54 protein-coding genes and 4 tRNA genes (1 of these 58 cut by a window edge) are annotated in these 56,764 nt (G+C 63.7%); 41 read left to right on the top strand and 17 right to left on the bottom strand.

Going from position 1 to position 56,764, the window contains the following annotated elements; genetic code table 11:
- From moeA to AC1DN0_RS25565, 4 genes are all read right to left on the bottom strand, one after another.
- A protein-coding gene (gene moeA / locus AC1DN0_RS25580; RefSeq protein WP_477102355.1) for a molybdopterin molybdotransferase MoeA crosses the window boundary here: on the bottom strand, positions 1-111 show its 5' portion. It extends 1,167 nt beyond the left edge of the window; only the first 111 of its 1,278 coding nucleotides appear in the window; the start codon lies at positions 109-111; its stop codon lies beyond the left edge, outside the window.
- Between the two features lie 35 nt (positions 112-146).
- Complete coding sequence (gene mobA, locus AC1DN0_RS25575; RefSeq protein ID WP_441634724.1) at positions 147-746, bottom strand: molybdenum cofactor guanylyltransferase MobA; 600 nt, start codon at positions 744-746, stop codon at positions 147-149.
- 54 nt (positions 747-800) lie between these two features.
- Positions 801-1,925: a GTP 3',8-cyclase MoaA gene (gene moaA / locus AC1DN0_RS25570; protein WP_441634726.1), complete on the bottom strand. Its 1,125-nt coding sequence runs from the start codon at positions 1,923-1,925 to the stop codon at positions 801-803.
- A gap of 247 nt (positions 1,926-2,172) precedes the next feature.
- A complete protein-coding gene (locus tag AC1DN0_RS25565) occupies positions 2,173-5,262 on the bottom strand; it encodes an Rne/Rng family ribonuclease (RefSeq protein WP_477146101.1) in 3,090 nt (1,029 codons plus the stop codon).
- A gap of 766 nt (positions 5,263-6,028) precedes the next feature.
- On the opposite strand from AC1DN0_RS25565, the gene AC1DN0_RS25560 reads away from it, so the two are divergent.
- Genes AC1DN0_RS25560 through AC1DN0_RS25545 form a run of 4 tightly spaced genes read left to right on the top strand, consistent with a single transcriptional unit; the run spans position 6,029 to position 9,296 of the window.
- A complete protein-coding gene (locus AC1DN0_RS25560) occupies positions 6,029-7,030 on the top strand; it encodes an RluA family pseudouridine synthase (protein WP_441629792.1) in 1,002 nt (333 codons plus the stop codon).
- Positions 7,031-7,049: 19 nt separating this feature from the next.
- Complete coding sequence (locus tag AC1DN0_RS25555; protein WP_441629794.1) at positions 7,050-7,709, top strand: HAD-IA family hydrolase; 660 nt, start codon at positions 7,050-7,052, stop codon at positions 7,707-7,709.
- Positions 7,702-8,094 (top strand): Rieske (2Fe-2S) protein, encoded by a 393-nt coding sequence (locus AC1DN0_RS25550; protein ID WP_477146100.1) that lies wholly within the window; start codon positions 7,702-7,704, stop codon positions 8,092-8,094. The genes AC1DN0_RS25555 and AC1DN0_RS25550 overlap by 8 nt, the downstream gene beginning before the upstream one ends.
- Before the next feature lie 44 nt (positions 8,095-8,138).
- Positions 8,139-9,296 carry a S49 family peptidase gene (locus tag AC1DN0_RS25545; protein WP_428178781.1) on the top strand — a complete coding sequence of 386 codons (1,158 nt, stop codon included), beginning with the start codon at positions 8,139-8,141 and terminating at the stop codon, positions 9,294-9,296.
- Positions 9,297-9,358: 62 nt separating this feature from the next.
- Here AC1DN0_RS25545 and AC1DN0_RS25540 read toward each other — a convergent pair whose 3' ends face one another.
- Both AC1DN0_RS25540 and AC1DN0_RS25535 read right to left on the bottom strand, forming a co-directional pair.
- Positions 9,359-10,090 carry an SAM-dependent methyltransferase gene (locus tag AC1DN0_RS25540; RefSeq protein ID WP_477102357.1) on the bottom strand — a complete coding sequence of 244 codons (732 nt, stop codon included), beginning with the start codon at positions 10,088-10,090 and terminating at the stop codon, positions 9,359-9,361.
- Between the two features lie 51 nt (positions 10,091-10,141).
- Positions 10,142-10,741, bottom strand: coding sequence for a Maf-like protein (locus tag AC1DN0_RS25535; protein WP_441629799.1), 600 nt, complete (start codon positions 10,739-10,741; stop codon positions 10,142-10,144).
- Between the two features lie 226 nt (positions 10,742-10,967).
- Here AC1DN0_RS25535 and AC1DN0_RS25530 point away from each other — a divergent pair, with 226 nt between their 5' ends.
- The 23 genes from AC1DN0_RS25530 (at position 10,968) to nagZ (ending at position 31,271) form a co-directional block, all read left to right on the top strand.
- On the top strand, positions 10,968-11,564 hold the full coding sequence (locus tag AC1DN0_RS25530; protein WP_441629801.1) for a YceD family protein: 597 nt from the start codon (positions 10,968-10,970) through the stop codon (positions 11,562-11,564).
- 120 nt (positions 11,565-11,684) lie between these two features.
- The gene (gene rpmF / locus AC1DN0_RS25525; RefSeq protein WP_045235589.1) at positions 11,685-11,864 is read left to right on the top strand and encodes a 50S ribosomal protein L32; all 180 of its coding nucleotides are present in this window, start codon (positions 11,685-11,687) and stop codon (positions 11,862-11,864) included.
- A gap of 323 nt (positions 11,865-12,187) precedes the next feature.
- Positions 12,188-13,264, top strand: coding sequence for a phosphate acyltransferase PlsX (plsX, locus tag AC1DN0_RS25520; protein ID WP_477146099.1), 1,077 nt, complete (start codon positions 12,188-12,190; stop codon positions 13,262-13,264).
- Between the two features lie 59 nt (positions 13,265-13,323).
- Complete coding sequence (locus AC1DN0_RS25515; RefSeq protein ID WP_441629806.1) at positions 13,324-14,304, top strand: beta-ketoacyl-ACP synthase III; 981 nt, start codon at positions 13,324-13,326, stop codon at positions 14,302-14,304.
- A gap of 72 nt (positions 14,305-14,376) precedes the next feature.
- Positions 14,377-15,312 carry an ACP S-malonyltransferase gene (gene fabD, locus AC1DN0_RS25510; RefSeq protein WP_441629808.1) on the top strand — a complete coding sequence of 312 codons (936 nt, stop codon included), beginning with the start codon at positions 14,377-14,379 and terminating at the stop codon, positions 15,310-15,312.
- Positions 15,313-15,327: 15 nt separating this feature from the next.
- Positions 15,328-16,077 carry a 3-oxoacyl-ACP reductase FabG gene (fabG, locus tag AC1DN0_RS25505; RefSeq protein ID WP_441629810.1) on the top strand — a complete coding sequence of 250 codons (750 nt, stop codon included), beginning with the start codon at positions 15,328-15,330 and terminating at the stop codon, positions 16,075-16,077.
- Positions 16,078-16,246: 169 nt separating this feature from the next.
- Positions 16,247-16,486: an acyl carrier protein gene (gene acpP, locus AC1DN0_RS25500; RefSeq protein WP_008644813.1), complete on the top strand. Its 240-nt coding sequence runs from the start codon at positions 16,247-16,249 to the stop codon at positions 16,484-16,486.
- 198 nt (positions 16,487-16,684) lie between these two features.
- Positions 16,685-17,917: a beta-ketoacyl-ACP synthase II gene (gene fabF / locus AC1DN0_RS25495; protein WP_045235584.1), complete on the top strand. Its 1,233-nt coding sequence runs from the start codon at positions 16,685-16,687 to the stop codon at positions 17,915-17,917.
- A 64-nt stretch (positions 17,918-17,981) separates the two neighbouring features.
- Positions 17,982-18,437 carry a hypothetical protein gene (locus AC1DN0_RS25490; protein WP_441629813.1) on the top strand — a complete coding sequence of 152 codons (456 nt, stop codon included), beginning with the start codon at positions 17,982-17,984 and terminating at the stop codon, positions 18,435-18,437.
- A 129-nt stretch (positions 18,438-18,566) separates the two neighbouring features.
- Entirely contained in the window at positions 18,567-19,166 is a 600-nt protein-coding gene (gene rpoE, locus AC1DN0_RS25485; protein WP_045235582.1) for an RNA polymerase sigma factor RpoE, read from the top strand.
- Between the two features lie 126 nt (positions 19,167-19,292).
- The gene (locus AC1DN0_RS25480) at positions 19,293-19,922 is read left to right on the top strand and encodes a sigma-E factor negative regulatory protein (protein WP_477146098.1); all 630 of its coding nucleotides are present in this window, start codon (positions 19,293-19,295) and stop codon (positions 19,920-19,922) included.
- An 8-nt stretch (positions 19,923-19,930) separates the two neighbouring features.
- A complete protein-coding gene (locus AC1DN0_RS25475) occupies positions 19,931-21,004 on the top strand; it encodes a MucB/RseB C-terminal domain-containing protein (RefSeq protein ID WP_477102361.1) in 1,074 nt (357 codons plus the stop codon).
- A gap of 153 nt (positions 21,005-21,157) precedes the next feature.
- On the top strand, positions 21,158-22,627 hold the full coding sequence (locus AC1DN0_RS25470; protein ID WP_441629819.1) for a DegQ family serine endoprotease: 1,470 nt from the start codon (positions 21,158-21,160) through the stop codon (positions 22,625-22,627).
- A 10-nt stretch (positions 22,628-22,637) separates the two neighbouring features.
- Positions 22,638-22,961, top strand: a complete 324-nt coding sequence (locus AC1DN0_RS25465; RefSeq protein ID WP_441629821.1) for a glutaredoxin family protein — start codon at positions 22,638-22,640, stop codon at positions 22,959-22,961.
- Positions 22,962-23,170: 209 nt separating this feature from the next.
- Complete coding sequence (lepA, locus tag AC1DN0_RS25460) at positions 23,171-24,964, top strand: translation elongation factor 4 (RefSeq protein WP_045235578.1); 1,794 nt, start codon at positions 23,171-23,173, stop codon at positions 24,962-24,964.
- A 70-nt stretch (positions 24,965-25,034) separates the two neighbouring features.
- A complete protein-coding gene (gene lepB, locus AC1DN0_RS25455) occupies positions 25,035-25,934 on the top strand; it encodes a signal peptidase I (protein ID WP_441629823.1) in 900 nt (299 codons plus the stop codon).
- A gap of 51 nt (positions 25,935-25,985) precedes the next feature.
- A complete protein-coding gene (locus tag AC1DN0_RS25450; protein WP_441629825.1) occupies positions 25,986-26,390 on the top strand; it encodes a DUF4845 domain-containing protein in 405 nt (134 codons plus the stop codon).
- A gap of 1 nt (position 26,391) precedes the next feature.
- Positions 26,392-27,162, top strand: coding sequence for a ribonuclease III (rnc, locus tag AC1DN0_RS25445; protein WP_020205117.1), 771 nt, complete (start codon positions 26,392-26,394; stop codon positions 27,160-27,162).
- Positions 27,159-28,094, top strand: coding sequence for a GTPase Era (gene era, locus AC1DN0_RS25440; protein WP_045235575.1), 936 nt, complete (start codon positions 27,159-27,161; stop codon positions 28,092-28,094). Before rnc ends, era begins: the two co-directional genes overlap by 4 nt.
- Positions 28,087-28,965: a DNA repair protein RecO gene (gene recO / locus AC1DN0_RS25435; RefSeq protein ID WP_441629828.1), complete on the top strand. Its 879-nt coding sequence runs from the start codon at positions 28,087-28,089 to the stop codon at positions 28,963-28,965. Before era ends, recO begins: the two co-directional genes overlap by 8 nt.
- A gap of 31 nt (positions 28,966-28,996) precedes the next feature.
- Positions 28,997-29,779: a pyridoxine 5'-phosphate synthase gene (pdxJ, locus tag AC1DN0_RS25430; RefSeq protein WP_441629830.1), complete on the top strand. Its 783-nt coding sequence runs from the start codon at positions 28,997-28,999 to the stop codon at positions 29,777-29,779.
- The gene (gene acpS / locus AC1DN0_RS25425) at positions 29,776-30,225 is read left to right on the top strand and encodes a holo-ACP synthase (RefSeq protein ID WP_441629832.1); all 450 of its coding nucleotides are present in this window, start codon (positions 29,776-29,778) and stop codon (positions 30,223-30,225) included. The genes pdxJ and acpS overlap by 4 nt, the downstream gene beginning before the upstream one ends.
- Positions 30,222-31,271, top strand: coding sequence for a beta-N-acetylhexosaminidase (gene nagZ, locus AC1DN0_RS25420; RefSeq protein ID WP_441629834.1), 1,050 nt, complete (start codon positions 30,222-30,224; stop codon positions 31,269-31,271). The genes acpS and nagZ overlap by 4 nt, the downstream gene beginning before the upstream one ends.
- Before the next feature lie 91 nt (positions 31,272-31,362).
- On the opposite strand, the gene efp is transcribed toward nagZ, so the two are convergent.
- Positions 31,363-31,923 carry an elongation factor P gene (gene efp / locus AC1DN0_RS25415; protein WP_045235571.1) on the bottom strand — a complete coding sequence of 187 codons (561 nt, stop codon included), beginning with the start codon at positions 31,921-31,923 and terminating at the stop codon, positions 31,363-31,365.
- A gap of 205 nt (positions 31,924-32,128) precedes the next feature.
- The gene (earP, locus tag AC1DN0_RS25410) at positions 32,129-33,331 is read right to left on the bottom strand and encodes an elongation factor P maturation arginine rhamnosyltransferase EarP (protein WP_441629837.1); all 1,203 of its coding nucleotides are present in this window, start codon (positions 33,329-33,331) and stop codon (positions 32,129-32,131) included.
- Between the two features lie 110 nt (positions 33,332-33,441).
- Here earP and uvrC point away from each other — a divergent pair, with 110 nt between their 5' ends.
- From uvrC to AC1DN0_RS25370, 8 genes are all read left to right on the top strand, one after another.
- Positions 33,442-35,559 carry an excinuclease ABC subunit UvrC gene (uvrC, locus tag AC1DN0_RS25405; RefSeq protein ID WP_441629839.1) on the top strand — a complete coding sequence of 706 codons (2,118 nt, stop codon included), beginning with the start codon at positions 33,442-33,444 and terminating at the stop codon, positions 35,557-35,559.
- 103 nt (positions 35,560-35,662) lie between these two features.
- Entirely contained in the window at positions 35,663-36,265 is a 603-nt protein-coding gene (pgsA, locus tag AC1DN0_RS25400; protein ID WP_441629841.1) for a CDP-diacylglycerol--glycerol-3-phosphate 3-phosphatidyltransferase, read from the top strand.
- Between the two features lie 167 nt (positions 36,266-36,432).
- Positions 36,433-36,508, top strand: a tRNA-Gly gene (locus AC1DN0_RS25395).
- A 69-nt stretch (positions 36,509-36,577) separates the two neighbouring features.
- Positions 36,578-36,653, top strand: a tRNA-Gly gene (locus AC1DN0_RS25390).
- A gap of 105 nt (positions 36,654-36,758) precedes the next feature.
- A tRNA-Cys gene (locus tag AC1DN0_RS25385) sits at positions 36,759-36,832 on the top strand.
- A gap of 352 nt (positions 36,833-37,184) precedes the next feature.
- On the top strand, positions 37,185-37,655 hold the full coding sequence (locus tag AC1DN0_RS25380) for a pilin (RefSeq protein ID WP_477111509.1): 471 nt from the start codon (positions 37,185-37,187) through the stop codon (positions 37,653-37,655).
- A gap of 1,088 nt (positions 37,656-38,743) precedes the next feature.
- Positions 38,744-40,288 (top strand): methyl-accepting chemotaxis protein, encoded by a 1,545-nt coding sequence (locus AC1DN0_RS25375; protein WP_441632563.1) that lies wholly within the window; start codon positions 38,744-38,746, stop codon positions 40,286-40,288.
- A 492-nt stretch (positions 40,289-40,780) separates the two neighbouring features.
- Positions 40,781-42,019 carry a cation:proton antiporter domain-containing protein gene (locus tag AC1DN0_RS25370; RefSeq protein ID WP_441632565.1) on the top strand — a complete coding sequence of 413 codons (1,239 nt, stop codon included), beginning with the start codon at positions 40,781-40,783 and terminating at the stop codon, positions 42,017-42,019.
- An 18-nt stretch (positions 42,020-42,037) separates the two neighbouring features.
- Here the strand turns inward: AC1DN0_RS25370 and AC1DN0_RS25365 are convergent, their stop codons facing one another.
- Positions 42,038-42,940 (bottom strand): LysR family transcriptional regulator, encoded by a 903-nt coding sequence (locus AC1DN0_RS25365; protein WP_441632567.1) that lies wholly within the window; start codon positions 42,938-42,940, stop codon positions 42,038-42,040.
- Positions 42,941-43,065: 125 nt separating this feature from the next.
- On the opposite strand from AC1DN0_RS25365, the gene AC1DN0_RS25360 reads away from it, so the two are divergent.
- A complete protein-coding gene (locus AC1DN0_RS25360; RefSeq protein WP_477146097.1) occupies positions 43,066-44,157 on the top strand; it encodes a YeiH family protein in 1,092 nt (363 codons plus the stop codon).
- 56 nt (positions 44,158-44,213) lie between these two features.
- Here the strand turns inward: AC1DN0_RS25360 and AC1DN0_RS25355 are convergent.
- Positions 44,214-44,300, bottom strand: a tRNA-Leu gene (locus AC1DN0_RS25355).
- 218 nt (positions 44,301-44,518) lie between these two features.
- Here AC1DN0_RS25355 and AC1DN0_RS25350 point away from each other — a divergent pair.
- From AC1DN0_RS25350 to AC1DN0_RS25340, 3 genes are all read left to right on the top strand, one after another.
- Positions 44,519-44,863, top strand: coding sequence for a hypothetical protein (locus AC1DN0_RS25350; RefSeq protein ID WP_441632571.1), 345 nt, complete (start codon positions 44,519-44,521; stop codon positions 44,861-44,863).
- Between the two features lie 280 nt (positions 44,864-45,143).
- Positions 45,144-45,401 (top strand): hypothetical protein, encoded by a 258-nt coding sequence (locus tag AC1DN0_RS25345; RefSeq protein ID WP_276287391.1) that lies wholly within the window; start codon positions 45,144-45,146, stop codon positions 45,399-45,401.
- Positions 45,402-45,596: 195 nt separating this feature from the next.
- On the top strand, positions 45,597-46,004 hold the full coding sequence (locus AC1DN0_RS25340; RefSeq protein WP_276287392.1) for a heme-binding protein: 408 nt from the start codon (positions 45,597-45,599) through the stop codon (positions 46,002-46,004).
- A gap of 255 nt (positions 46,005-46,259) precedes the next feature.
- Here the strand turns inward: AC1DN0_RS25340 and AC1DN0_RS25335 are convergent, their stop codons facing one another.
- From AC1DN0_RS25335 to AC1DN0_RS25320, 4 genes are all read right to left on the bottom strand, one after another.
- The gene (locus AC1DN0_RS25335) at positions 46,260-46,592 is read right to left on the bottom strand and encodes a hemin uptake protein HemP (RefSeq protein WP_441632573.1); all 333 of its coding nucleotides are present in this window, start codon (positions 46,590-46,592) and stop codon (positions 46,260-46,262) included.
- A gap of 267 nt (positions 46,593-46,859) precedes the next feature.
- A complete protein-coding gene (locus AC1DN0_RS25330) occupies positions 46,860-47,273 on the bottom strand; it encodes an ExbD/TolR family protein (protein WP_441632575.1) in 414 nt (137 codons plus the stop codon).
- A gap of 29 nt (positions 47,274-47,302) precedes the next feature.
- Positions 47,303-48,031, bottom strand: coding sequence for a MotA/TolQ/ExbB proton channel family protein (locus AC1DN0_RS25325; protein ID WP_477146096.1), 729 nt, complete (start codon positions 48,029-48,031; stop codon positions 47,303-47,305).
- 29 nt (positions 48,032-48,060) lie between these two features.
- Positions 48,061-48,717, bottom strand: a complete 657-nt coding sequence (locus AC1DN0_RS25320; protein ID WP_441632578.1) for an energy transducer TonB — start codon at positions 48,715-48,717, stop codon at positions 48,061-48,063.
- 431 nt (positions 48,718-49,148) lie between these two features.
- On the opposite strand from AC1DN0_RS25320, the gene AC1DN0_RS25315 reads away from it, so the two are divergent.
- Positions 49,149-51,449 carry an AAA family ATPase gene (locus AC1DN0_RS25315; protein ID WP_477146095.1) on the top strand — a complete coding sequence of 767 codons (2,301 nt, stop codon included), beginning with the start codon at positions 49,149-49,151 and terminating at the stop codon, positions 51,447-51,449.
- A gap of 21 nt (positions 51,450-51,470) precedes the next feature.
- Here the strand turns inward: AC1DN0_RS25315 and murI are convergent, their stop codons facing one another.
- The 3 genes from murI to AC1DN0_RS25300 all read right to left on the bottom strand — a co-directional run bounded on the left by murI (position 51,471) and on the right by AC1DN0_RS25300 (position 55,005).
- Positions 51,471-52,283, bottom strand: coding sequence for a glutamate racemase (gene murI / locus AC1DN0_RS25310; protein ID WP_441632582.1), 813 nt, complete (start codon positions 52,281-52,283; stop codon positions 51,471-51,473).
- A gap of 120 nt (positions 52,284-52,403) precedes the next feature.
- Complete coding sequence (locus tag AC1DN0_RS25305) at positions 52,404-53,927, bottom strand: fumarate hydratase (protein WP_477146094.1); 1,524 nt, start codon at positions 53,925-53,927, stop codon at positions 52,404-52,406.
- 151 nt (positions 53,928-54,078) lie between these two features.
- On the bottom strand, positions 54,079-55,005 hold the full coding sequence (locus AC1DN0_RS25300) for a DMT family transporter (protein WP_441632585.1): 927 nt from the start codon (positions 55,003-55,005) through the stop codon (positions 54,079-54,081).
- A gap of 393 nt (positions 55,006-55,398) precedes the next feature.
- On the opposite strand from AC1DN0_RS25300, the gene AC1DN0_RS25295 reads away from it, so the two are divergent.
- The coding region (locus AC1DN0_RS25295) for an acetate--CoA ligase (protein WP_477146093.1) at positions 55,399-56,764 on the top strand (1,366 nt) is incomplete at its 3' end.

The following is a 56,764-nucleotide window of genomic DNA, read 5'->3' as shown; positions in this document are numbered from 1 at the left end:
CCCACGTACGGGCTCGACCACCTCGCCGATGATCTGGTTGGCCTGCGCCACCGGCAACGCGCCGGGATCGTAGTCGGACAGGCAGGAAATGACGGAATGTAGTGATGGCATGGACCGTTCCCGGGGCAGCGGCCTGGCTTGGTTGTTCAGCGCGCTTCCAGCGTGCGCAACTCGTCCAGGGTATTGATATTGGCGAAGGCGCCGGCGTCGTCGAACAGGACTTCGGCCAGGCGATGAGAGGCGGCCCAGGTTTCGATCTTGCGGCCGCCGCCGTTGAGGAAAGCCAGCAGGCTATCGTGCGCGGTGACCGGCATCAGGCAAAACACCGGCTGGGCTTGCCGGCGGCCGTCCGCGTCGATGGTAACCGGGATGGCCATCTCCGCGCCTTGCTCGTCGATCGCGCTCGCCAGGCGCGCAGCCAGGTCGCTCGGCAGGAAAGGCGAATCGCAGGGGGCGCTCAGCATCCAGCCCGTCTGGCATTGCTCCAGCCCGGCCAGCATGCCGGCCAGGGGACCGGCGAAGTCCGGCACCGAATCGGTGACCACGGGCACGCCGAAGGACTCATACGCGGCCAGATTGCGGTTAGCGTTGATCAGCATGCCGCCCGTCTGCGGCGACAGGCGCATCAGCGTATGCATCGCCATGGGCGCGCCGCGGAAGGGCTGCAGGCCCTTGTCGGTGCCGGCCATGCGGCTGCCCCTGCCGCCGGCCAGGATCAGGCCGGTAATGTCGTCGCGTGAAATCATCGGAATACGGAATAGGTTGGTGGTTTGGCCGGCGCGGCTGCGGGGCGGTTGTGGTCAACCGCCGATATAAGACATTTCGATCTTGTTCTCGGCACGTGCCTGCCGCACCGCGGGATCGCTGCGCAGCTCGGAGTAACGATCGGTGCGCGCCTGCCAGACCCCGGCGATGGCATTGGAGATTTCCAGGTCGCTGTGGCCGCCGCGCAGCAGCGCGCGCAGGTCGTAGCCTTCGGTGGCGAACAGGCACAGGTAGAGCCGGCCTTCGGTCGACAGGCGGATACGGCTGCAGTCCCCGCAGAAGGCGTGGGTCACGCTGGAGATCACGCCGATCTCGCCGGCGCCGTCGCGGTAACGCCAGCGCTCGGCAGTCTCGCCGCTGTAGTTGGCGGGGATGGCTTCGAGTGCGAAGGCTTCATCGATGCGGCGCACCACCTCGGCGGAGGGCAGCACCTCATTCATCTGCCAATGGTTGCTGGCACCCACGTCCATGAATTCGATAAAGCGCACGATGATGCCGCTGCCGCGGAAATGCGCGGCCATCGGCACGATCTCGGCGTCGTTGGTGCCGCGCTTGACTACCATATTGACCTTGAGCGGCGCCAGGCCGACAGCCTGGGCGGTCTCGATGCCGTCCAGCACGTCGCGTACCGCGAAGTCGACATCGTTCATGCGGCGGAAGGTGGCGTCGTCGATGGCGTCCAGGCTCACGCTCACGCGCGACAGGCCCGCGTCGCGCAACGAGCGCGCCTTGCGGGCAAGCAGCGAAGCATTGGTGGTGAGGGTGAGGTCGAGCGGCTTGCCCGAAACCGTCTCGATGCGCGCGAGCATCTCCACCAGCTTCTCGATGTTCTTGCGCAACAGCGGCTCTCCGCCCGTCAGGCGGATCTTCTCCACGCCGTGCGCAACGAACAGGCGGGCGGCTCGCTCGATCTCCTCGAAGCTCAGCAACTCGGAATGCGGCAGGAAGGTGTAGTCCTTGTCGAACACTTCCTTGGGCATGCAATACACGCAACGGAAATTGCAGCGGTCCGTGACCGAGATGCGCAAATCGTGCAGCGGCCTGCCGCGGGTGTCGGCAACCAGTCCGGACGGGGCGGCGAGCTCGTCCGGGATGCTGGGCGTCATCGAACGGTAGCGATGGTCGCGCAGATCGAAAATGGGAATGACGGATTCGGTCATGGCCTGGGACGTGGCAATGCGGTGACGGGCGGCTTTGGCGCGGTCGCGTGGGGGCAAGCAGCGCCCGTTCGGGGCACCATCGTGGCGGTGCCATCTAATTGTCATTCTAGCCGAGCCGGGCATGGTAGCGCCGGCGTCACCATGCGCAGGACCTGGAAATACGCGGGCGAGCCTCGCCGATCCGGCGCGGACACGAAAAAAGGGACGGCTGCGCCGTCCCTTTCCCTGGTACCCGCGAGGGTGCCGTTTACTTCTGTTGCGTCGCAGCCGCGTTATCGCCGGCGGTCTCGACCAGAATCATCGGACCTTCCGGCAGCGGCGGCAGGGGCTTGCGCTCCCGCACGACGCGCGGTGCCGGGGGGATGCTGGCGGCCGCTTCCTGCGCGGCGCGCAGCTTGCTGACGTCGGTGTTGACCCACTSGAGRCCGGCCGAAGCCAGCATCGGTTGCAGGCTTTCCACGGCCACCGGCGCGGCGGCTGCCGCTACGACGGGGGCTGCAGCCGGTACCGGGGCCGGAGCTGCGGCGGGTGCGACCACCGGCACTTCGACAGCGGGTGCCACGACAGCAGGCGCCGGTGCGGCGGGTTCCGCCACGGCGGGTGCGGGTTCGTAGGCGACCGGGCTGGCAACAGCCGCTTCGACCACCGGTTCAGGTACCGTTTCGATGACCGGTTCAGCGACCGGCGCCGATACAGGTGTTGCAACAGGCGCGACCGGCTCCGGCATCACCACCGCAGCCTCGACAGGCTGGTAGGCCGGGACGCTGGGAGCGGATTCGGCGACCACCACGGTGGTGGCTTCCACCACGACAGCTTCAGCGACAACGGCCGGTGCGGCGATTTCACGGACTTCGCCCGAGTCTTCGCTTTCACCGCTTTCGTTGGCCTGGGCGCTATCGTCACGCTCGCGGCGGTAGCGATTGCGGCCACGGCGATTGCGGCGGCGGCGTTCTTCGCCTTCGCCATTCTCGCTGCCTTCAGTAGCATCCTGCAGGTCGGTGCGAACGTTTTCGGCGTCGTCGTGCGAGGCAACCGGCGCCGCTACGGCGGGGGCTGCCACGGCGGCGGCTACCGCTGCGGTGCCAAGGGCTTCGGCCGCCAGGCTTTCGCTGGCTTCGCCTTCGCGCGGTGCGTCGCCGCGCTCACGCTGGCGGTCGCGCTGGCGCTCGCGGCGTTCCTGGTTACGGTCACGGCGGCCTTCGCCACGGCCTTCCGTACGCTCGGCAGGTGTGCCCTCGGGCTGGCGGGCCGGCTGGACTTCCAGTGCAGCCTGGCGCGGGGCGCGGCTACTACGTTCACCGCGTTCGCCTCGCTCGCCACGTTCACCTCGCGCCTCGGCGCGTTCGCCCCGTTCGGTGCGCTGTTCACCACGTTCCGCGCCGCGTTCGGCGCGCTCACCACGTTCCTGGGGTGCGCGCTGGCCGCGGCCTTGGCGCTCGCCGCGTTCGCCACCGCGTTCGCCGCGCTGGCCACGCTCGCCGCGGCCTTCGCCGCGTTCACCACGCTGGCCGCGCTCGCGACGGCTCTCCGCGCTGCGTTGTTCCGCGTCCACCGGCTTGGCCGGTTCGGCGGCGGGCGCTGCCGGCTTGGCGCCGAACAGGCTCTTGAGCCAGCCCATGAAGCCGCCGCCGACCACCGGCTGGGTGGCCGGTGCCGGACGTGCGGGAGCGGCTTCCGGGCGCGGCGCGCGCTCGGCGCGCGGTACCGAAACCGGCGCTGGCTGTTCTGGGGTAATGCCCTTGACCGCAGCTTCCTGGCGCGGCTTGGCATCTTCCTTCTTGCGGCTGCTGTAGCTGGTGTCGGCTTCCAGTTCCTTGGCGGCAGCCTCGGCCATCTTGTAGCTGGCGGTGCTGTCTTCCAGGCGCGGGTCGTCGTGACGCAGGCGCTCCAGCTTGTAGTGCGGGGTCTCGAGGTGCTTGYTGGGGATCAGCAGCACATTGACCTTGAACCGCATTTCGATCAGGTTGATGTCCTGGCGCTTCTCGTTGAGCAGGAACGCTGCCACTTCCACCGGTACCTGGCAGTGGATGGCGGCGGTGTTTTCCTTCATCCCTTCTTCCTGGATGATGCGCAGGACCTGCAGGGCGGAAGATTCGGTATCGCGGATATGGCCGGTGCCGTTGCAGCGCGGGCAAGTGATGTGCGAGCCTTCCGACAGCGACGGGCGCAGGCGCTGGCGCGACAGTTCCATCAGGCCGAAGCGGCTGATCTTGCCCATCTGCACGCGGGCGCGGTCATGGCGCAGGGCATCCTTCAGGCGCGTTTCCACGTCCTTCTGCGCCTTGCTGGCTTCCATGTCGATAAAGTCGATCACGATCAGGCCGCCCAGGTCGCGCAGGCGCAACTGGCGAGCGATTTCGTCGGCGGCTTCGAGGTTGGTGCGCAGCGCGGTTTCCTCGATGTCGGCGCCCTTGGTGGCGCGGGCCGAGTTCACGTCCACCGATACCAATGCCTCGGTATGGTCGATCACGATGGCGCCGCCCGAGGGCAACATCACCATGCGCGAGTACGCCGATTCGATCTGGTGCTCGATCTGGAAACGCGAGAAGAGGGGGACATCGTCCCGGTACTTCTTCACGCGGTTCATATTGTCGGGCATGACCACGCTCATGAAGGCGCGGGCCTGCTCGTAGATTTCGTCGGTGTCGATCAGGATCTCGCCGATATCCGGCTGGAAGTAATCGCGGATGGCGCGGATCACCAGGCTGGATTCGAGATAGATCAGCAGCGGGGCCTTGTTGTCGCCGGCGGCGCCGTCGATGGCCTTCCACAGTTGCAGCAGGTAGTTCAGGTCCCACTGGAGCTCTTCGGCCGAGCGGCCGATGCCGGCGGTGCGGGCAATGATGCTCATGCCCTCGGGCACGGTCAGCTGGCCCATGGTCTCGCGCAGTTCCTGGCGGTCCTCGCCCTCGATGCGGCGCGATACACCACCGCCGCGCGGGTTGTTGGGCATCAGCACCAGGTAGCGGCCGGCCAGCGAGATAAAGGTGGTCAGCGCCGCGCCCTTGTTGCCGCGCTCTTCCTTTTCCACCTGGACGATCAGTTCCTGGCCTTCGTGCAGCGCGTCCTGGATGCGTGCGTTGCGCACGTCCACGCCTTCCTTGAAGAAGGCGCGCGCCACTTCCTTGAAGGGCAGGAAGCCATGGCGTTCTTCGCCGTAGTTGACGAAGCAGGCCTCCAGCGACGGTTCGATACGGGTGATGACACCCTTGTAGATGTTGCCCTTGCGCTGTTCGCGCCCGGCAGCTTCGATGTCGATATCGATCAGTTTCTGACCGTCGACGATGGCGACGCGCAATTCTTCCTGCTGCGTCGCGTTAAAAAGCATGCGTTTCATCGCATTACCTCACTCAATGCCGAGGATTGCACCGGCATGCGGTGCCCGCGGCGTTCCGTGGAGCACGCGAGGGAGCGAGTGAGGGCGCGAGAATTGCCGAAAGCGCCGGCGCGCAAATGGGCGCGGCCGGCTGGGCGCGGGTGAAAGAGAGGTAACGACGTCGAAAGCGCCGTCCGCATGGTCGGAGAGAACGCCGGCAAGCTGCTCTTCGCAGCGATCCGGCGGGTTTCCGGCTGGCATGGCGGCAACGCGGGCGCAAAGGGGCGCCGTCGCATCGCGGCCGGCCGCGGAAGGCCTAGACGCGTCAAAGAGCAAGTTTGTCGTCACGGCAATGCTGCTTCGCTACCTGACATCTCCTGGCGGGCGCACCTACTACTTCTTGGAGTTCTGCGACCGGGCGCCGGTATAACTAGTCAGGCGGCGTTGGAAGCATGCCGGCGGCACCGTTTCCCGGTGCGGGCGGGACTTCTCTCACCAGAGTGGATGCCGGGAGGGCATCCACTATCAAATTCTGTTCTACCTGAACACTACATTCCCACGTGACCGCCGTCAGCGCCGAAGTTGCCTTTGGGCGACTTCCTGCGCGGGCGATACCGTGCGTGCTGCGTTTTTGCTGCCATTCACCAGCCCGGGGCTCGCGTTGTACGCAAAGAAGCCGGAGGCTGGCAGGGCTGGCGGCAACCCGAAGTGTAAAATACGACGAATCGCCTACACCTGACTTGCGCTGCCGGTCTTTGGCCGGAACAGCGAGGAAATTATATTGAAAATGAATGAGTTACGCCATCAAATTGAAAAAGAGGTGCGGCCCGCCGCGGCCGGGCCCCAGGTGGCGTACGTAACAATCGGCGACGAGGCCGATGGCCAGCGGATCGACAACTTCCTGCTGAAGCTCTCGAAAGGGGTGCCGAAGAGTCATGTCTACCGCATCCTGAGGTCGGGGGAAGTGCGGGTCAACAAGGGGCGGGTCGATGCGACTTATCGCCTGCAGCTTGGCGATGTCGTGCGGATTCCGCCCATGCGGGTCGCGACTCCGGCACCTGATGGCGGCAAATTCGTGCCGCCGGCCAGTTTCCCGGTTGTCTTCGAGGATGATTACCTGCTGGTGATCAACAAGCCTGCCGGCGTGGCCGTGCACGGCGGGTCCGGCGTGGCGTTTGGCGTGATCGAGCAGTTGCGGCGGGCGCGCCCGCAGGCCAAGTTCCTTGAACTCGTGCACCGCCTCGATCGCGAGACCTCCGGCCTGCTGGTGCTGGCGAAGAAGCGCTCGGCGCTGGTCAACCTCCATGAACAGATGCGCGGCAGCGCGCTGGACAAGCGATACTTCGCGTGCGTGGCAGGGCACTTCGAGAATGCCCGGCAGCACGTGAAGCTGCCACTATTTAAATACACCACCGCCGAGGGAGAGCGCCGGGTACGCGTGCAGGACGACGGGATTGCCTCGCATACCGTGTTCAACCGGCTTGAAGTCATGCCGGGCTTCACCCTGCTCGAGGCCGAGCTGAAGACGGGGCGGACGCACCAGATCCGGGTCCACCTGGCGCATTCCGGCTTCCCTATCCTCGGCGACGAAAAATACGGCGATTTCGCCCTGAACAAGGCGCTGGCCCGCAGCGGTGCCAATCCCGGGCTCAAGCGCATGTTCCTGCACGCGCATAGCCTGACCTTTACACATCCGGTAAGTGGTGAAATCATCACTGTCGTTGCACCCATGCCGCCGGAGTGCGAAACCTTCCTGCAGCAAGCACGTAACCAGCGCGCCCGCGACTAAGGCGCCCATGAGGAAATCAATGGCCAGGCAACGCTTCGACCTGATCGTGTTCGACTGGGATGGAACCCTGATGGATTCCACCCCGACCATCGCCAAGTGCATCCAGCTAGCCAGCCGCGACCTTGGCCTGCCGGTACCCGACGACAGCGCGGCCAGCCATGTGATCGGGCTGGGGCTCAAGGATGCGCTGTCCTATGCGGTGCCCACGCTCGATCCCGCTGACTATCCCAAGCTGGCAGAGCGCTATCGCTTCCACTTCCTGACCCGCGACGCGGAACTGGTGCTGTTCGATGGGGTTCGCGAGATGCTGGAGGCATTGCACGCAGAGCACTATTTTCTTGGCGTGGCAACGGGCAAGACCCGCGTTGGCCTGCAGCGCGCCCTGGAGGCTACCGGCCTGGTCCGTCTGTTCGACGGTACGCGCTGCGCGGACGAAACCTTTTCCAAGCCTCACCCGGCCATGCTGCAAGAGCTGGCCAGGGAACTGGGGCAGGATATGGAGCGCACGGTCATGATTGGTGATACTACCCATGACCTGCAGATGGCGGCCAATGCCGGCGCGGCAGGGATCGGTGTCGGCTATGGTGCCCACCCGGCGGACGCCTTGCGTGCAATGGCGCCGCTGCATTGCGCATCCTCGATCGCCGATCTGCAAGACTGGCTGTTGACACATGCCTGACGCGGCGGTTGCCGGCATGTCCGGGCAGYGCCGCTTATGCGCAACTGAAGACCTGGCTGAAGGCGGCGCCGGGGTGCGCTTCATGGTCGAAATGGGTGGCCGTCCTGTTGGCGCGTTTGTCGTGCGCTTCGGGGGCGGTGTCCATGGCTACCTGAACCAGTGCGCCCACGTGCCGATGGAGCTCGATTGGCAGGAGGGACAGTTTTTCGAGTCCTCGGGCCTATACTTGATGTGCGCGACACATGGCGCGATTTATGCGCCGGACAGTGGCTTGTGCCTGGGTGGGCCTTGCCGGGGCGCTTCGTTGTCGAAGCTGCGCGTCGAGGAACATGACGGCAATGTGTACTGGTTCCCGGAAAGCCCATACGAAGTCCCCGCTGGCTAGCCGGCAAGCAGACGCCGACCTATTCCTAATCAAGAGCCAACTGCATGACTGAACAGCAAAAACCGCCTCAGGACGAGTCTGGCAAGACGCCGGATCCGGCTGCTCCTACCAGCGCCGGGGCGGAGGATCGGCTGGAGACCGCTTCCCAGGCTGATTTTCCGTTGGAGCAAGACTTGCGCGCCGGGGATGCGGCCACACAAAAAGAAGCCAGCCAGCGCAAGGAGCGCCTGGCCGGCCGCGAAGTCGGGCCAGTCCCGACTGGCACGGGCTGGGAGCGGGATGTGCTGGAAAAGGTGCTGATGGCGACCTTGCGCGAGCAGCGTGCCGCGCGTCGGTGGCGGATCTTTTTCCGTTTTGTCGGGTTAGCCCTGCTGGCGCTGCTCTTCTTCACCATTTTCGACTTCAAGGGCGACGGCGGCATCGCCACTAGTGGCCGCCATACGGCAATGGTGTCGCTCGACGGCGAGATCGCCGCCGGTACGCCAGCCAGCGCTGAATCGATCAACGCCGCCTTGCAGGCTGCATTCGCCGACACCAATGCCGCGGGCATCATCCTGAAGATCAATTCTCCGGGCGGCTCACCGGTACAGGCCGGCATGATCAACGATGAAATCCGCCGCCTGCGGACCCTCTATCCGTCCAAGCCGTTTTACGTAGTGGTGGAGGAAATCTGCGCCTCGGGCGGTTACTACGTGGCGGCGGCGGCGGACAAGATTTATGTCGACAAGGCCAGCATCGTGGGTTCGATCGGCGTGCTGATGGATGGTTTCGGCTTCACCGGCCTGATGGACAAGCTTGGCGTGGAACGCCGGCTTTACACCTCCGGCGCCAACAAGGGCATGCTCGATCCCTTCTCGCCGCAAGTGCCGAGGCAGAAACAATTTGCCGAGACCATGCTCAAGCAGATCCATCAGCAGTTCATCGATGTGGTCAAGGAAGGTCGTGGCGATCGCCTGAAGGAGGACCCGGATCTTTTCTCCGGCTTGTTCTGGTCCGGCGAGCGCAGTGTCGAGTTGGGCCTGGCCGACGGGCTGGGCAACGCCGACTACGTGGCGCGGGATCTGTTCAAGGCCGAGGACATTGTGGACTACACCGTCAAGGAGAACATCGCGGAGCGGGTAGCCAAGCGCTTCGGCGCGGCGATGGGTACGGCGGCGATGAAGACCATGTTGTTTGGCTCGCACGTGCAAGCCATTCGCTAATCGGACCTACCGCAAGAAATGTGGGGCGCTTGCGCCCCACATTTCGTTTCTCCGCCTTGTCTTCAGGCCGCCAGCAGCGAGAAGATGGCCGGCCGTCTGTTCAGTTCCAGCCGCTCAGGACGCCAATCGGAAATCGGCAGGGTTACGATCGTTTCGCTCGGCAAGGTCAGGTCCACCGCGATCGACAGCAGGCTGGTGCCGGCGCAATGCTGGCGCATGGCTTCAAGCAGGGGGCCATTGCGGTAGGGTGTCTCGATCCAGACCTGGGTCTGGTGTGCCTTGCGTGAAAGCTGCTCCAGTTCGCGCAGCCGCCTGGCGCGTTCGCCAGCGTCCACCGGCAGGTAGCCGTTGAAGGCAAAGCTCTGGCCGTTCAGGCCGGACGCCATCACGGCCAGCAGGATCGAGCTCGGCCCAACCAGCGGCCGTACGCGCACACCTTTGGCATGGGCCAGCCGCACCAGGTTGGCGCCGGGATCGGCCACCGCCGGCACGCCGGCTTCGGATAGCAGGCCACCGTCGCGGCCCGCGCGGATCGGGGCCAGCAGGTCGGCCAGGGCGCCGTCGCGCGTGTTGACGTTGAGTTCGCGAATCTCGATCTGCTGGATCGGCCTGGCCAGCGGGCAGGTCTCGCCCAGCTTCTTCAGAAAAGCGCGAGCTGTCTTGGCGTTTTCCGCCACCAGGTAATCCAGCCCCGCGGCGATTTGCTGAACGCCCGCCGGAATCACGTCCGGCAGGGGATCCGTCTCGTCGCGCTTTCCCAGGGTGTTGGGGATCAAATATAGGATGCCGCTCATGCTTGGGTTCTCGTGTTTCGTCTGTGTTGTCGGCGCGCGCCGGCTGAGAGCTTAGTCCAGGAAAAAGGGGTAGCCGGCCTGGCGCAGCATGGTCGTCAGTGCAATTAGCGGCAAGCCTACCAGCGCGGTGGGATCGTCCGATTCCATGTGCGAGAGCAGGGCGATGCCCAGGCCTTCGGATTTTGCGCTGCCCGCCACGTCGTAGGGGCGCTCGATGCGTAGGTAGGCGTCCAGTTCGTGGTCGGGAAGCTCACGGAAGGTGGCGCGGGTCTGGACATCCGCTAGCTGGGCTTCACCGTTGCGGCCGTCAAGCAGGCACAGTGCGGAATGGAAAGTGACGGTACGGCCTCGCATCAACTGCAATTGTGCCAGTGCCTGCGCGTGCGAACCGGGTTTGCCGATTTGCCTGCCATCCAGCGTGGCCACTTGATCGGAGCCAATGACCAGCGCGCCTGGATGCCGTTCGGCAATGGCCTGGGCCTTGCCGCGAGAGAGCCGCAGGGCCGTGGCTTCCGGGCTTTCGCCGGTCAGCGGGCTTTCGTCGATGTCCGGCGTCGCTACCTCGAAAGGGATGCGCAGGCGCTGCAGCAATTCGCGGCGATACGGCGAACTGGAGCCTAGGATCAGGGTGGGGCGGGAGGATTGCGACATAAGTAGTTGAGCGAAAAGGGAAAGCGGCGTATGGCCGTCTTCCAAAATTTTGACCGCGGCAGAAAAATCGACGTATAATCTCGCGTTTAGCCAAGCAAGTCCGGCGCAAATCCGTGTGTATACCGGTTTTGTGCGGCGCCCGGGTCACGTTTCGATGGTGTATGCGTCGAAACAGCGGTCGAAACCGCGATGCCCGGGATGCCCCGGCAAGACGGCACGATAAGACATGACCCAGCCGATTGACCCGCGCGCGCTCGATCTCTTCGCATTTTGCCGCGCTGGTGGCGAAGCCACCGGCGAAGTCGCGGCGCGCGATTTGCCGCGCATCATAGCCGAGACCGCCGCGCATGCGCCAGTGTCGGCGCCGGACGAGGTCTTCAGCTACTCGCTCACCGGCTTTGTCGAGGAAGAAGCGAGCGAACCCGGTACGCCGGCAACGCAGCACCTTTACGTCGACCTGACCGTGAATGGCCAGGTGTGGCTGGATTGTCAGCGTTGCCTGGGGATCTATGCTCAGGCGATCGCCACGGACATGTGCTTCGAGGTGGTCGCCAGCGAGGAAGAGGCCGACGCGGCACCCATGGACGACGACGAGATTGATGTGATCGTCGGTTCCCGGCGCTTCGACCTGCTGACGCTGATTGAAGATGAAGTGCTGCTGGCCTTGCCGGTAGCTCCCAAGCATGACGTTTGCCCCACGGTTCACGAAAGCCTTGTGACCGGGGTGGACGGACAGGCGGAACCTGAAGCCGAGGTCCCGCTGGAAGAAGAAAAACGGCCTTCGCCCTTTGCGGCGCTGGCCGGCCTGAAAACGAAGCACTGAAGCCGGTTCGCCGGCATCGGGCAGCGAGTTCAAGGCACCAGGATCAGCATCCGGCCGGGCCCGGCTACGCCTCGTGCGGGATGCGTGTGTTACCATTGAAAAATTCTCGAAGGAGTCATCATGGCAGTTCAACAGAACAAGAAGTCGCCCTCCAAGCGCGGCATGCATCGCTCGCACGACCATCTGACGGCGGCAGCGCTGGCAGTGGAGCCGACCACGGGCGAGACCCACCTGCGTCACCACGTGAGCCCGAACGGCTACTATCGTGGCCGCAAGGTCATCAAGACCAAGAACGACTGACAGATCGTTCGGCGTGACTTTGCGTCTCGTACGCGCACGTTGGTAGGTCAAAAACAAAAAAGCGGCAAAATCGTTGCCGCTTTTTTGTTGCGCGCTCGCAGCGCAAGCCGTAGCGCAGGCTTCCACCAGGCCGACTTGCGCCGCTTGCTCAAGCCGAGTGCCTGGCCGAGGCCATGTACGGCGGCCGGAGGGGCGTCAGATCTCGCCCGCCGTCGAGCGCTCCGGGAGGCGGTCGGGTTGCCGCCGGCCGGTCAGGGCGATGCCTCCGGCCAGGGAGCCAGGTCTTAACGTCACGCCGACAAGCGCTTCTGCACCAGGAAACAATGACGATCAAACTAGCTATCGACTGCATGGGTGGCGATCACGGTGTCTCTGTGACGGTACCAGCGGCGATCAGTTTTCTCTCCAGCCATAGCGACGCCGAAGTGGTGCTGGTCGGCTTGCGGGAAAGCATCGAGCCTCAGCTAAAGAAGTTGCACGCGCTTGATCACCCCCGTGTGCGCATCGTGACCGCGACTGAGGTCATCACCATGGATGACCCGGTCGAGGTGGCGCTGCGCAGGAAGAAAGACTCTTCCATGCGCGTGGCCGTGACCCAGGTGAAAGAGGGCCTGGCGGGCGCCTGCATCTCGGCGGGCAATACCGGAGCGCTGATGGCGGTGTCGCGCTATGTGCTCAAGACGCTCGAGGGCATCGAGCGTCCGGCGATTGCCACCACCATTCCCAATGAGCAGGGCTGGGGCACCACGGTGCTCGATCTCGGTGCCAACRCCGATTGCGAGCCCGAGCACCTGCTGCAATTCGCGCGCATGGCAGAGGCCATGGTTGCCGTGGTGGATCATAAGGAACGTCCCAGCGTCGGCCTGCTGAACATTGGCGAGGAAGTGATCAAGGGCAACGATGTGGTGAAGCGTGCCGGCGAACTGCTGCGCGCTTCGGAACTCAACTTCTACGGCAACGTGGAAGGCAACGACATCTTCAAGGGCACCACCGATATCGTCGTGTGCGATGGCTTCGTCGGCAACGTCGCGCTGAAGAGCAGCGAAGGGCTGGCCAAGATGATCGCCAACATGATCAAGGAAGAATTCACGCGTTCGTGGTTCACCAAGCTGCTGGCGGTCCTGGCTTTGCCGGTGCTCAAGCGGTTGTCCCGGCGCCTGGACCCGGCGCGCTACAACGGCGCTTCCCTGCTCGGTCTGCGCGGGCTGGTCATCAAAAGTCATGGTTCCGCCGACGCGCACGCTTTTGAGTGGGCTATCAAACGCGGGTATGATGCGGCCAGGAATGGTGTGATCGAACGCACCATTCAGGCTTTCGCCAACAAGTCAGGTAACAGCACTCCGGCTACCGGCCCGCAGTCAGGCGCCGAGGATTCCAGTCCAAGCCCGCACGCCGCCTGAGGTCTTGATGTAGATGCCGCGGGCGACGACCCGCGGCCAGACGATCGATCCGACATTACATGACAAGCTACGCAAAAATCATCGGGACCGGGAGCTATTTGCCTCCGCGGCGCGTCACTAACCAAGATATCGCGGCGCAACTGGCTGAGAAGGGCATCGAGACCAGCGACGAATGGATCTTTTCGCGCAGTGGCATCTCGGCCCGCCATTGGGCCGAGCCGGATGTCACCAGCAGCGACCTCGCCGTCAAGGCGGCGGAGCGTGCGCTGGAAGCTGCCGGCATCGATCGCCAGAGCATCGACCTGATCATCGTTGCCACTTCCACACCCGATTTCGTCTTCCCCAGCACCGCCTGCCTGGTGCAGCAGAAGCTTGGCATCACCAACAACTGCGCGGCGTTYGACCTGCAGGCGGTGTGCTCCGGTTTTGTCTATGCGCTGGCCACCGCCGAAAAATTCATCCGTAGCGGTTCGCACCGCAATGCGCTGGTGATTGGCTCGGAAGTGTTCTCGCGCATTCTAGACTTTAACGACCGCACCACCTGCGTGCTGTTCGGCGACGGCGCCGGCGCGGTCGTGCTGTCGGCTTCCGAGGAGCCCGGCATCCTGTCTTCGGCAATGCACTCCGACGGTAGCCACGTGGACATCCTCTGCGTGCCGGGCAATGTCTCGGGCGGCAATATCACCGGCAACCCGTTCCTGCATATGGACGGCCAGGCAGTGTTCAAGCTCGCGGTCACGGTGCTCGACAAGGTGGCGCGCGAAGCGCTCGCCGGCGCGCAGTTCCCGCCCGAAAAAGTAGACTGGCTGATCCCGCACCAGGCCAATATCCGCATCATGCAAAGCACCGCCAGGAAGCTTGGCCTGCCGGCCGAGCGCATGGTGGCGACGGTGCACGAGCACGGCAATACGTCGGCCGCCTCGATCCCCCTGGCACTCGATGTGGCGGTGCGCGATGGCCGCATCGGCGCGGGACACCACGTGCTGATGGAAGGCGTGGGCGGGGGCTTCACCTGGGGCGCGGTACTGCTGCGCATGTAAAATCCGGGCCGGCGCCGCGATGTTGTTTCGTCGCGCCGGTCCTGCGGTATCCATCTTTACGATTCGATTGCGATGAAATTCTCCTTTGTATTCCCAGGGCAGGGCTCGCAGGCAGTCGGGATGCTCAATGCATTCGCCGACAATGCGGTAGTCCGAGCCACTCTGGACGAGGCGTCCGCGGCACTCGGCCAGGACCTGGGCCACCTGATCGCCGAGGGCCCGGCCGAGGAACTTAACCTCACGACCAACACGCAGCCGGTCATGTTGACCGCCGCGGTGGCCATTTACCGTGCCTGGCTCGACGCTGGCGGTGCAGCGCCTGCCCTGGTCGCCGGCCATAGCCTGGGTGAATACTCCGCACTGGTGGCTGCCGGGGTGATTTCCTTTGCCGATGCGGTGCCGTTGGTGCGTTTTCGCGCGCAGGCCATGCAAGAAGCCGTGCCGGTGGGCGAGGGCGGCATGGCAGCCATCCTTGGTCTGTCCGACGACGACGTGCGCGCGGCCTGCGCCGAGGCGTCGGCTGCAGGAGCCGGCGTGGTCGAGGCGGTGAACTTCAACGCGCCTTCGCAGGTGGTGATCGCCGGCAACAAGGCCGCTGTGGAAAAGGCCTGTGAAATGGCCAAGGCGCGCGGCGCCAAGCGTGCGCTGCCGCTGCCGGTTTCGGCGCCGTTCCATTCTTCGCTGCTCAAGCCTGCTTCGGACCGCCTGCGTGAGCGCATGGCGGGCATGACGTTCGCCGCACCGTCCATTCCGCTGGTCAACAACGTTGACGTGGCCATCGTCAATGATCCGGAAGCCATCAAGGACGCGCTGGTTCGCCAGGCGGCAGCTCCGGTGCGCTGGGTCGAATGCGTGCAGAAGATTGCAGCCGAGGGCGTGACCCACGTGATCGAGTGCGGTCCGGGCAAAGTGCTGGCGGGCATGACCAAGCGCATCGACGGCAACCTGGTGGGCGGGGCGATCTTCGATCCGGCCTCCCTGCAGGACACGCTGGCGCTGCTGAAGTAAATAAGGACCAAGGCAATGACGAAATTTCTGGAAAACCAGGTCGCGCTGGTGACCGGCGCATCGCGCGGAATCGGCCGCGCCATCGCGCTGGAGCTGGCCGCCCAGGGCGCCACGGTGGTCGGTACCGCCACCAGCGAGGCGGGGGCCGCCGCGATCAGCGAATACCTGGCGGCAGCCGGCGGCAAGGGCCGCGGAGCCGTGCTCAACGTCAATGATGCGGCGGCTTCCGAAGCGCTGATCGACGAACTCGTCAAGACGCATGGCAGCCTCGGTATTCTGGTGAACAACGCCGGTATTACCCAGGACCAACTCGCCATGCGCATGAAAGACGACGACTGGAGCGCGGTTGTCGAGACCAACATGACGGCGGTGTTCCGCTTGTCGCGCGCCGTGCTGCGCCCGATGATGAAGGCGCGCGGCGGCCGTATCATCAATATCACCTCGGTGGTCGGCTCGACGGGCAACCCCGGGCAAATGAACTATGCGGCCGCCAAGGCCGGCGTCGAAGGCATGAGCCGCGCACTGGCGCGCGAAATCGGCAGCCGGAACGTGACTGTGAACTGCGTGGCGCCTGGCTTTATCGACACCGACATGACCAAGGTCCTGTCGGATGAGCAGCATGCGGCACTGAAGACCCAGATTCCCCTGGGCCGTCTCGGGCAGCCGGAAGATATCGCGCATGCGGTCGCCTTCCTGGCGGGCCCTCAAGCGGCCTACATTACAGGTACGACGCTCCATGTGAATGGTGGCATGTACATGAATTGATCGCCTTGCGTGGTGTCGGGTTCGAAGGAGAAGCCGACAAAAGCCGCGCGAAGTGGTTATTTTTAAAACTGATCGGGCGCTGTTCTTGCAATAGACGGCAGGGGGCATTTTTGTGGCCCAAACCTGCTAAAATGCGCCCACTTTTTGTCGAACTTCCCTGGAGGGTTACATGGACAATATCGAACAACGCGTCAAGAAAATCGTGGCAGAACAACTCGGCGTCGCCGAGGCAGACATCAAGAACGAATCCTCGTTCGTGAACGACCTGGGCGCGGATTCGCTCGACACGGTTGAACTCGTGATGGCGTTGGAAGATGAATTCGGCATGGAAATTCCCGATGAGGAAGCCGAAAAGATCACGACCGTGCAACAGGCAATCGATTACGCCACCGCACACGTCAAGGCCTGAGCCTGTCGTATCTGAATTCCGAGCCACAGAAGGCAGGCGCGAGGCCCATGGGCTCACCGCGCTGTTTTCTGTGGCTTTCGTTTGTTCGAAGAAGCACAATTGGTACGGCTACGCCGGCATCGGCGTAGCCCGGCGCCGGCCGTTGGCCAGTTCCGATTCATTTTCCAGTTCTGCTTCACGTACCCGTAGGAAATCATAGTGAGCCGTCGTCGCGTCGTCGTCACTGGGCTTGGCCTTGTGTCTCCGGTCGGAAACACGGTTGCCGAAGGCTGGGCCAACCTGGTTGCCGGCAAGTCTGGCATCGCCACCGTTACCAAATTCGATCATTCCGCGCTTGCCGTGCATTTTGCCGGCGAAGTGAAGGGCTTCAATGCCGAGGATTACATCCCGGCCAAGGAAGCCCGCCATATGGATACGTTCATCCACTATGGCATCGCAGCGGGCTCGCAGGCGCTGAAGGATAGCGGCTACGAAGTGACCGAAGCCAATGCAGAGCGCATCGGCGTGCTCGTTGGCTCGGGCATCGGCGGCCTGCCGATGATCGAGGACACCCACGCCGAGCTGACCAATCGTGGTCCGCGCCGGATCTCCCCGTTCTTCGTGCCAGGCTCGATCATCAACATGATCTCGGGCCACCTGTCCATCATCCATGGACTCAAGGGCCCCAACCTGGCCGCGGTAACGGCTTGCACCACCGGCCTGCACAGCATCGGCCTGGCGGCCCGGCTGATCCAGGCGGGCGATGCGGACGTCATGCTGGCCGGCGGCGCGGAATCCACGGTGTCGCCGCTCGGCATCGGCGGTTTCGCCGCGGCACGCGCGCTGTCGACCCGCAACGACGACCCCGCTGCCGCGTCCCGCCCGTGGGACAAGGATCGCGATGGCTTCGTGCTGGGCGAGGGTGCCGGTGTGGTCATGCTCGAAGAGTATGAGTCGGCCAAGGCACGTGGCGCCAAGATCTATGCCGAGCTGATTGGCTTCGGCATGAGTGGCGACGCTTACCACATGACGGCACCCAATATGGATGGCCCGCGCCGCTGCATGGTCAACGCCCTCAAGGACGCTGGCGTCAATGCGGACGAAGTCGGTTATCTGAATGCGCACGGTACCTCGACTCCGTTGGGCGACAAGAACGAGAGCGAAGCCATCAAGCTTGCCCTTGGCGATCACGCTTACAAGGTGGCGGTCAATTCAACGAAGTCGATGACCGGCCACCTGTTGGGCGGCGCCGGCGGCCTCGAGTCGGTGTTCACCGTACTGGCGCTGCACCACCAGGTGTCGCCGCCGACCATCAATATCTTCAACCAGGATCCCGAGTGCGACCTGGATTACGTGGCTAACACGGCACGCGACCTGAAGATCGATGTGGCGGTGAAGAATAACTTCGGCTTCGGCGGCACCAACGGCACGCTTGTCTTCCGGCGCGCCTGAACCCGGCGTGCGCCGGGTGGCGACACCATGGAGTTCAGTCAAGGCCCATCCTTTGCGGTGGGTTTTGGCGCTGTTTCTTGCCTGCGAGCTCGCAACGTTCGCGTTGCTTGCCCGGCAAGGGATGCACGAACTGGGGCGGTCTGCGCAAGGCTGGAGTTTGCCGCAATGGCTGGCGCTGCTCGGCATCGCTGCGTTGTGCGGTTGGCTCACATGGCACTGGCACGCACTTTGGTGCGGCGCCGCGTGTACCTACGACGGCCTGGCGCAAGGACGGGATCGCACGGGCCGGCCAGGCATCCTTGTTGGCTTGCCGGATGGCCGCCGCGCGGTGGCGCGTGTCGAGTCCAGTTGGGAATTGGGCGAGTTGGCCCTGGTGCTCGCCCTGGAACCGGTGACCGGACATCCCCCTCGGGTGCTGGTGGTCAGCCGTGTGCTCGTGGACACCGGCGCCTTGCGGGCGCTCAGACGTACTCTCCGCGTTGCGCAGCGTGACTGCCAGGCGACAGGCGAGGCCAGTTGATGCGCGGCTGTTTCGAGCATCCATCACAATATGCGTTGCACCGCACTGACCGTGCGCCGAGCTACGTAGGTAAAATACAACGTTTGTCGTGAAGACGATACCAAGAGATACACTGCAGGTGAAATATTCGTGAGCGAACGCGAAGCCGATCAGCTCCTCGTTGAGCGCGTCCAGCAAGGCGATAAGCGGGCCTTTGAATTGTTGGTGGTGAAATACCACCGCAAGATCATCAGGCTCATTTCGCGTTTGGTGCGGGATTCGGCCGAAGTGGAGGATGTGGCACAGGACGCCTTTATCAAGGCGTATCGTGCCTTGCCCCAGTTTCGCGGCGAGTCGGCGTTCTACACCTGGTTGTACCGGATTGCGGTGAACACCGCGAAGAACTATCTGGCGACCCAGGGGCGCCGGCCGGAGGCCTCCAGTGATATCGATGCCGAAGAGGCTGAAACTTTTGCGGACGGTGAGCAACTAAGAGATATCAATACGCCGGAGTCGATGCTCCATACCCGCCAGGTGGCCGAGACGGTCAACCGCGCGATGGAAGCACTGCCCGAGGAATTGCGCACCGCCATCACCCTTCGCGAGATCGAAGGCCTCAGCTACGAGGAGATCGCGGAAGCCATGGGGTGCCCGATCGGCACCGTCCGGTCGCGCATCTTCCGGGCGCGCGAGGCGATTGCCGAGAAATTGCGTCCGCTGCTGGGAACGGCAGAGGGCAAACGATGGTAGTAGTCAGCCGTCGTCAGTGGTAAAGAAAATGTCGTGCGGCCAGCGTTGCAGCCTATTCCTGCATCGATAAACGACAAGGCAGTGGACGGGATTGTCGGTGTTCAATGGTTTTTCTAGGGGTGGGAAATGGGTCAGGCTCACAAGCAGTCGGTTCATGTAGTGGAAGCGGCGGAGCAGATTTCCGTGCTGATGGATGGCGAGCTGGCGCYGCACGAAGTAAGCGCTGTGTTGGATCTCGCGAAGAGCGGGGCGGGCATGGCGAGCTGGACCTCCTATCAACTGATTGGCGATGCCCTGCGTTCGGAAGAACTGACGCATGCCGGCTCGACCGATGATTTTCTCTCCCGGTTTTCCGCCCGTCTCGACAGCGAACCGCATGTGCTGGTGCCCGCGGTCGCGAAGGCGTCGGGAGCACATCGCATGCTCTTCAAGCCGTCGTGGGTGCGCCGCGTGATGCCGGGTACGGCCATCGCTGCCGCGGTGGCGGCCGTCAGCTGGGTGGTGGTGCCGCAGATGCGCGGTTCCGCCGACCTCGGTACGCCGGATGCCGTGGTGGCACGCGTAGAGCAACCCGCCGTGCCCAAGGCCGGCGGCATCGTGACCGTGTCCGCGGACAGCGCGCAAATGATCCGCGATCCGCGTCTGGACGAATATCTGCGTGCCCACCGCGTATCGGTTGCAACTGATGCGGTAGTGCCCACGATGCGCACCGTTGCCAACAGCGCAAACTTCTCTCAGGACAATTCGCAGGAATAATGCCGGACATGCATAAAGGATGGTCGCCCGCCAACGTAGCGGGCGCACACAGAATTAGGGCCCTTCGCAGGTCCTTTTTTCTGGCCTTGTGTCTGACTGCGGCTGCAGCAACTGCGCAGCCGCCGGACAATACGCTGGCCCGTCGCGACGCAACGGCCTGGCTCAACAAGATCCACCGCGCGGCACAGCGCGAGAATTATGTTGGCACGCTGATTTATCAGCGCGGCAGCGTGATGCATGCGTCGCGCATTCAGCACTATAGCGACCTCGTCAACAACGAGTACGAACGGCTTGAGACGCTCGACGGCAAGCCGCGCGAGGTGCTGCGCCAGAACGATATCGTGCACAGCCTGATTCCCGAGGCCAAACTGGTGGTGGTGGAAAAGCAGGAAGCCAAGGATCGTTTCCCGGCCCTCCTGGCCACCAACAAGAGCGATGTGCTGGATATCTACGATATGCGCAAGCTTCCCGGCGAGCGCGTGGCCGGCGTTGAGTGCGAAGTGTTCTCGCTAGAGCCGCATGACGCCGCGCGCTATGCCGTGCGTCTTTGGGCCGAGAAGAATTCCGGCCTGCTGATGCGCGCCCAGACCCTGGGCGAGGGCGGCAAGGTGCTGGAGCAGGTGGCTTTCTCGCAAGTCGAGATCGGAGTGCCTTCCGAAAAGCAGCGCATCCTCACTGCCATCAAGAATTCCGGCGCCTGGAACCACTATGAGGTGACCAACCAGCCTGCCAATATTGCCGACGAGGGCTGGAGCATCGGGATCCCGGTCAAAGGGTTCATGAAGATCCGCGAGGTTCGCCGGCCACTTGGGGAGCTGCGCGCACCACAGGCCAACCCGCGCGGGAACGTCTTCGAAGTGCTCCAGATCGTCTACAGCGATGGCTTGACCGGTTTGTCCGTATTTATCGAGCCGGTTTCCGAGCAGCGCGTGCGCCGCGAAGGCGTGGCTTCGCTCGGTGCTACCCAGGTCGTGGTGCGCCGTGTGGCCGATTTCTGGATCACCGTGGTGGGCGAAGTCCCGCCGGCCACAGTAAGGCTGTTTGCCTCGGCGGTAGAATACAAACCACCGAAGGGCCACTAAGCCGGATTGCTGCGTGGAGGGGCGGCGAGAACGCCGCCCTGCATCCGCCGCCAGTCCGCTGCGCACGCTGCCCAAGCTTTTTTCCTCGTTTCGCTGATCTCCCGGGAGTCGACGATGTCACCAAGATCTCCAGCCTTGGCTCGGACCGTGCTCATGGCTGCCATTCTCGCTTTTGCGCCATTTGTCGCCGAGCTGAGCCATGCACAGGCGGCCGCGCCGTCCTATAACCTGCCCGATTTCACCGATCTGGTGGAAAAAGCCGGCCCGGCCGTCGTGAATATCCGCACCACCGAGCGCGTTCGCGCGCGCGGTACTCCCGGCAGCGAAGACGACGAGATGGCAGAGTTCTTCCGCCGTTTCTTTGGTGTGCCCATGCCGGGCGCGCCCACGCCTCCGGGCACCCCGCGCCGCGGCCAGCCGCCGCAAGGGCCGCAGGGGCCGCAGGGCGAGGAGCAGAGCCGTGGCGTGGGGTCCGGTTTTGTCATCAGCCAGGATGGCTATGTGATGACAAATGCTCATGTTGTGGCGGATGCGGAAACCATCTATGTCACGCTGCCCGACAAGCGAGAGTTCAAGGCGAAGCTGATCGGCTCGGACAAGCGTACCGACGTAGCGTTGCTCAAGGTCGACGCGACCGGCTTGCCCAAGCTCACGCTCGGCGATTCGGACAAGGTCCGCGCCGGCGAATGGGTGCTGGCGATCGGCTCGCCATTTGGCCTCGACAACACCGTGACGGCCGGCATTGTGTCGGCCAAGGGGCGCGATACCGGAGACTACCTGCCGTTTATCCAGACCGATGTGGCGGTTAATCCAGGTAACTCGGGTGGCCCGCTGATCAACCTGCGCGGCGAGGTCATCGGCATCAATTCCCAGATCTATAGCCGCAGCGGGGGCTATATGGGCATCTCCTTCGCCATCCCGATCGACGAGGCCATGCGTGTCACCGAGCAGCTCAAGGCGACCGGCAAGGTGACGCGCGGGCGTATCGCGGTTGCGATCGGCGATGTCACCAAGGAAGTCGCCGACTCGCTCGGCCTGGGCCGAGCCCGGGGCGCGCTGGTGGGTAGCGTCGAACCCGGAGGCCCTGCCGAGAAGGCGGGGATCGAAGCCGGTGACATCATCCTCAAGTTCAACGGCCGTGACATCGAGAAGGCGTCCGACCTGCCGCGCATGGTCGGCGATATCAAGCCGGGCACGCGCGTACCGCTGCAGCTGTGGCGCAAGGGCGCGACGCGGGAAGTTTCGATCACCGTGGCCGAACTCGACGCCGATGCCAAGGTGCGCACCCGTGGCGGCAATACACCGCGCGACGACGGCGCCGCGCCGGCGGCCAAGCCCAATGCACTCGGCCTGATCGTCAACGAAATTCCCGATGCAAAGCTGAAGGAACTCAAGATCAAGTCGGGCGTGGAGGTCGAGCAGTCCGACGGGCCGGCGATGCGTGCCGGCATTCGCCCGGGCGACATCATCCTGCGGCTGGGCGATAACGACGTGACCAGCCCGCGCCAGTTCAATGAACTGGTCAAGGGGCTGGACAAGGCGAAGATTGCCGCTGTGTTCGTCCGCCGCGGCGATGCCACCCAGGTGCTGACCTTGCGTCCGGGCGCAACGTCCTCGCGCTGATCGGCTCGCCATGGCCGATCTCACACTGTATGGCAGGGGGTATTGCCATCTGTGCGAAGACATGAAAATCGCGCTGGAACCGCTCCGGCGCGATTTTTCCTTTGTCCTGCACGAGGTGGACGTGGATACCGATCCCGCGACCGAAGCGCGCTTCGGCGAACTTGTGCCTGTGCTGATGGTTGGGGCCCCGGCTACCCCTGGCGAGGAACTGTGCCACTACTTTCTCGACGAAAGTCGGGTGAAAGCGTGGTTCGCCGCACATGCGGCCCCGCGAGTGGACGAACGGCCGGTCGAAGGCGCGCAAGTGCGCCCTGCGGGGCATGGCGTGGTGTGATGGCTTGATCCGCCGCCCATTTCGCAATACGGAAGTCCTTGAAAATACGGTAAAATTGCAGTTTGGCGCAAAGTCCGCGTCACCAACCTGCGACCGGAGCGGGGCCCGCCCGACAAGGCGCCAGTTCCAGGTCGTTCATAATTGCTGCGCCGCCAGGCGTGCCCATGCGGGCACCTCCTGGCCCGAACTGGCGCACCCCTGAACATCAGATGGACCATATCCGCAACTTCTCGATCATCGCCCACATCGACCACGGTAAATCGACCCTGGCCGACCGCATCATTCAACTCTGCGGAGGCCTGTCCGATCGCGAGATGGAGGCGCAGGTGCTCGACTCGATGGACATCGAGAAGGAGCGCGGCATCACCATCAAGGCCCAGACCGCGGCGCTCAGCTACAAGGCGCGCGACGGCAAGATCTACAACCTCAACCTGATCGACACGCCGGGGCACGTCGACTTCAGCTATGAAGTGAGCCGCTCTCTGTCCGCCTGCGAAGGCGCGCTGCTGGTGGTCGATGCTTCCCAGGGCGTGGAGGCGCAGACTGTCGCCAACTGCTACACCGCGATCGAACTCGGCGTGGAAGTGGTGCCGGTGCTCAACAAGATCGACCTGCCGTCGGCCGATCCGGAGAACGCGATCCGCGAGATCGAGGAAGTGATCGGGATCGACGCCCAGGATGCCACGCCGTGCTCGGCCAAGACCGGCCTGGGCGTGCAGGACGTGATCGAGGCGATGATCGCCCGCGTGCCGCCGCCCAAGGGCGACGCGGGCGCACCGTTGCAGGCCCTGATCATCGACTCGTGGTTCGACAACTACGTTGGCGTGGTGATGCTGGTGCGCGTGGTCAACGGCACCCTCAAGCCCAAGGACAAGGTACTGCTGATGGCCACCGGCTCGCAGCACCTGGTCGAGCAGGTCGGCGTGTTCTCGCCCAAGTCGCTGCCGCGCGAGTCGCTGTCGGCAGGGCAGGTGGGTTTCGTGATCGCGGGCATCAAGGAACTGAAGGCGGCCAAGGTGGGTGACACCATCACCACCGTGGCGCGCAAGGCGGCCGAGCCGCTGCCGGGCTTCAAGGAGGTCAAGCCGCAGGTGTTCGCGGGCCTGTATCCGGTGGAATCCAACCAGTACGAAGCACTGCGCGAATCCCTGGAAAAGCTCAAGCTCAACGACGCATCGTTGCAGTACGAGCCTGAAGTGTCTCAGGCACTCGGCTTCGGCTTCCGCTGCGGCTTCCTGGGCCTGTTGCACATGGAAATCGTGCAGGAGCGCCTGGAACGCGAGTTCGACATGGACCTCATCACCACCGCGCCGACGGTGGTGTACCAGGTGCAGATGCGTGACGGCACCATGCTGACGGTGGAAAACCCCGCCAAGATGCCGGATCCGAGCCGTATCGAGAATATCCTAGAGCCCATCGTCACCGTCAACCTGTACATGCCGCAGGACTACGTCGGCTCCGTGATCACGCTGTGCACGCAAAAGCGCGGCACGCAGATCAACATGAGCTACCACGGCAAGCAGGTGCAGCTCACGTACGAGATTCCGATGGCGGAAATCGTCATGGATTTCTTCGACCGCCTGAAATCGGTGTCGCGCGGCTATGCCTCGATGGATTACGAGTTCAAGGAATATCGCGCCGCCGACGTGGTCAAGGTGGACATCCTGATCAACGGTGACAAGGTCGACGCGCTGTCGGTGATCGTTCACCGCAGCAATTCGCAGTACCGTGGCCGCGAAGTGGTATCGAAGATGCGCGAGATCATCCCGCGCCAGATGTATGACGTAGCCATCCAGGCCACGATCGGCGCCAACATCATCGCGCGCGAGAACGTCAAGGCGCTGCGCAAGAACGTGCTCGCCAAGTGCTACGGCGGCGATATCTCGCGCAAGAAGAAGCTGCTCGAGAAGCAAAAAGCGGGTAAGAAGCGCATGAAGCAGGTGGGTACGGTCGAGATCCCCCAGGAGGCTTTCCTGGCAATCCTGCAGGTAGGCGACAAGTAAGCTGGCGGAGGCCGGCTCTCGCCGGCTGGCGAAGCGGACTCTAACAAAACAACACGAAGATCTAGCCGTCATGAATTTTGCACTGATCCTTTTTGTGCTGGTGGTTATCACGGGCGTTGCCTGGGTGGCCGACAAACTGGTGTTCGAGAAGCAACGGCGGCTTTCCGCACAGTCCGCGCTGGCGGAGTTCGATGCGCGCCGTACCGATCTGCAGGGGCGCTATGGCGCTGGCGAGGTCGATACCTCGCGTAGCCGCCTGGCGGAGGAAAAGCTGCGCCAGCCATGGTGGCTGGAATATTCGGCAAGTTTCTTCCCGGTGATCCTGGCCGTGTTCGTGCTGCGCTCCTTCGTGGTCGAGCCGTTCAAGATCCCGTCTGGCTCGATGATCCCGACGCTGCTGATCGGCGACTTCATCCTGGTCAACAAGTACGACTACGGCATCCGCCTGCCGGTGGTGAACAAGAAGATCATCTCGGTCGGCGACCCCCAGCGCGGCGACGTGATGGTGTTCCGCTACCCGAAGGACCAGTCGCTCGATTACATCAAGCGTGTGATCGGAGTGCCGGGCGATGTGGTGAGCTACCAGAACAAGCGCCTGACCATCAACGGCAAGCCAGCGGAGTACAGCCCGCTGCCTGACTACCTGGACGAAGAACGGCTTTCGTATTCGAAGCACTTCCGCGAGAAGCTGCCCGACGGCCCGGAGCACGGTATCCTCAATGATGCCGACAGGCCAGCCTATATTTCCGGCATGGATCCGGATTTCCCGTTCCACGAAAACTGCACTTACAATCAGCAAGGCGTAACGTGCAAAGTGCCGCAAGGCCACTATTTTGTGATGGGCGATAACCGGGATAACAGCCTGGATTCACGTTACTGGGGCTTCGTGCCCGATCAGAATATTGTCGGCAGGGCATTCCTGATCTGGATGAACCTCGGCAATATCGGACGCGTGGGGGCGTTCAAGTAAGCCTCCCGCGATGCGTATAAATCACTCCAGTCAAGCGAGGGAAAGCGCAACATGGGTCAATCGGGTCGAGTGGTTGGGGCAGTCAGGGGGCGGGCACGTTTGTCGGGACGCAGCAAGCCGCGTGGATTCTCCCTCGGCAGCTTGCTGATCGTCATACTGGTCGTGGGGGGTATCGTAATCCCGGCGGTCAGGGCGATCCCAAGCCTGCTGGAGTATTTCTCGGTCAAGCGCGCCATCAGTTATGCCAAGCAACAGGCATCCAGCAAGCGCGAAGTGGCCGATTATTTCAACAAGCAGGCGCAGATCGACCGTATCACCGCTGTGCGCAGCGACGATCTGGATATCAATGAAGATGACAATGGCGGGATCCGGTCGGTGGGGTTTTCCTACCGTAACGAAGTGCCGTTATACGGTCCTCTGAGCCTTTTGATTACCTATTCGGGAACGCAGTACTGACATGAACCTCGACGCCTTGCAGCAACGCCTCGGCTACCGCTTCAGCAAGCCAGAATTGCTGCAGCAGGCGCTGACGCACCGCAGCCACAGTGCCTTGCACAACGAACGCCTGGAATTCCTCGGCGATTCGGTGCTGAACTGTGCCGTGGCCGACATGCTGTACGGCATGTTCAGCAAGCTCGACGAAGGCGACCTGTCCCGCGTGCGCGCCAACCTGGTCAAGCAGCAGGCGCTGTATGAAATTGCGCAGATGCTGCAATTGTCCGAGGCGCTGCGCCTGGGCGAGGGGGAACTGAAGAGCGGCGGTTTCCGCCGCCCGTCGATCCTGGCCGATGCGCTGGAAGCGATCGTCGGCGCCGTCTTCCTCGATGCCGGCTTCGAGGGGGCGCGCACGCTGATCCGCAAGCTTTATATCCCCATCCTCGAGCAGGTCGATCCGCGCACGCTGGGCAAGGATGCCAAGACGCTGCTGCAGGAGTACCTGCAAGGCCACAAGATAGCCCTGCCGCAATATAACGTGATCGCCACACATGGCGCCGCGCATAACCAGCAGTTTGAAGTCGAGTGCACCGTGCCTAAACTGGAAGTGCGGGTGTTCGGTACCGGCGCGTCGCGCCGTGCCGCCGAACAGGCCGCCGCCAAGCTGGCGCTCGACGAGGTGCAGAAGCTCGTGCCCCAGTTGCTCAAGCGCAGCCGGGCCGAGCGCACCGGCAAGACGCGCAAGCAACCGGTGCCACCCGATCCCCAGTTGTCTCTCAGGTTGAAGGAATGACCGAATCTACCGATCCGCGGCAAGCCGCCGCGGGTACCCCATCCGCGGCGTTCCGCTGCGGCACCGTGGCCATTGTCGGGCGTCCCAACGTCGGCAAGTCCACCCTGATGAATGCGCTGGTTGGTCAGAAGATCAGCATCACCTCGCGCAAGGCACAGACCACGCGCCATCGCATTGTCGGCATTCAGACTACCGAGGATGCCCAGTATGTGTTCGTCGATACGCCGGGCTTCCAGACGCGCCATGCCAGCGCGCTGAACCGCTCGCTGAACCGCGCGGTCACCTCGACGCTGTCGTCGGTGGACCTGGTGCTGTTCGTCGTGGAAGCCGGCTACTACGGCGCCGACGACGAGAAGGTGCTTTCGCTGTTGCCGAAGAAGGTGCCGGTGCTGCTGGTCACCAACAAACTCGATCGCCTTGGCGCGGACCGGGCCGAGGTGATGATGCCCTTCCTGGAAAAGATGGGCCACCAGTTCCAATTCGCGGAAGTGGTGCCGATGTCGGCCAAGACGCAAGACCACATCGAGCGTCTGCTGGCGATCATCCGGCCGTACCTGCCGGAAGGCGAGCCGATGTATGACGCCGACTCCATGACCGATCGCAGCGAGCGCTTCATGGCCTCCGAGATCATCCGCGAGAAGGTGTTCCGCTGGACCGGCGATGAATTGCCGTACACCAGCACGGTCATCATCGAAAAGTTCGAGACGGAAGGCCGGCTGCGGCGCATCTTCGCCACCATCCTCGTCGAGCGCGACGGGCACAAGGCCATGATCATCGGCAACAAGGGTGCCAAGCTCAAGACCATTTCCACCGAAGCCCGCATCGACATGGAGAAGCTGTTCGACGGCAAGGTTTACCTGGAAATGTTTATCAAGGTAAAGAGCGGCTGGGCCGACAACGAAGCTGGATTGCGCGCCTACGGCTATGAGTGACAGAGCTGGCGGGCCTGCCTTGAAGGCCCGCCGCACAGACCCGGTGGTGGAAGAAGCGGCCGAACTGCTGGACAGCCATGCCGTGCCCGGCATGGAAGTGGCCGAGCAGCGCGCGATGATGGATCGCGCGCTGCGCATCGTGCCGGCGCGCACCGAACTGCGCGTGGCCAACCAGCCCGGCTTCGTGCTGCACGCCTGGCCCTACCGCGAGACCAGCCTGATCCTCGACGTGTTCACGCGCGATTACGGCCGCGTGGCCATGGTGGCCAAGGGCGCCAAGCGGCCGCATTCGGCGCTGCGCCCGGTGCTTCAGCATTTTCAGCCGATCTCGCTGTCCTGGAGCGGCCGTGGCGAAGTCAAGACACTGACGCGCGCGGAGTGGGTCGGCGGCATGCTGCCGCTGGCCAGCGACGCCTTGCTCTCGGGGTTCTATCTCAACGAACTGCTGCTGCGTTTCTGCGCCCGCGAAGATGCGCACGTTGCCCTGTTCCGCCAGTACATGGCCACGCTGACCCGGCTTTCGCATGGCGAGCAGGCCGGCCTGGTGCTGCGCGGCTTCGAGCGCGTGCTGCTGCAGGAAACCGGCTTTGCGGTGGCCTTCGATGAATGCGCCAATTCGGGCGAGACGGTCGAGCCGGGGCAGGACTATGTCTACCAGCCAGAGCGTGGCGTACGCCGCGCGCAGGCCAGCGATCCGTCCTCGTGGCCGGTGGTTTCCGGGCAGACGCTGCTCGACATGTCGCAGGACGACTATCGACGGACACAAACTGTCACGCAAAGTCGTGCGCTGATGCGCTTCCTGCTGCATTATTATCTGCAAGGCGCGCCGTTGAAGACGCGCCAGATCCTGATCGATTTGCACTATCTCTGAGAATATCTCCGAGCCTTTCGAGCCCTCCCGCATGATTTTCCACGCGCATCCCGGCGTCATCGACCTTGGCGTCAATATCGACCACGTGGCCACGCTGCGCAATGCGCGCGGCACGGTCTATCCCGATCCGATCCAGGCAGCACTGCAGGCCGAGCAGGCCGGCGCCGACCTGATCACCCTGCACTTGCGCGAAGACCGCCGCCATATCCGCGACGCCGACGTGCATGCGCTGCGGCCGCTGCTGGCCACGCGCATGAACCTGGAGTGCGCGATCACCCAGGAAATGCTCGACATCGCCTGCACGATCCGTCCGCAGGATGTCTGCCTGGTGCCCGAGCGGCGCGAGGAAGTCACCACCGAGGGCGGGTTGGACGTAGCCGGGCGTTTCGAGCAGGTCAAGGCTGCCTGCCGCCAGCTTGCCGATGCGGGCATCCGCGTTTCGCTCTTCATCGATGCGCAGGCTGACCAGATCGAAGCGGCCGCCGCGTGTGGCGCGCCGGTGGTGGAACTGCACACCGGCCGCTATGCCGACGCGCATTCCGCCGGGGAGCAGGCCGCCGAGTTTCGCCGCGTCGCCGAAGGCGTCGACGCGGGCGTGCGGCTCGGGCTGGTGGTCAATGCCGGGCACGGCCTGCACTACACGAATGTGCAGCCGGTCGCGGCACTGCACGGCATCAAGGAGTTGAATATTGGCCACGCCATCGTTGCCCACGCGGTCTTTGTCGGCTGGCAGAATGCTGTGCGCGAGATGAAAGCCATCATGGTGGCGGCGCGCCTGGGCACCACCTATCCCCGTCCGGACGCCGCGGCGTGATCTACGGCCTCGGTACCGACATCATCCAGATCGACCGCGTGCAGGGCGTGATGGAGCGCACGCGCGGACGTTTTGCGGAAAAGGTGCTCGGGCCGCAGGAACTCCAGAAGTACCATGCACGCAAGGCGCGCTCCGAAAAGCGCGGGCTCGCGTTCCTGGCGACGCGCTTTGCCGCCAAGGAGGCCTTCTCCAAGGCCATCGGCCTGGGCATGCGCTGGCCGATGACCTGGCGTGCCATGGAACTGCTGAACCTGCCTTCCGGCGAGCCCTATGCGCATTGCCATGGCGAGCTCGACACCTGGTTGCGGGAACGCGGCCTCGTGGTCCGGGTCAGCGTCAGCGACGAACACGATTATGCGGTCGCCTTTGCGATCGCCGAGCCCGGCGGTGCCGACGTCCGCGCCGGCCTGCCGCTCGCCCCCAAGCCTAGCGAAGATTTCAAATGATCAAGAAGATTTCCGGCAGACGGCCGGGCCCGGTTGTACTCGATGTCAAAGGCAAGCACCTCGATGCGGACGATATCCGCCGCATTTCCCACCCGCTGACCGGTGGCGTGATCCTGTTTGCGCGCAACTTCGAGTCGCGCTCGCAATTGCAGGCGCTGACGCGCGAGATCCGTGGCGTGCGCGATGACGTGCTGATCTGCATCGATCATGAGGGCGGCCGGGTGCAGCGCTGCAGGACCGACGGCTTCACGCACCTCCCCGCAATGGCCCGGCTGGGCGCGCTGTGGGACCGCGACGTGCTGACGGCAACCAAGGCTGCCGTCAGCTGCGGCTACGTGCTGGCAGCAGAGTTGCGGGCTTGCGATATCGACCTGAGCTTCACCCCGGTGCTTGACCTGGACTACGGGCTCAGCGCTGTGATCGGCGACCGCGCCTTCCACGCCGACCCGCGCGTGGTGACGATGCTCGCCAACCACCTGACCCATGGCCTGCTGCTGGCYGGCATGGCCAATTGCGGCAAGCACTTCCCCGGCCACGGCTTTGTTGCCGCCGATTCGCATGTGGCGGTGCCGGTGGACGAGCGCGGTCTCGACGAGATTCTCGCGCAGGATGCGCGTCCTTACGAGTGGATGGGGATGGCGCTGTCCTCTGTGATGCCGGCGCATGTGATCTATCCCAAGGTGGATCCGCATCCTGCCGGTTTTTCGCGCTACTGGCTGCAGGACGTGCTACGCACCCAGCTTGGCTTCGAGGGCGTGATCTTCAGCGACGACCTGAGCATGGAAGGCGCAAGCGTCGCGGGCACGGTGACCGAAGCCGCGCGCGCGGCCCTTGGCGCCGGCTGCGACATGGTGCTGATCTGCAACCATCCTGAGCGTGCGGACCAGTTGCTCGGCGAACTCGATGTACGCATCGGCAAGGATTCGCAACGACGCATCCGCCGCTTGTTCGGACGCCGCAAGCCGCTGGACTGGAACAAGCTGATGCAGGAGCCGGAGTACGCCGCGGCACTGCGCGTGCTCAAGTCGCACGACCTGATCGCCTGATCCGCAAAAGGGGCAAGAGAATAAAAAAAGGCAGCCTGGGCTGCCCTTTTTCGTTGCCATCCGCGTGGGGATGGCGGCGAACAAGCTGCGCTTAGTTGGCGCGGCTGCGGTATTCGCCGGTACGGGTGTCGATTTCGATCTTGTCGCCGATATTGCAGAACAGCGGCACTTGCAGTTCGAAGCCGGTGTTGATCTTGGCGCCCTTGAGCACCTTGCCCGACGAGGTATCGCCCTTGACGGCGGGTTCCGTGTAGATGATTTCGCGCACCAGCGTGGTGGGCATGTCCACCGAGATGGCCTTGTCGTTGTAGAACACCACTTCGACGTTCATGCCGTCTTCGAGGTAGTTCAGCGAGTCGCCCATGCTGTCCTGCTCGACTTCATACTGGTTGAAGTCGGTATCCATGAACACGTACATCGGGTCGGCGAAGTACGAGTAGGTGCATTCGCGGCGCTCAAGCATCACGACTTCGAACTTGTCGTCGGCCTTGAAGACGGCTTCGCCCGGGGCTTCCGTCAACAGGTTCTTGTACTTCATCTTGACCACGGCGGAGTTGCGGCCCGACTTGTTGTACTCAGCCTTCTGCACGACCATCGGGTCGGTGCCGATCATGAATACGTTGCCGACGCGGAGTTCTTGTGCGGTTTTCATCTGAACTAATTTCCTGAAAAAGAATGTCTCGGAATTCGGTATGGCGAAGGCGCGCTGCCGACGCACGGCGCTAGCGGTGTCCGTGCGCGCGACCCGTGCCCTTTACGCTAAGGCCCCGCGCCGCTCTTACCGTGGCGCATGCCAGGGCCGATCGCTTGCACAGGACGCATCCGTCTTCCGGCCCGGTCGCCATTAAATCAACCCGCTATTTTACCCGATTTTCGCAAAACGCCACCAGATTTGCCGCCAGGTCGCCAAGGTGCAGCAGGCTGCGCTGCCATTGCTCGGCGACACGGGCGAGCAATGGCAGATGCGCGCGCAGTCCGGGCCAGTCGGGTGATTCATCGTCCTTATTCCAGCTGTGCCAGAAGTTCGCAAGTGCAGCGGCCGCCTCCGGTTGGCCACTGCGTTCCATCCGTTGCACGATTAGCGTGAGGAAGGCATCGAGCTTGACCATATGCGCCGCGTCGGATTGCGGGTAGATCTGCCAGACAAAAGGCCGGCCAGCCCATTGCGCGCGCACGAATGAGTCCTCGCCTCGCACGAAGTTAAGGTCGCATAGCCACAGGAGTTCGTCGTAGTGCTCCTGGCGCAGGAAGGGCACGACTTGCACGGTCAGGCGGCCACTCCTGAAAACGGTGCCAGGCGCGCAATCGGCCTCGCCGAACCATTCGCTGGCCTGCCGCGCGGCCAGGCCCGCCGGCACCAGGCACTGGACCGGCTCCGAGCCATCGCGCCATTGGGTCAGCAGTGCGGGCAGGGCGGCATTGCGGTAGGCGAACAGGCTGACCTTCAGGGCGCCTTCGATGGGCTCGAAGCCAAGGCGGTGCCATAGCGAAGCCTGTGCGGCGGGGCTGGCGCGAAAGTGTTCCCGCTGCATGCCCAGCATGGTTTCGCGCAGCACTCCACCCGTGCCGGGCTCGAAGCCCGGGAAGAAGAAGTGCTTGACCAGCGGCAGGCGTGGATGCGGCGAGGCCATGCCGTGGTGTTCTCTCACCCAGGGCTCGGCGCTGAGGTATTCGAGGTTGAGCCATGCCGGCTTAGGCGCGCGCGCGGCCATGGCGGCAAGGAATGGCTCGGGCAGGTCGCATGCGAAGGCTTCGATGACCGCATCGTGCGGCGTGACGCCCGCAAAGCGGGCCGTGCTCTCCTGCGCGCTTTCCTGGTCCGGTCGCCGCCAGGGAAGGATCGTCACGCCGGCAAGCTCCTGCCGGGGCGCGCCTGTATCGAGGCCGGGGGCAAGGTGTGCAAAGCTGGCGAGATCATCCACCCAAAGGCGTACGGCGTGGCCATGCTCCTGTGCCAGTTGGCGCGCCAGCCGCCAGCAGACGCCGATATCGCCGAAATTGTCGATAACGGTACAGAAGATGTCCCAGGAACGGATGGCACGGTCGGGTTGGACAGGCATGGCGGCGTGAGTTGGCAAGGATTTGCTCTAAACTTGCGATTTTAGAGCCTGTTGCGCATGGCCCCGCTGGCCACGTGCGAAACGGGCCCCTCACGGCCAACTCCCTCCCGATGTCGCAGCAGGAACCCGAAACTCACGATCAAGGCGCGCCCGCCGCCGGTCAGCCCGAAGGACTGCCCGCGGCGCCGGGCGAAGCGACGCCCGAACCCGCACCCGAGGCGCTGGCGGAGGCGCCGTTCGATGCCAAGGCGGTGATCGCGCAATTGCCTGGCTTGCCAGGCGTCTATCGCTACTTCGACGCGAACGGCAATGTCCTTTACGTAGGCAAGGCACGCGACCTGAAGAAGCGTGTCGCCAGCTATTTCAACAAGACGCTGTTGTCGCCGCGCATCGCCATGATGGTGGCCAGGATCGTGCGCATCGAGACCACGGTAGTGCGCACCGAGGCCGAGGCGCTACTGCTGGAAAACAACCTCATCAAGGCGCTGGCGCCGCGCTATAACATCCTGTTCCGCGACGACAAGTCGTATCCGTTCGTCAAGCTGACCAGCCATCGCTTCCCGCGCATGGCCTATTACCGCGGCGCCACCGACCGCAAGCACCAATACTTCGGACCATTCCCGAGCGCCCATGCGGTACGGGAGAGCATGCAGATCCTGCAGCGGGTGTTCCAGTTGCGCACCTGCGAGGATACGGTCTTCACCAACCGCACGCGGCCGTGCCTGCTGCACCAGATTCATCGCTGCACCGGCCCATGCGTGGGCGCCATCAGCGAGGCGGATTACGCCCGCGACGTCAGCAACGCGGCGCGCTTCCTGCAGGGGCGGCAGAACGAGGTGCTCGAGGGCTTGCAGGCGAAAATGGAAGAGCATGCAGGGCGCCTGGAATTCGAGCAGGCGGCTGCGGTGCGGGACCAGATCGGTGCATTGTCCACCGTGCTCAAGCGGCAGGCGGTGGAGGAGGTCGGGCAGGCCAGCGACATCGACGTGCTTGCGGTAGCGGTGGAGGGCGGCCGCGCCTGCGTCAACCTGGCGATGATCCGCGGGGGGCGGCACCTGGGTGACAAGGCTTACTTCCCGGCGCACGTCGAGGAAGGCGCGATGATCGTCGAGGATGAGGACGAAGCCGCCGCGGGCGCAGCGGCCGAGGCTGGCGAAGAAAACGCGCCGGCGGCGGCCGGTCCCGCCGGTATTCCGGTCGAGCGCATTGCCGCCGAGGTGTTGTCCGCCTTCATGGCGCAGCACTATCTGGACCAGGCCGTGCCGCCGATCCTGGTGGTCAGTCACCTGCCGCCGGGCAAGGCACTGCTGGAGGCGCTGTCGATGCAGGCCGGGCGCAAGGTCACACTGGTCCGCCAGCCGCAGGGGCAGCGCCGGGCCTGGCTGGAGATGGCCCAGAAAGGTGCGGAACTGGCGCTATCCCGCCGCCTGGCGGAGCAGGGCAGCCAGCAAGCCCGTACGCGCGCGCTGGCGGACACGATCGGCATCGACATGGAGGACCTGGCGCTGCTGCGCGTTGAGTGTTTCGACATCAGCCATACCGCGGGCGAGGCGACGCAGGCTTCTTGCGTGGTCTTCCACCATCACGAGATGCAGAACGCCGAATACCGCCGCTATAACATCCAGGACATCACGCCCGGAGACGACTACGCCGCCATGCGCCAGGTGCTGACGCGGCGCTACCAGAAGCTGGTGGAGCTGATGGAGCAGGCGCAGCAGGGCGTCCCCGAAGGTCGGCAGGGCGACATGCCCGACGCGGCGGGCACGCCTGCCGCGTCGACGCTGATGCCCACTGTGGTCCTGATCGATGGCGGCAAGGGCCAGGTGGAGGTCGCGCGCCAGGTATTCGAAGAACTCGGCCTGGATATCGGCCTGCTGGTGGGCGTGGCCAAGGGCGAAGGCCGCAAGGTCGGACTGGAGACGCTGATATTTGCCGACGGCCGTCCGTCGCTGGAACTGGGGCAGGGGAGCGCGGCCCTGATGCTGGTGGCGCAGATCCGCGACGAGGCGCACCGCTTTGCCATCACCGGCATGCGTGCGCGCCGCGCCAAGGTGCGCACCACCTCGCGGCTGGAGGAGATCGAAGGCGTCGGCGCCCGCCGCAGGCAAAAGCTGCTCACCCGCTTCGGCGGCCTGCGAGGCGTCATTGCGGCTAGCATCGACGAACTGGCCAGCGTCGACGGCATTTCACATGCGCTAGCCGAGGAAATCTATCGGCAGCTGCATTGATTCGGTCAAATCCGAGGGCCGTGTGGCAGGAAATGCTCGGTTCCCGTTGAAATAGGCGACAATCTCAGGGTTGCCCATTGCCGTTGTCTCGTTTCGAGCCCCCATGCCGCTGAATATACCGATCCTGCTGACCTGGCTCCGTGTTGCCATGATTCCCCTCGTGGTGGGTGTCTACTACCTGCCCGAGGCATGGCTGCCAATGCATGCCAAGAACATGACGGCAGCAGGTTTCTTCATCATTGCAGCGGTCACCGACTGGCTGGACGGCTTCCTGGCAAGGCGCTGGAACCAGACATCGTCCTTTGGCGCTTTCCTGGATCCGGTCGCCGACAAGCTGATGGTGGCCGCGGCATTGCTGTCCCTGCTTGCACTGGGCCGGGTCGCCGACCTGATCGCGCTGGTGATCATCGGCCGCGAGATCACCATCTCGGCGCTGCGCGAATGGATGGCGCAGATCGGGGCCTCCAAGAGCGTCGCGGTGAATTTTCTCGGTAAGCTCAAGACCACTTTCCAGATGATCGCGATACCGCTGCTGCTCTTCAACGACAGTCTGCTGGGCATCGTCGACGCCTCGGTGCTGGGTGCGTGGATGATCTATGTGGCGGCTGTGCTGACCCTGTGGTCGATGTTTTATTACATGAAGCTGGCATGGCCGCAGATTCGCGAGCGCAGTGGCCTGAGTGGAGAAGCCACCGCACAAAAATGAAGATCCGGTGAAAAATATGCTTGACGAATGCTGCGGCGGTTTGCAATAATCCTGTTCTCGCTTCTGACGAAACAAACCGAACGAAGCGAAAAGCAGCAAGAACGCAGCGTGATGTGGTCAGTATCGGCGCAGAAGTAGCGTTTTAAGTAAGAAGTCAGCAGGATCCTGCGGGAGTAGCTCAGTTGGTAGAGCGCAACCTTGCCAAGGTTGAGGTCGCGAGTTCGAGCCTCGTCTCCCGCTCCAGGTTTCCGTTGCATCTGGAAATCGCGGTGCATACCGTAGGGTTCCAGATTGGCGCTCAGAGTAGTAAATGCGGGAGTAGCTCAGTTGGTAGAGCGCAACCTTGCCAAGGTTGAGGTCGCGAGTTCGAGCCTCGTCTCCCGCTCCAATCCCAAAGGGAAGCAGCGCTTCCCTTTTTGTTTGCGATAGTGGTGCGCAGGCGCGGCCCGGCAGGGTCAGGCGAATGCGGCTACAATCCCAGCAGCCGTCACCCGGCGGGGTGGCAGAGTGGTCATGCAGCGGCCTGCAAAGCCGTGTACGCCGGTTCGATTCCGACCCCCGCCTCCAATATAAAGCCCTGATCATTCAGGGCTTTATTCTTTTCTGTTCCGCTCGTCATCCTGTTGAACCCGGTTGGAAAGAGGGTTGAAGGATTCGCCGCCGTTTGGTTTGGCGAGGGAGCGGTCGCGCAGGGTTAGGGGCCACCCAACTTCCGACGGTGCCAAGCGGCTTACTGCGCATGCCGGAATTCGTCACCAGAACTGACGTAATTTGTCACGGTGCGCCGGATACATGCAGTTACAACTGACGCACTTTGTCACAATGATCCGGTTTCCGGCCAAATTTGGGCTGGCATGAGGGTTGCTTATAGAGTTTGCGCAGCAAGTTGCTGCCTACAAAATAATTGGGGGTCAATCTTATGAAAAAAGCACGGATGGGAATCAAGCGGGTGCAGAAGGGCTTTACTCTGATCGAACTGATGATCGTGGTCGCGATCATTGGTATTCTGGCAGCAATTGCGATTCCGCAGTATCAGGACTACGTGACCCGTTCTCGGTGGTCGGAGAACCTCACTGCAATTGCCCCTCTTAAGCAAGCGATCGCCGAATGTGCGCAGAACAATGCTTTGCCGGCTGGGGCTATTGCTGCGGTAGCATGTGTTGACAATGTGGGGCTGGCTACGGCAGCTGGCGGTGGTTTCACAGCCATGCCGACGGCGGCGTCGCTCCCCAACGGGACTGTTACTTACACAGCGGGGGTAATTACGATTGTTGGTAGGGGGCAGCTGGCGGCAACGTGCTCCGTAACACTCACGCCCAATGTGACCGCCTCCAATGTACAGTTTGCGGTCGCAGACGTCGGTTGTACCAAGGCGCAAACCGGCGTTTGACCCCCGCTTTAGGTGTATAGGTCTAAAAGCGCCTTCGGGCGCTTTTTTCCTGTTTCGGAGCAGTATTCTGCCGTTGCCCACCACGAATCGCGTCGTTCGCGCGGAACGGGTGGATTTGCTTGGAGAGCGCATACGGCTCACGGCAACACTGGCGGCCGCGCCCACTCCGCAGGAGATTGAGCAGAAACTGCAACGGATGCGCACTCTGGCGGCGATCTAGCGTGCGCCCCGATCTTGTGGGGCAGGTGCTCGCTTGCTCTTCGCGGCCAAGACGCCCGCGGGTAAGGGCTGAATGCAAAAAAGGGCCCGCCATTGCGTCACATATCTTCGAGGGGTTACGTTTTGCGGCGAGCCGGCACGTGAAGTAGCTCGGGCCAGCCGCAGCCAGGCAAGCGTCAACGGGGGATTGTGGCGCGGCGCACACAGTTCGGTGTTCAGGGGCGCGCTGCGGGGCGCAATGCAATAAGTCATTGATTTATAAGTGTCCGGGCGGCCTGCAAAGCCGTGTTCGCCAGTTCAACTCTGATCGCCGCTTAGATCGTTAAGCACTTAGCGCTGCCCTAATCGGTGGCGCTTTTGCTTTTTAGCGAACCAAGTGGCGGCACTCGCTGGTAAATAGGGCGAAGTCTCCCCGGGGTTCCTGTGCTCCCTCTTTTCGCCCCATCGACTGTCTGGCAAATTCCGTCTTGCTCGTTCCTGTTCCCCCTCCCCGCGCTGCTCGTCCCGCATGCCAGCACCGTTGCCTGGGCTCTAGCGGCACCTCCTGGCGCTGTCAGTTCATTGCTTCCTTTTGTCGCCTATCATTCGCTATTTTTAGGACTTATCCTATTATCGTCGTTTATTTTCTGTTTTCTGGCATTTTTGCTTCAGCAAATGCCACCGGATGCCGTAAAGACGGAGGTAAGACCCGTTCAAAAGACGGTTCGCCGGATCTGAAGTCTTCGCAAGCGCGCTTCGAAAGTAGATTTGTCTGGGCTTGTGGGTGGTTTGGCGCGGCAGGAGCCGTGCACGCGACCCGTGGGCGTCATTTCAACATCCTCCTTTCCAGGAATCGGTGCCCGCCCTGTGGCGGGCGCCGGCTATGCGTAATGAATATCACTCAACGCCTGCTGGCCACCTTGTCGCTGGCCTTGTTCGCCATACTTGCCCTCGGTGTCGGCGGCATCTGGCAACTCCGCGCATCGCAGGAGCGCTTTTCCTACTTCAACGACAACACGCTGGTCAGCGTACGCACGCTGGATGACCTCTGGGCCAATGTCAACGGCATGCGCGTATCGCTCTACGCCTATGCCCTGTCGGACGAGGCGAGCGGGCGCGCGGAAGCCGTGGCGGCTTTAGCGAAGGCTGACCAGGCTTTCGATACGATTGTTGCCACCTACGAACGCAACGACATCTCGGATGAGAAGGACCGGGCGCTGCTGGAAGCCGACCGGGCCGCGGTGAAGCGGTACCGGGTGGAGCGGGAGCGTTTCCTGGAGAAGTCTGCGGAGGGCGATGCCGAGGCGGCGCGGGGCATGTTGCTGGGTGGCTCGCTCTTCAAGGCCGCGACGGCGCTGGGCACGGCCATCAACGAACACGTTGCCTACAACGCCGCCTTGGGCAAGCAGGTGGCCGAGAACAACCGCAAGGCGTACGAACTGGCGCTGACGGTGTTCTGCGCGATTATCGGGGCCGCCTTCGTGATCACCGGCGCGATGGGTTTTTCGCTCTATCGCCGAATCCACGGCAGCCTGGCGGAGATCGAGCAGACCTTGCACTACGTCAGCGAGTCGCTCGACCTTGGGCGGCGCGCATCGGTGCGGCACAACGATGAGATCGGGCGGACGGCGATTGCCTTCAACGAATTGATCGAGCACGTCGCCTCGGCGCTGTCGGAGGTGCGCATGTCGACCGATTCGGTGAGCACGGCGGCCCATCAGATCGCCGCCGGCAATGCGGACCTTTCCTCGCGCACGGAACAGCAGGCGGCAGCGCTGGAGCAGTCCGCGGCGAGCATGGAGGAGCTGGCGGTGACCGTGCGGCAGAATGCCGAAAACGCGCGCCAGGCCAGCGGCCTGGCGGACAATGCCGCCGACGTGGCGGTGCGCGGCAGCACGGCGGTGCAGCAGATGGTGGATACCATGGGTGTGATCAGCACGAGTTCCACCCGCATCGCCGAAATTACCTCGCTGATCGAAGGCATTGCCTTCCAGACCAACATCCTGGCGCTCAATGCCGCCGTGGAAGCGGCGCGTGCCGGCGAACAGGGGCGCGGTTTCGCGGTGGTGGCGGGCGAGGTGCGGAGCCTGGCGCAGCGTTCATCCAGCGCGGCCAGGGAGATCAAGGACCTGATCGATACCGCGGTCAACACGGTAAGCACCGGCTCGGCGCAGGCGGAAGATGCCGGGCGAACCATGAATGAGATCCGCGTGGCCGTGAAAAGAGTGTCGGACATCATCGGCGAGATTGCCGCGGCTTCCAGCGAACAGAGCACCGGGATCGAGCAGGTCAACCAGGCTGTCGGGCAGATGGACCAGGTGACGCAGCAGAACGCCGCCCTGGTGGAGCAGGCGGCCGCGGCTGCGCAGTCGCTGGATGAGCAGGCCCACAAGCTGCGCGATACGGTGGCGACGTTCCGGCTGGCTGCTAACTAGCAAAGGGAGGGCCAGGCCCGGTGGTGCCGGACGCCATGTCCGGCCGGTTTCCGGGCCTGGCACGCGGTCCCGCTGACTTCCTTCCGGGTGGTGACCACAGCGGACCGCACCTTCGACACGAGTCCATTCGGTGCCGTGTTCATAAGCCGGAACATTAAAGGGCCACATCCGGCCCGATTCCCCGCTTTGCCGCAGTGATGATCGTGTTACATTCCATATCGTAGTCTTCGCGGGGCGTTCGGGGGATATCTGGCCTGAACTGTGCGCCATTGTCCGGATGGACCACTGCCACGCGATTGCCCCCGGGCCCTGTAAGACTCCCGTTCCCGTTTTCCCTCAATCAGCGCGGTACCTCCTGGCCACTGCGCGGCGCTCGACGCCGCAAGGAAGGCAAGGGGTTGCTTTGTGGTCCCCGCCGGGCTCTTGCCGGGGAGGGCGGGCGAGGTCATCCAGTCAACGCCGTCATGGCCACCTACGAGGAACCCAGAACGCATGCATCACGCTACCCCGCTCATCAGCACCATCGTCGGCGGCCTCGTCCTGGCGTTTATTCTTGGCGCGCTGGCCAACCGGCTCAAGCTGCCACCGCTGATCGGCTACCTGTGCGCGGGGATCGTGGTTGGACCGCATACACCGGGCTATACCGCTGACCAGGCGCTGGCTCCCCAGCTGGCGGAGCTAGGGGTGATCCTGCTGATGTTCGGCGTTGGGCTGCATTTTTCCCTCAAGGACCTGATGGCGGTGAAGAAGATCGCCATTCCTGGCGCTGTGGTGCAGATCGCCATCGCCACCATGCTTGGCATGTGCGCGGCCTGGGGCTTTGGGTGGGAGTGGGGGCCTGGCCTGGTCTTTGGGCTGGCGCTTTCAGTGGCGAGCACCGTGGTGCTGCTCAAGGCGCTGCAGGAGCGCGAACTGGTTGAGTCGCCGCAGGGCCGGATTGCGGTCGGGTGGCTGATCGTGGAAGACCTGGCCATGGTGCTGACGCTGGTTCTGCTGCCGGCACTCGCAGGATTGCTGATGCCGTCTGGCGATGTGGCGGGCCAGGATGCCGCCGTGCCAGGCTCGGGCGAGATCTTGTTCACCGTGCTTGCCACCCTGGGCAAGGTGGCCGCCTTCGTCGCCGTCATGCTGGTGATCGGCCGACGCTTTATTCCGTGGATGCTGGAACGCATCGTCTGGACCGGCAGCCGTGAACTGTTCCGGCTCGCGGTGCTGGCTACCGCGCTTGGCGTGGCCTTCGGCGCCTATTCACTGTTTGGCGTGTCGTTCGCGCTTGGCGCGTTCTTTGCCGGCATGGTGCTGGCGGAGTCCGAGTTCAGCCATCGCGCGGCCGAGGAGTCGCTGCCGCTGCGCGATGCGTTCTCGGTGCTGTTCTTCGTTTCGGTCGGCATGTTGTTCAACCCCATGGTGCTGATCACCGATCCCTGGGGCGTACTGGCCACGCTGTTTATCATCGTGGTGGGTAAATCGCTCGCCGCGCTTTGCATCGTGCGGGTGTTCGGGCATTCCACCCGCACCGGCATGACCATCGCGGTCAGCCTGGCTCAGATCGGCGAGTTCTCCTTTATCCTTGCCGGCCTTGGCGTCTACCTGAAGATCCTGCCCGAGCGCGGGCAGGCGCTCATCCTGGCTGGCGCGCTGCTGTCCATCGTGCTCAATCCATTGTTGTTCCACCTGCTCGACCGCTACAACGCCAGGCAAGCGGGCGAGGGTGATCCGCAGGCGGCCTGAGCGCGGGAGCGCGGCCGTTCAGTGGCCGCCGGCAGCGTCGCAGCGGAGATACTCGGTGAAGGCCAGCAGGCCCTGCGTCGGGTATTTGTCCTGGTGGACCACCAGATGCAACGGTCTCACTACCTCGGGCAAGCCTTCGCGCAGCGCTACCAGGGTACCCCGCTGCAATTCGTCCTCCACGACTTGCAGTGACAGGCAGCTCACACCATAGCCGCTCATCACGGCGCGTTTGATGGCCTCGGAATTGCCCAGTTCCAGGGCAAAACGCAGTTCGCCCAAGAGCGGGGCCAGGCGTTGCTCGATGATCTCGCGTGTCCCCGAGCCGGGTTCGCGCACAATCCAGTCCGCATCGCGCAAGGCTTCAAGGTCGCCCTGCCGGCTTGCCAGCGGGTGTGCGGGACTGACCACTACCACCATCACATCGTCGCGCCAATGGGCGCTGCGCAAGTCTCGCTCGTGGCAGGTGCCTTCGATCAGCCCGATATCCGCTTCGAACTGGAGCAGCGCCTGCAGCACTTCGCGGGTGTTGCCGATGCGCATGTCGAGCGCGCAAGGCCCGCTCTGCGCGTGCCGAAAGCCCGCGAGCAAGCCGGGCAGGATATAGCTGCCGATGGTATTGCTGGCGGCAATGCGCAGTTGTACGCCGGGCTGGACGGTGAAGCGCTCGAGTTCATGGGCCTGATCCAGCAGCGAAAGCGCACGTGGGAAAAACAGGCGGCCGGTCTCATTGATGCTGAGGCGGCGCGCAACCCGGTCAAACAATGCGCCGCCCAGCGCGCTCTCCAGATCTGCCAGTGCCGCGCTCACGGCGGATTGAGACATCGCCAGCGCGTCGGCCGCCGCGACAGTGCTGCCGTGCTGCGCAACCGCGACAAAGACGGAGAGCTGGCGCAGGGTCAGGCGGAGAGGGCGCTGGTTCATATCTGAAATTCAGGTAACGTATAGCGATATTACCTGTTTTACAGGTTTTCGCCAGCTAAGTAGGCTTGGGACATGCTTAATTCGCGCCCCGAAGCCCTCCGGCTGCAGGGGTAAGGGATCCCGCCATGTCCACCACCTCTTCGACCGCAGTTGCCAGTCTTGGCGCCCAGCCGCCATCATGGCCGACAAGGATCCTGACCCTGGTGCCGTTGGGTTTCATCGCCTGGCTGGCCATGGTCTTCTCGGCCCACCCGGCCTTCTCGCACCTCGGCTTGAGCGCGCTGACGCTAGCCATGTTTGCCGGCATGGTGGCCGGAAATACCTTGCCGCAACGCTGGCTGACCCCGCTGGGGCCCGGCATGCAACTGGCGCGACAGCAGTTGCTGCGGCTCGGCGTGGCGCTGTACGGCCTGCGGCTGACCTTCGGCGCCATCGCCGACCTTGGCCTTGCCGGCGTGCTGGTACCTTTGGCCATGCTGGTGTCGACCATGCTGTTGGGCGTCTGGATCGGTTCCGCGCTGCTTGGACTGACCCGCCGGGAAGCGATCCTAGTCAGCGCGGGCAGCGCGGTCTGTGGAGCCGCTGCGGCCATCGCGGTCGCGTCGGTCRTGCGCACCGACGACCGTCAGACGGCTGTCGCCGTGGCCACCGTGGTGTTGTTTGGCACGGCGGGCATGCTGCTGTATCCCTATCTGTTTGAACTGGCCACGCAGCACTGGCACCTGGCAATCAGTGAGCGCACGTTCGGTATCTATACTGGCGCCACCCTGCACGAGGTGGCTCAGGTAATCGCGTCGGGCAAGATGGTCAGCGATGCCACCGCGGACGCCGCGGTAGTCACGAAGATGGTGCGCGTACTGGCGCTGGGGCCGTTGCTGCTGGTGCTCGCGCTGTGGCCGAAGGGTGCCCCCGGGGCCGAGGGTGAAAGGGCAACCGGCGCGCGGCCTTGGGGCGCGATCCTGAAGGCCGTGCCATGGTTCGCCGTGGGCTTCGTGGCGGTCATGGCGGTGCATTCCGCCGGCCTTGTGCCCGAGGACTGGAAGCCCACCCTGCTGGCGTTCGATAACTGGCTGCTCGCTTGCGCGATGCTGGCGATTGGCCTGCACACCCGCATCGGCACCTTGCTGCGCGCCGGACGCAAGCCACTTGTGCTGGCTGGCCTGCTGTTTGTATTTCTGGTGGTGGGAGGGGCGCTGCTGTGCGCGGTGGTGGCCTGATCGGGCCAATGGCGTCGCGGGTTGGATGCGTTGGGCTGGCCTGGCGAGGTGGATGCTGGTGCGGCCGACGGGGGTCGAACCCGTAAGCCCGTAAAGGCGGCAGATTTTAAGTCTGCTGAGTCTACCAATTTCTCCACGGCCGCACGGCAAGCCCGATATTGTGGTCGGTTGGGCGCGGTGATGCAAGCTCCGCGCGGGTGTCTGCCGGGATTGGTGCCAAGTGCAGGGGCGGAACGCGGCTAAGTGTCCTAAGTGTCTATTGTTACGCCTGGTAACAATGTAGCGTCCTCGGTTTCACCTGGAAATTTCCAGGATCCTACAATACGCCTTATCGAATAACGACTTGCAAGAGGCAAGGATCATGAAACGTTGGTTGCTCGCAGGACTCGCTTTGCTTGGAGCGCTGGCATCGGGTGCGGCAATGGCTCACGTGAGCGTTGGCGTGGCGATCGGTGTGCCCGGCGTGGTCGTGGGTGGCCCGGCTTATTATCCGCCGCCTGCCTATGTCGCCGGGCCGCCCGTGGTCATGGCACCGGCGCCGGTCTACTACGGACCGCCCCCGGTCGTGGTGCGTCCGGCCCCCGTCTATTACGGCCCTGGCCCTGCCTACTACGGTCCGCGCTACTATGGCCGAGGCTATTACGGACGAGGCTACTATGGCCCACCGGGGCATGGGCATGGGCATGACCACCGCCACTGGCGATAAGCATGAATGACCTGCGCCACGCAGGTTGTTAAAAGGGGCCCTCCGGGGCCCTTTTGTATTTCGGGTGCAGCTTGGAAAGGCAAACTGGGCGCGGCTAGACGGCTAAGGTTCCATAGTCGGGAGTGGGGTCAAAAAATTTGAAGAGTCAGATCAAACCGTTGCTCATATCTTTATTAGGGTTTCCACCTATACTGCTGCTGTGACACCGTGATGAAAAGATTCCGCAAGCTATCGCATCCGGTGCCCTTCCAGCCAGCACGATTCCCAAGAGGACCCGCCCATGAAAATCAAGAACACCCTGGTGGCGATTGCAGCACTGACCGCCCTCACCGCACTCTCCGCATCCGCTTTTGCCGCAGGCGTCAACAAGCGTGACCCGTACACCGATGGCGCCAAGATTGGCAAGGTCGATGCCTACACCGATGGCGCCAAGATGGGCAAGGTCGATCCTTTCACCGACGGCGCTCGCAAGGTGGATCCGTTCACCGACGGCGCCAAGGTAGGCGATCGCCGCGACCAGTTCAGCGACGGAGCCTGAGTTCGTGGGACGCAAGTCCGTGGCGCCTGAGGGCCACGGCAGTCCGCACACGGCAACCGTAGTAATGCAAAAGACCCGCCAGGCGCGGGTCTTTTGCTTTTTACGGGCTTGGCGCGGACCGCCGGGCCCATGGTCATGCCAAGGGCCGTGGCGCTATACTTCCGGCTCATTGAAACGATTTTCGAGGAGAGTGGTATGCAGCAAAAAACCGTGCTGACGGCAGATGATGTGAAGAAGGTGCTGGCCGCAGCCGAGCTCGAGGCCAAGAATCACCACTGGGCGGTGTCGATCGCCATCGTGGACGACGGCGGCCACCTGCTGGCGCTGCAACGCCTGGATGGCGCTGCGCCGATCTCGAGCTATATCGCTACCGAGAAGGCACGTACGTCGTCGCTGGGCCGTCGCGAGTCGAAGGTCTACGAAGACATGATCAACAACGGCCGCCACTCGTTCATGACCGCGCCTGTGATGCAAGGCATGCTGGAGGGTGGTGTGCCTATCGTGGTTAATGACCAGGTCGTGGGTGCGGTTGGCGTGTCGGGCGTGAAGTCGACCGAAGACGCGCAGATCGCGCGCGCGGGTATCGCCGCCCTGGGCGTCTGAGACTCGTCTGCGAGCCAGAGCAGAGTGTAGTGCCGACAGTGAGCCAGGCTCACTGTCGCGGCATCCGCCTCTCGTTGCGGACGAAAGTCCTTGTCTTTCCCGATGCTGAAGCCTGTCGACGGGTTTCGCTGCCAGGCGCCGGTTCCGGTAGCCAGACTCCCCTCATCGCATCATTCCATCGTCGCATCGTCTACCTGCTGCATGGCCGTTGCCAGGGCGGCTGGGAACGCTTGCGCAGGGCGCGTCGCCGTGCGACTACTTGGTCAGAATCAGCTTGCCGTAACGGGTGATGCGCAGCGTGTAGACCTCGCCGTTATGCAGGATGGGCAGCAGGTTGTTACCGCGCATCAGCGTCTCCAGTGGCACCGCATCGCCCGCCGGCGCCGCGGAGAGGCTATCGCGCACCAGGGCTTCGAGCCGGGCGGGCAGGCCGGCTACGGCAGATTTCATCGATTCGATCGCCGCGCTGGCCGGGTTCTCGCGGCGCGCTTGTGCAGGCTTGCTGGGGGTGACTTCAACCCGGCGCAGGGAAAGGCGGCGGCGGGTGACTTCATGCGGTTGCGACAGCGGCAGGGTCAGGGTGCTCATCGGTGGGCTCCGGTCCGGTGGTCCGTGGTGTCAACGCGGGACTGCGTATTGCCACGACCGGGTTCAAGGTCGCTCAATCTTAAATGAGAATTGTTATCATTACAATAGAGATTTTTGATTGCGGATGGCCTCGGCCGAACCTGCATTCCGGCGCCGCTATAAGTGGCATAAGGCGCATTTTCCAGGCAAACAAAAAGGGCACTTCATGGAGTGCCCTTTTTGTGCCTGTTGCGCTGCCGCTCCAGCGGATGCGGCGCGTTCAAGCCGTCAGTGCTTGGGTTCGGTGATGAACCCGATCTTGCCGAGTCCGCCGTGCTGCGCGGCGGCCATGACTTCCGCCACGCGCTCGTAGCGCACATCGCGATCGGCGCGCAGGTGCAGCTCCGGCTGCGGCTGCTGCTGCGCGGCCTGGGCGATGTTGGCCTCAAGCGTCGGCTCGTCTACTTCCGCCTGGTTCCAGAAGACCTTGCCGTTGGCATCGATTGACAGGTTGATGTTCTGCGGCTTGGGATCGTTGGGCGTGTTGGTCGCCCGCGGGAGGTCGATCTTGACCGCGTGGTTGATCACGGGAATGGTGATGATGAAGATGATCAGCAGCACCAGCATGACGTCGACCAGCGGCGTCATGTTGATTTCGCTCATTACTTCGTCATCGTCCGAATCGAGGGTGCCGAATGCCATGATGACTTCCTTGTTGCCTTGCTACGGCCTTACTGGTTCTTGACTGCGAGGCGCACGCTATTGTCGTCGGGGCGGGCGCTGGTCGGACGCACACGGGCACCGGTGACGAAATAGGCGTGCAGGTCGTGGGCGAAGCGATTGAGCTTCGAGATCACGCCCTTGTTGCCGCGGGTCAGTGCGTTGTAGCCGAGCACGGCGGGGATCGCAACGGCCAGGCCGAAGGCGGTCATGATCAGTGCCTCGCCCACCGGGCCCGCCACCTTGTCGATGGTCGGCACGCCGGAGGCGCCGATGTTGATCAGCGCGTGATAGATGCCCCACACGGTGCCGAACAGGCCAACGAACGGGGCCGTGGAACCGACCGAAGCCAGCACAGCCAGGCCCGATTGCATGCGCGCGACGGCGTCGTCGATGGCGCTCTTGAGCGAGCGGGTGATCCAGTCCGAGATGTCCATCACATCGTGCAACTGGGGCTGGCTGGCGCGGTGGTGCTGCGCGGCCTCCTTGCCGGTCATGGCGAGCGAACGGAATGGGTTGGCGTCGCTGCTGCCGAGCGTTTCGAGGGCGTGATCGAAATCGTCGGAGTGCCAGAATTGCTTTTCGGCGCCSTGCGCCATTTTCTTCAGCCGGAAGAGATCCCACGCCTTCGTGAGAATCACGATCCACGAAGCCAGCGACATGATGAGCAGAATGATGGCGGTGGCACGCATGACGAAATCGCCTTGCGTCCAGAGGTGGGAGAGTCCGAGGTCCTGCATGTTGGTTCCTGGTGAGGTCGGTATTGAAATCAGTTGAGTTCGAACCCGATCGGCTGCTGGGCGGTAACCGCCACGGCACGACCGTTGTCCAGATATGGCTTGCAGCGCATGCGTTGCACCGCGTCCACGGCAGCCTGGTCCAGGCGGGAAGATCCGCTTGAGCTCACGACAGCAGTCTTGACCACCTTGCCGGTCTCGTCCGTGGTCAGACGAACCACGGCCTTGCCGGTTTCACCCATGCGGCGCGATTGCGACGGATAGGTGGGTTGCGGCGGGCTGCACTGGATTTCGCCGATGCCAACCGCGCGTGGCGCCGCCGACACMGGAGCGGGAGGCTCGGGGGCGGGCGCCGGAGGGGCCGGGGGGGCAGGTGGCGCGGGCGGCGCTTCCACGGCATTGGGTGTCGGCGGCAGCGAAGCCACCGGCGTCGGCGTGGGGCGCGGTTGCGGCGGAGTGGGCTTGGGCGTGGTGACCTTCACTTGCTTGGGTGGGGTCTCCGGCTTGGGCTTGGGTGTTTCGACGGCAGGTTTCTGAGGCGGCTCGAGCGGGATGATGCGGGCGACGATTTCCGGAGAGATCACGGCCTCCGTGATTTTACGGCCCAGCCCGCTCTGGATCAGGTAAAGCAGTCCGGCGTGGAACAGCAGGACGGCGAGCGTGATCTTGAAAAAACGTTGATCGAACATGAGAAAACAGCAGATGTCGGCGAATTGGCGCGGCGCCGGCTTTATTAGCGATAGGGCCTATTTGCGATAGAACAGGATCAGCGAGATGCCACAACCGACCAGCAAGCTAAGCAGCAATTCCATGATAAACGCTCCTTCAACAGTGATGCCGGTGGGAGCGCCGCTCTTGAGGCAGCGTGTCAGGCGATGAGTATAAACGATAATGATTCTTATTTGTTGGCGTTTTTGTGCATCGCATTCTTGCGCTGCCGCGCAGCCGTCTTTATACGCCGATTTGGCCGTGCACTACCGGCGCCGCGACAAAATGCGTGTTCTCGTACGGCACAGGGTTGCCGGCAATGCCCGATCTGCCACAAAGCGCGCTAGCATAGGAAAAGAAGAGCAATTCGCCGCGCCGGTGACGGCGCTCCCCCGTGCGAGAGGACCAGGCCATGGACTTCACCCGTTTCGCCGAAGACGACCGCTCGACACTCCTGCGCGCCGCTGCCGGCGCGCCGTGTACTTCCGCGCTTGACTGGATGTGTGCCCAGTTCGCCTTGCGTGTCGTGTGCTCGCTGGGACCAAGATTCAACCTGCGCAGCAATATCAACGACATCCTGACTGTCAGCGCCCAGGAGATGGTGTGGCCTTATGGCGTGGTGCTGCGCGTGCAGCGTTTCCTCGCCGCGCGCTGCGCCGACATGCCTGCCTGGAAGGGCGCTGCGCGCCTGACGCCGGAAGAGTTCCTGGAGCGGCACGGACAATGGAACAGCGCCTTTGATGAAAGCGCGCTGTTTTATTACCTGGACGAGTACGTCAAGCACCACGCCAAGGATATGTTTGCCGTTTTCGACGCGTCGGCGGCGGCGCTGGCCGCGCGGCTGGACGGCGAGCGCGTGCTGCTGGTACGCAATATCGACATGCTCAGCCATGTGCTGGATTTGCCCGAGCACGAGCGCAAGCTGCTGCTCTACGCGGCGCTGGCCAAATACAAGCGCGATCTGCGCGCCGTGATGGTGGATTGCAAGGTGGCGCACAGCCAGGAGGCTTTCCAGATCCTGGCGGGACTGACCGGTGCCAGCCCTGCCGCGGTGGCCGCTTCGCTGCGGCCTGGTTCGCGCCTGGAGACGCTCAACCTGATCGAGCAGCCACTGCCCGAGAACAGTGTGACCGATCTCGGCGACCTCATGCGTTTGTCGGATCGCTTGTTGCACGTGCTGCTCGGCAATTACGCCAATGAAGCCGAGATGATGGCGGTGTTCACGCGTCCGGCGGCCGCGCCCACGCTCGGCACCGGCGACTATCCGCACGTCGAGACCGATGCGCGCTACCTCTCCGCCTTGCTCGCGAACGCCACGCGGCAGCACGCCTGCGGCGTGAACGTGCTGATCTACGGCCCGCCGGGCACCGGCAAGACCGAGTTCGCGCGGCTGCTCGCGCGCGAGGCAGGGTGTGAGCTGTATGAAGTGGACTGCCTGGACCGTGACGGCAACAGCCTGTCGGGCAAGGACCGTTACCGCTCGCTGCAGGTGTCGCAGGCATTCCTGCGTGGCCGTCCGCGCACGGCACTGCTGTTCGACGAAGTCGAGGATGTGTTCCCGGGCAGCGCGCGCGAGCTGACCAGCCTGTTCGGCCAGGAGGACACGCGTGGCTCCGTGAACGGCAAGGCGTGGGTCAACCAGACCCTGGAGCAAAATCCGGTGCCGGTGATCTGGATCTCCAACTCGATTCGCCAGATCGATCCGGCTTACCTGCGCCGCTTCCAGTTTCATCTGGAGCTGAAGATCCCGCCGCCGCTGGTGCGCGAGAACATTATCCGCAAGCACCTCGGCACGCTGGACGTGAGCGATGCCTTTATCGCTTCGCTGGCGGCGCGCAAGACCCTGACGCCGGCACAGGTGCAGTCGGCGGCGCGCTTCGTGCAACTGGCGGGGCCCGGCGTTGCCGAACCGGTGGAGGCGCTGATACTGCGGCAACTGGACCACGCCGACCGCGCCATGGGTTTGCGCCCGGAAGTGGAAGGGCGCCCGGTGGTGACGCACTATCGCCTGGATTACCTCAACCTGGAGACGCGCTACGAAGTCGGCAAGATCGTGCAGGCGCTCAAGGCCAGGCAGCGCGGCACGTTGTGCTTCTACGGACCGCCGGGCACGGGCAAGACCGCGCTTGCGGAGCATATCGCGGCCGCGCTTGAACAGCCGCTGATGATCCGGCGCGCCTCCGACCTGATGAGTAAATACGTGGGGGAAACCGAGCAGCAGATCGCCGCGATGTTCGCTCGTGCCGAGGAGGACGGCGCGGTGCTGCTGCTGGATGAGGCCGACAGCTTCATGCAAAGCCGGCAAAACGCGGTGCGCAACTACGAGGTGTCGGAGGTCAACGAGATGCTGCAGGGCATGGAACGCTTCAACGGCATCTTCGTCTGCACGACCAACCTGTTCGAGCGCATCGACGAGGCGGCGCTGCGGCGTTTCTCGTTCAAGATCCGCTTCCTGCCGCTCAAGGCGGACCAGCGTACCGCGATGTTCATCGAGGAGGCGCTCGATACCGATGCCGGCCGCCTGGACCCGGYCATGCGCGCGGAGCTCGCGAAGATGGATTGCCTGACGCCGGGCGACTTCGCCACGGTAAAGCGTCAGTGCGTGTTGCTCGGGGAAACGTTGACCCCCGATGAATTCCTGGCGCAGTTGCGCCAGGAACATGCGGTCAAGCCCGATGTGCGGCAGCGCCGGCCGCTGGGCTTCCTGCAGTAGCCGGATGGGACGGCGCGGGCCTCAGTCGACTGCGGGCGCGGGCTCGATCACCAGCGTTTCCGCCAGCGTGTCCACATGCAGCAGCGCCGCTGCCATGGCGCGCAGGTGGGCGGCGTCCTTGGTGGAGGTATAGCGGTCGACGGGCACGGCACCGGCATCGGCGGTCATGCCGTGCTCGGCCAACTTGCGGCGCAGTTGCCGTGCGATGGCGTCGCCGGTATCGACCAGCGTCAGGCGGTCTCCCACCAGTTCGCGCACGGTGTCGGACAGGAAGGGGTAGTGGGTACAGCCGAGCACCAGCGTATCGGCGCCGGCCTCGAGCATCGGCGACAGGTAGGCGGTCAGTTTCTCGCGCACGGCCGGCCCGTCCACATTGCCTTGCTCGATCAGCGGCACCAGCCCGACACCGGCCTCGCAGAGGAACCGGCTCTCGCCTTCCAGTGAGGCGAGCAGGCGGCCGAACTTCGCGCTTTTCAAGGTGTTGCCCGTGGCCAGCACGCCAACGACTTTGCTGCGGCTCGCGGCGGCAGCCGGTTTCAGGCCGGGTTCGACGCCGATGATGGGCAGCGTCAGCCGTTCGCGCAGCGTGTGGATCGCGTGCATGGTGGCGGTGTTGCAGGCGATCACCAGCGCTTTGCAGCCCTGCGACACCAGCCATTCGCAAACCTGCAGCGTGCGCGCTTCGACAAAACGCTCGGGCTTTTCGCCATAGGGCGCGTACTTCGAGTCGGCCACGTAGATCAGCGATTCATGCGGCAGCAGGGCGCGGATCTCGCGCAATACCGACAGGCCGCCGAGGCCGGAATCGAAAATGCCGATGGGTGCGTTGTTCACGGGAAGGGAAGAAGGCAAATCAGGCAATCAAGAAGTCAGGTAGCAAAAAGCCGGGTCGGATGACCCGGCTTTCGCTGACAGCATGGCTATCACGGCGAGGCTTGAATGACAACGCCGGATTTACAGCGCCGCCACCGGGATCTTGCCGATCTTGGCCTGCCATTCGGCGGGGCCGGTCTTGTGCACCGAAGTGCCTGCGCTGTCCACGGCCACCGTCACGGGCATGTCCTTGACGTCGAACTCGTAGATGGCTTCCATGCCGAGGTCTTCGAAGCCGACCACCTTGGCCTCCTTGATGGCCTTTGCCACCAGGTAGGCTGCGCCGCCGACCGCCATCAGGTAGGCCGACTTGTGCTTCTTGATGGCCTCGATCGCCACCGGGCCGCGCTCGGCCTTGCCGATCATCGAGATCAGGCCGGTTTCGGCCAGCATCATCTCGGTGAACTTGTCCATGCGGGTAGCGGTGGTGGGGCCTGCCGGGCCAACGGCTTCGTCGCGCACCGGGTCGACCGGACCCACGTAGTAGATCACGCGGTTCTTGAAGTCCACCGGCAGCTTTTCGCCCTTGGCCAGCATGTCGGCGATGCGCTTGTGGGCAGCGTCGCGGCCAGTCAGCATCTTGCCGTTGAGCAGCAGGGTCTGGCCCGGCTTCCACGAAGCGACTTCTTCCGGCGTCAGCGTGTTCAGGTCCACGCGCTTGGAAGTCTCGGTGTTCGGTGCCCACTCGACCTTCGGCCAGGCCGACAGGTCAGGCGCTTCGAGCTTGGCCGGGCCGCTGCCGTCCAGCGTGAARTGCRCGTGSCGSGTRGCSGCGCAGTTCGGGATCATCGCCACCGGCWTGKWMGCCGCGTGGGTCGGRTARYCCWTKAYCTTGAYGTCCAGCACSGTGGYCAGGCCGCCCAGGCCTTGTGCGCCGATGCCCAGCGCATTGACCTTCTCGTACAGTTCGACGCGCAGTTCCTCGATCCAGTCCTGCGGGCCGCGGGCGATCACGTCCTGGATGTCGATCGGGTCCATCAGCGATTCCTTGGCCATGACCATGGCCTTCTCGGCGGTGCCRCCGATGCCGATSCCSAGCATGCCCGGCGGGCACCAGCCRGCGCCCATGGTCGGCACGGTCTTGAGCACCCAGTCGACGATGGAGTCGGACGGGTTGAGCATGACGAACTTCGACTTGTTCTCCGAGCCGCCGCCCTTGGCCGCCACCTGGATGTCCACCGTGTTGCCCGGCACCACTTCATAGTGGATCACGGCGGGGGTGTTGTCCTTGGTGTTCTTGCGGCCGCCTTCGGGCGGGTTCACGATGGATGCGCGCAGCACGTTGTCCGGGTTGGTGTAGCCGCGGCGCACGCCTTCATTGATCATGTCCGACAGCCCCATGGTGGCGCCGTCCCAGCGCACGTCCATGCCCACCTTGACGAAGATCGTCACGATGCCGGTGTCCTGGCAGATCGGGCGCTTGCCTTCGGCGCACATGCGGCTGTTGGTCAGGATCTGCGCGATCGCATCCTTGGCCGCGGGACTCTGCTCCAGCTCATAGGCGCGGCCCAGGCTGGTGATGTAGTCCATCGGGTGGTAGTAGCTGATGTATTGCAGGGAGTCGGCGACGCTCTGGATGAGGTCTTCTTGTCTGATGACAGTCATTTTATGGGGAGGACAATCGAGGGGAAATTCAACCCGGAATCATACACCGAGGAGGGGGGGCCGCGCCGGGGCTGCATGCGCGTGTCGACATTGTCTCGGGTGATGCCGGGTGCACGCCGCGCGGCGAAAGCGGCACCCTGCGAGGCTGGTCTCAGTGCCGCGCCTCGTCCCGGTCCGCACGCCAGGCCCGGCGGGCCAGCGGCCCGGGCCAGCTTGCCAGCGCGATGCCGGCCAGCACGCAGCCAAGCGCCACGCCGTGCGGCCAGCCCGGCTTTTCCCCGAGGAAGACGATGCCGTACGTGGCGGCCGCGATCGGCAGCACCGCGGTGAACACGCCGGCCAGTTGCGCAGGCACGTGGCGCACGCCTTTCATCCACAGCCAGAACGAGAAGATGCTGGCCGACAGTGCGTACCACAGCAACATCAGCCAGATGGTCGTCGGGGCCGAGGCCATATCGAAACTCAGCAGCGGCACCAGCCCCAGCGGCAGCATCAGCAGCCCGCCGATCAGGTGCGTATAGGCGCAGATCTCGATGGCGGCCAGGGTTTGCGCGAGGCGCCGCGAGAGGATCACGTAGATCGACTCGCAGATCACCGCGCCCATGATCATCAGGTTGCCGACCAGGGCGTTCTCGCCGCCGCTGCCGCCACCGTGATCCGTGCCCCGCGCCACGTTCAATACCGCGATGCCGGCCACCGCAAGCAGCACAGAGAACACCGTGCGCCGCGACAGCCGCTCGCGCAGGATCAGCCAGGAGAGCAGGGCCACCGTGGCCGGGATGGTACTGGTGATCACGCCGGCGGCCATGGCGCTGGTCAGGCGCACGCCGCCCAGCATCAGCAGCGTGAACAGAAACGTCCCGAAGAAGGCTTGCAGGAAGAGATTGAGCCACTCGCCGCGCGACACTGCGCGCATGCGCGACGGACGGTACCAGGGCGCCAGGCAGACAATGGCGATGGCGAAGCGCAGCAGCGCGAACAGCAGGATCGGCACGTAAGCCACGATGGCCTTGCCCAATCCGACATTGCTGCCGACAAGGGCCATGGCGGCAATCAGGAAGAGGGCGTGGATGGGCACGAGGTTTGGGGTGGAACTGCGCTTCTACGGTGATTTGGGGTGCGCCCCCCGATGGATCGCGATGGCGCGCATGGGAGAGGGCGATCCGGTAGCCGTGCACATGGCGTGCAAGGCGCATCCCTGCAAGCGGAGTCCGCAATGCCGCAGCGCCATGTTCGGAATAGGACTCGCGGCATTATAGCTGTGCTAGCCTAATGGAGAGGGCTGCACTTCCTTGCCCGCAGGTCTTGTCACGTACCGCGCCGGAATACCCGGCGGCGATCCATGTTGCGATGCAGCAGGCGGCACATCGGTGCGGACAGGCGCGCGGGCCGCTTTTGCAGCGTCAGGTTTAAGTAAGCCGTCGAGCGTAACTTGCAGCCAGGCTGCCACGCTATATCAGGAGACAAACAAATGTCCGCCATCGAGTCGGTGATGCAGGAGCATCGCATTTTCAATCCCCCCGAATCCTTCGCCAAGCAAGCCGCGATCCCCAGCATGGAGGCTTACCAGGCGCTATGCGATGAAGCCGACCGCGACTACGAGGGGTTCTGGGCGCGCCACGCCCGCGAGCAACTGCATTGGACCAAACCCTTCACCAAGGTGCTCGACGAGAGCAATGCACCGTTCTACAAGTGGTTCGAGGACGGCGAGCTCAATGCCTCCTATAACTGCCTGGACCGCAATCTGGATAACGGCAATGCGGAGAAGGCGGCCATCGTCTTCGAGGCCGACGACGGCACCGTCAGCAAGGTGACGTACCGCGAGCTGCATGCCAAGGTCTGCCAGTTCGCCAACGGTCTGAAAGCGCTCGGCGTCAGGAAAGGCGACCGCGTCGTCATCTACATACCTATGTCCATCGAGGGCGTGGTGGCGATGCAGGCCTGCGCCCGCCTTGGGGCGACCCATTCCGTGGTGTTCGGCGGCTTCTCCGCCAAGTCGCTGCAGGAGCGGCTGGTCGACGTGGGCGCGGTGGCACTGATTACCGCCGACGAGCAGATGCGCGGCGGCAAGGCGCTGCCGCTCAAGGCCATCGCTGACGAAGCACTGGCGCTGGGCGGCTGCGAAGCCGTGAAGAATGTGATCGTGTACCGCCGCACAGGTGGCAAGGTCAACTGGAACGAAGGCCGCGACCGCTGGATGGACGAAGTCGCAGCCGGCCAGCCGGAGACCTGCGAAGCGGAACCCGTCAGCGCCGAGCATCCGCTGTTCGTGCTCTATACGTCTGGCTCCACCGGCAAGCCCAAGGGCGTGCAGCACAGCACCGGCGGCTACCTGCTGTGGGCGCTGATGACGATGAAGTGGAGCTTCGACATCAAGCCCGACGACATGTTCTGGTGTACCGCCGATATCGGCTGGGTCACCGGGCACACCTATATCGCCTACGGTCCGTTGGCCGCCGGCGCTACCCAGGTGGTGTTCGAAGGCGTGCCCACCTATCCCAACGCCGGCCGCTTCTGGGAGATGATCGCGCGCCACAAGGTCAGCATCTTCTACACCGCGCCGACCGCGATCCGCTCGCTGATCAAGGCCGCCGAGGCCGACGAGAAGATCCATCCCAGGCAATACGATCTGTCCAGCCTGCGCCTGCTGGGCACGGTGGGCGAACCCATCAACCCCGAAGCCTGGATGTGGTACTACCGCAATATCGGCGGCGAGCGCTGCCCGATCGTCGATACCTTCTGGCAGACCGAGACCGGTGGCCACATGATCACGCCGCTGCCGGGCGCCACGCCGCTGGTGCCGGGTTCCTGCACCTTGCCGCTGCCAGGCATCATCG

It is taken from the genome of Cupriavidus sp. 05N39 (assembly GCF_056397325.1).
This window is presented reverse-complemented; position numbering and strand designations above follow the sequence as displayed.

What these genes read in the sequence shown, in the direction of transcription:
- mobA (WP_441634724.1), bottom strand. Translation starts at nt 746, where the DNA reads ATGATTTCACGCGACGACATTACCGGCCTGATCCTGGCCGGCGGCAGG.
- moaA (WP_441634726.1), bottom strand. Translation starts at nt 1,925, where the DNA reads ATGACCGAATCCGTCATTCCCATTTTCGATCTGCGCGACCATCGCTAC.
- AC1DN0_RS25560 (WP_441629792.1), top strand. Translation starts at nt 6,029, where the DNA reads ATGAATGAGTTACGCCATCAAATTGAAAAAGAGGTGCGGCCCGCCGCG.
- AC1DN0_RS25555 (WP_441629794.1), top strand. Translation starts at nt 7,050, where the DNA reads ATGGCCAGGCAACGCTTCGACCTGATCGTGTTCGACTGGGATGGAACC.
- AC1DN0_RS25545 (WP_428178781.1), top strand. Translation starts at nt 8,139, where the DNA reads ATGACTGAACAGCAAAAACCGCCTCAGGACGAGTCTGGCAAGACGCCG.
- AC1DN0_RS25540 (WP_477102357.1), bottom strand. Translation starts at nt 10,090, where the DNA reads ATGAGCGGCATCCTATATTTGATCCCCAACACCCTGGGAAAGCGCGAC.
- AC1DN0_RS25535 (WP_441629799.1), bottom strand. Translation starts at nt 10,741, where the DNA reads ATGTCGCAATCCTCCCGCCCCACCCTGATCCTAGGCTCCAGTTCGCCG.
- AC1DN0_RS25530 (WP_441629801.1), top strand. Translation starts at nt 10,968, where the DNA reads ATGACCCAGCCGATTGACCCGCGCGCGCTCGATCTCTTCGCATTTTGC.
- rpmF (WP_045235589.1), top strand. Translation starts at nt 11,685, where the DNA reads ATGGCAGTTCAACAGAACAAGAAGTCGCCCTCCAAGCGCGGCATGCAT.
- fabD (WP_441629808.1), top strand. Translation starts at nt 14,377, where the DNA reads ATGAAATTCTCCTTTGTATTCCCAGGGCAGGGCTCGCAGGCAGTCGGG.
- fabG (WP_441629810.1), top strand. Translation starts at nt 15,328, where the DNA reads ATGACGAAATTTCTGGAAAACCAGGTCGCGCTGGTGACCGGCGCATCG.
- acpP (WP_008644813.1), top strand. Translation starts at nt 16,247, where the DNA reads ATGGACAATATCGAACAACGCGTCAAGAAAATCGTGGCAGAACAACTC.
- AC1DN0_RS25475 (WP_477102361.1), top strand. Translation starts at nt 19,931, where the DNA reads ATGCATAAAGGATGGTCGCCCGCCAACGTAGCGGGCGCACACAGAATT.
- AC1DN0_RS25470 (WP_441629819.1), top strand. Translation starts at nt 21,158, where the DNA reads ATGGCTGCCATTCTCGCTTTTGCGCCATTTGTCGCCGAGCTGAGCCAT.
- AC1DN0_RS25465 (WP_441629821.1), top strand. Translation starts at nt 22,638, where the DNA reads ATGGCCGATCTCACACTGTATGGCAGGGGGTATTGCCATCTGTGCGAA.
- lepA (WP_045235578.1), top strand. Translation starts at nt 23,171, where the DNA reads ATGGACCATATCCGCAACTTCTCGATCATCGCCCACATCGACCACGGT.
- lepB (WP_441629823.1), top strand. Translation starts at nt 25,035, where the DNA reads ATGAATTTTGCACTGATCCTTTTTGTGCTGGTGGTTATCACGGGCGTT.
- AC1DN0_RS25450 (WP_441629825.1), top strand. Translation starts at nt 25,986, where the DNA reads ATGGGTCAATCGGGTCGAGTGGTTGGGGCAGTCAGGGGGCGGGCACGT.
- rnc (WP_020205117.1), top strand. Translation starts at nt 26,392, where the DNA reads ATGAACCTCGACGCCTTGCAGCAACGCCTCGGCTACCGCTTCAGCAAG.
- era (WP_045235575.1), top strand. Translation starts at nt 27,159, where the DNA reads ATGACCGAATCTACCGATCCGCGGCAAGCCGCCGCGGGTACCCCATCC.
- recO (WP_441629828.1), top strand. Translation starts at nt 28,087, where the DNA reads ATGAGTGACAGAGCTGGCGGGCCTGCCTTGAAGGCCCGCCGCACAGAC.
- pdxJ (WP_441629830.1), top strand. Translation starts at nt 28,997, where the DNA reads ATGATTTTCCACGCGCATCCCGGCGTCATCGACCTTGGCGTCAATATC.
- efp (WP_045235571.1), bottom strand. Translation starts at nt 31,923, where the DNA reads ATGAAAACCGCACAAGAACTCCGCGTCGGCAACGTATTCATGATCGGC.
- earP (WP_441629837.1), bottom strand. Translation starts at nt 33,331, where the DNA reads ATGCCTGTCCAACCCGACCGTGCCATCCGTTCCTGGGACATCTTCTGT.
- uvrC (WP_441629839.1), top strand. Translation starts at nt 33,442, where the DNA reads ATGTCGCAGCAGGAACCCGAAACTCACGATCAAGGCGCGCCCGCCGCC.
- pgsA (WP_441629841.1), top strand. Translation starts at nt 35,663, where the DNA reads ATGCCGCTGAATATACCGATCCTGCTGACCTGGCTCCGTGTTGCCATG.
- AC1DN0_RS25380 (WP_477111509.1), top strand. Translation starts at nt 37,185, where the DNA reads ATGAAAAAAGCACGGATGGGAATCAAGCGGGTGCAGAAGGGCTTTACT.
- AC1DN0_RS25375 (WP_441632563.1), top strand. Translation starts at nt 38,744, where the DNA reads ATGAATATCACTCAACGCCTGCTGGCCACCTTGTCGCTGGCCTTGTTC.
- AC1DN0_RS25370 (WP_441632565.1), top strand. Translation starts at nt 40,781, where the DNA reads ATGCATCACGCTACCCCGCTCATCAGCACCATCGTCGGCGGCCTCGTC.
- AC1DN0_RS25365 (WP_441632567.1), bottom strand. Translation starts at nt 42,940, where the DNA reads ATGAACCAGCGCCCTCTCCGCCTGACCCTGCGCCAGCTCTCCGTCTTT.
- AC1DN0_RS25350 (WP_441632571.1), top strand. Translation starts at nt 44,519, where the DNA reads ATGAAACGTTGGTTGCTCGCAGGACTCGCTTTGCTTGGAGCGCTGGCA.
- AC1DN0_RS25345 (WP_276287391.1), top strand. Translation starts at nt 45,144, where the DNA reads ATGAAAATCAAGAACACCCTGGTGGCGATTGCAGCACTGACCGCCCTC.
- AC1DN0_RS25340 (WP_276287392.1), top strand. Translation starts at nt 45,597, where the DNA reads ATGCAGCAAAAAACCGTGCTGACGGCAGATGATGTGAAGAAGGTGCTG.
- AC1DN0_RS25335 (WP_441632573.1), bottom strand. Translation starts at nt 46,592, where the DNA reads ATGAGCACCCTGACCCTGCCGCTGTCGCAACCGCATGAAGTCACCCGC.
- AC1DN0_RS25330 (WP_441632575.1), bottom strand. Translation starts at nt 47,273, where the DNA reads ATGGCATTCGGCACCCTCGATTCGGACGATGACGAAGTAATGAGCGAA.